The sequence below is a fragment of the Thiohalobacter sp. genome (genome assembly GCF_027000115.1).
In the GTDB taxonomy this organism is placed as follows: Bacteria; Pseudomonadota; Gammaproteobacteria; order Thiohalobacterales; family Thiohalobacteraceae; genus JALTON01.
The window spans coordinates 1-43,836 of record NZ_JALTON010000044.1 but is presented as its reverse complement, the minus strand read 5'-3'; the positions used below and the strand labels follow the sequence as shown (position 1 = coordinate 43,836).

Here is a 43,836-nt window from a genome sequence, read left to right as displayed (position 1 = left end):
ATGCGGTATTTCAGCGCCCGCTGCACGAAGACATCGGCGCGGGTCAGCCCCATGTAGTCCACGATGAGCTGCAGGTCCGCGACCTCCTTCGCCTGTACCGCCTCGCCGAGCAGGCCGTTTTTAAGCAGGTAGTCGGCGACGATTTCCGCCCGTCGCCGGTTGCCGCGGGCATTCATGTGCAGCACGTCCATGAAATACTCGGGACGGTCGCTCATGGCCGACCGCACGTCGATCAATGGTACCTTCTGTTCCCGGGCGACGGACTCCAGGATGCGCGTATGTTCTTCCATGGCCCGTTGCCAGACTTCGTTGTGGTCGGGCAGGGGGTGGTTGGGGAAGTCGGTCGCCTGGGTGATGAACACGGGTATGGCGCCATGCGCCCGGGCAATGGCGATGAGGCTCACCAGGTTGGCGCGGAAGGCGTCGCCGGAGGAGGCTGCGAAGTTGTCTTCCGGATTGCCGCCCGGCGCCTTCCAGGCAACGCTGTGCAGATGGGGCGGGACATAAGGCGCACCCAGCAGTTCCGCCGCCAGGTCCAGGGTACGGCTGTAGCGCCACCAGGGCCGTCCCGGGTAGGCCCAGACCTTCTGCGCGTGGGAATAGTCGGTGCGGAAGCCCGGGAACATCAGGCGGGTCCAAGCGTCATTGAATCCGGTGTAGAACAGGATGACCCTGGGTTCGAGATGCACGATCCTGCCGGTCAGCAGCGAGATCAGGTTTGGCGTGGCGTAACCGCCAAGGCCGGCATTGATGACGTCGATGCGCTTGTCGCTGCGGGTGGACCGGCGCAGGATCTCCTCGAGCTGGGCCGGGTAGGCCTCGTGCGTGTGCACCCGGGTGCCATAGGTGCTGGAGCCGCCCATGGCGACGATGTTGATGACCTCGGGCGAGGCCTGGTACGTCCGGTCGCCGGTGGCGCGGAAGCCCTGTGCATTGTGGTTGTCATTGTCGGGATTGGCAACGTAGGCGGCAAAGGGATGGGGTTCGAAAATGGCGGCCGGGTCGCTGATGACCTCGGGATCACCCTCGCCCGGGGTGGCGAGGCGGTCATAGAGGCGGATACCACCCTCCACCACCGCGAACAGAAACGCCCATATGACGAGTGTATAGCCGAGCCCCCTTTTCAGAGAAGTCTTTGGTGATCGTGCCATGGTTTTCCTGTCAAACACAGCCGCGCCGGTCTATCTCTCCACAACAATACCAGAACAGCATGGTCTTTTCCGTGTCGTCCCCTTCGCGGAACACCACCGGGCATTTCTCTACACAATCGACCCGCTTTCCCTGGAAAAGACCATGCCTCGGGGATTCCCTTCTCCTGCTCTCTCAGTTGGCCCCGGACCCGACAGGCACCCACGGCAGGTGGAAGATTGTCGGAATAATTGGCGCCCCATCCTCATCAATGGTGTTGCATTACGGTCCTGGCGGACCATTCGATCAAGACAGGTTCCAGGAAGAATACAAAACGGGAGTCAGACCACCATGAAGAAGCTATTCGCACTGCTGCTCTCCTTCGGCCTTTTCGCCGGATTCGCCGCCACCGCTCCGGCCGCGGACGAGGCCCGCTACGGCAGGCAGAAGGTCGTCTATCACGTCAACTACTACGGCGCCAAGCGGCAGAAGGCTGCGCTGCGCAATATCCAGAACCACATCAATGCCGTGGGCGCGGCCAACCTGGACCTGCAGGTCGTCATGCATGGCAACGGCGTGTCGCTGGTCATGGAGCCGGGCACCGATAAGGGCACCAGGATGAAGGAGGCCAACGCCACCCAGGAAATGCAGGCCCGCATCGCCGGACTGAAGGACCAGGGTGTCGAGTTCAAGGTTTGCGCGAACACCCTGAAGGGTCGCAAGATACCGATGGACGCCCTGTACGACATCGATCAGGAAGACATCGTCCCCAGTGGCGTCGCCGAGCTGGCGCACCTGCAGGGCATGGGCTACGCCTACATCAAGCCCTGAGCCCGGGGTGGATGGCCCGGCGCTCGACCACTCCTCGCAGGGGGGCGAGCGCCTTTTCTCACCCCAACGCCTTCAACTCAGGCCTCCGCCAGGCCATCAATGATGGCATTGAACGTCGGACTCGGGCGCATCACCCGTGACACCCTGACCGTATCGGGATGATAGTAGCCGCCCAGATCGACCGGCTGACCCTGAACTGCATTCAGTTCTCCAACGATCCTTTCCTCGTTTTCCTCGAGCGCCCGGGCAATCGGTGCAAATCGTGCCTTCAGCTCGGGATCATCATCCTGATCCGCAAGCGCCTGTGCCCAGTACAGGGCCAGGTAGAAATGGCTGCCGCGCGTATCCAGTTCGCCAACCTTGCGGGACGGCGACCTGTCGTTTTCGAGAAAGGCCTCGTTTGCCTGGTTGAGCGCGGCGGCGATCACCCCGGCCCGGGCATTGCCGTTCTTGCGCGCAAAATCCTCCAGCGACACCGCCAGCGCGAGGAATTCCCCCAGCGAGTCCCAGCGCAGATGGTTCTCCTCCAGGAGCTGCTGGACGTGCTTCGGCGCCGAACCGCCGGCACCCGTCTCGTATAACCCCCCGCCGGCCAGCAGCGGCACGATCGACAGCATCTTGGCGCTCGTTCCCAGCTCGAGAATGGGAAACAGATCGGTCAGGTAGTCGCGCAGCACGTTGCCCGTTACCGATATGGTGTCCAGGCCCGCCTTCATCCGCTCCAGCGTAAAGCGCGTCGCTTCCACCGGCGGCAGGATGCGGATATCCAGACCGTTGGTGTCATGGTCCTGAAGATAGCGTTCGACCTTCCCGATCAGGTTGGCGTCATGGGCACGCTCCGGATCCAGCCAGAAGACGGCCGGCTGGCCCGTGAGCCGTGCCCGCGTGACCGCAAGCTTGACCCAGTCACGGATGGGCAGGTCCCGGGTCTGGCACATGCGCCAGATATCGCCGGTCTCCACCTCGTGTTCGAACAGCACCTTCCCGGATGCATCGGTGACGCGCACCGTGCCGGCGAACGGGATCTCGAAGGTCTTGTCATGGGAGCCGTACTCCTCAGCCTTTTGCGCCATCAGGCCGACATTGCTCACGCTGCCCATGGTCGCCGGATCGAAGGCCCCGTACGCCTTGCAGAAGTCGATCGTGGCCTGATAAACGCCCGCGTAGTTGCGATCAGGGATCATGGCCAGGGTATCGTGCAACTCGCCATCCGGGCCCCACATCATGCCACCGGCGCGGATCGCCGCCGGCATGGATGCATCGATGATGACATCGCTGGGCACATGCAGGTTGGTGATGCCCTTGTCGGAATTGACCATGGCCAGGGGTGGCCGGGATCGGTAAACGGCCTCGATATCGGCTTCGATGGCCTCGCGCTCCTCTTCCGGCAGCCCGGCCAGGCGGGCCTGGACGTCACCCATGCCATTGCGCGGGTTGATGCCCAGCTCCTCGAACAGGGCGGCATGCTTCTCGAACAGATCCCGGTAATACACCGTGACCGCATGGCCGAAGATGATGGGGTCGGACACCTTCATCATGGTTGCCTTGAGATGCAGGGACAACAGCACGCCCGCCTCCTGCGCCTGGCGAATGCTGTCCTCGTAGAAGGCGCGCAGGGCCCGGCACTGCATCAATGAGGCGTCGATCACCTCGCCGGCCGTCACTGCCACCCCGTCCCTCAGCACGCGGGTCTCGCCATCCTTTCCGGTCAGCTCGATCCTGACCTCGCCTGCCTCCTCCACGACGGCCGACTGCTCGCTGCCATGGAAATCCCCGGCCGGCATGGACGCCACGCGGGTCCTGGAATCGGCAGACCAGGCCCCCATGGAATGCGGGTGCTTGCGCGCATGCGCCTTCACGGCCGCGGCCACCCGCCGGTCCGAGTTGCCCTCTCGCAGCACCGGATTCACCGCACTGCCCAGCACCCTGGCGTACCGCGCCCTGATGGCCTCCTCCTCCGGCGTGGCCGGATTCACGGGGTAGTCGGGAATGTCGTATCCCTGCGCCTGAAGCTCCTCGATCGCGGACATGAGCTGGGGCACGGAGGCGCTGATGTTCGGCAGCTTGATGATGTTCGCCTCGGGCGTTTTCGCAAGCTCGCCGAGCTCGGCGAGCGCATCGCCCACGCGCTGCGCCTCGGTCAGGCGTTCCGGAAAACTGGCCAGAATGCGCCCGGCCAACGAGATGTCACGCGTTTCCACCTGCACCCCGGCGGCCCGCGAAAAGGCCTGCACGATGGGCAGGAAGGAATGGGTGGCCAGCATGGGCGCTTCGTCGGTGAGCGTGTAGATGACAAGGGGATCGGACATGGAATTCGGTTCCTGCAACGACAATGACATGGAGGGCCGGAGCCAGCGCTGGGCGCATTATATGCGGACGCACCACAGTGCTCTAGGCCGCGTATTGCACCAGGGGCATGCAATGACTGCCCGCCACGGCCGGCCTTCATGCAGTCAAATCCTCGGCTACGGACCTCGATCAGACTGCTCTCTCCTTCAACCCCCTCACCGCCTCTCCTGCCGACCACACCGAACCGTCATGGGGACCGGGGAGGTTCAGGAATCGACTAATTTTTCACGGAAAATGGCAGACCGCCTCCCCAGGGCGTGACGCGGCGAGCATCGCCGGTCGTTGACTTCGGGCTTGCGACTGATATATTCCGGACAAAGCAGCGGGTTACCGCACAAAGGCGAAAAAGATGGCAAAAAACGAGTCGGAGGCAACATGAAGCGCTCATCCCTCGGGGCTGTTTTGGGCTCATTGGCTTCCCTGCTGGCCTCTGCGACAGTGGGTGCGGCGACCTACAGCATCACTTTCTACGAACAGGTTTCAGCGGGTAACAACCTGTTTTCCAACTACCAGGTATCGGGTTCGGCGATATTCGAGATCGACGATGCCGCCATTGCGCCCAACAATCTGGTGTTGTTCTCCTCACCCGATTTCGTTTCATTCGATGCAATTCTGAACACCACTGCCGGGAATGCCCGATTCACACTTGGCGTGGATGATTTTCCGCCGCAGGGAGATGGAACCGGGGCAAACAACCTGGAGCAAGGCATCCTGTTCGATGCGTCGGGAGTACCGCTCCGGTTCGATACACCCGCCACGACGGCGGGCAACGGTGCGCAGATATGCGATCCCAACTGCACCAACCCTGTATACCTGAAGGACTGGTTGATCCTGTACGACGACGATCTCTTCGACAGCGTATTCCTGGCGGATGGCACCATTACCACCCTTGATTATGCCGTCAACAACGGCCTGGGTTACACGCGCCTGGGAGGCGACTGGATTCTGGATGGCACCAACATGGCCGCCGGAGGTGCCGACGGCCTGTACCTGATACAAGCGGCAGTTGTCCCTGTTCCGGCTGCCGCCTGGCTGTTTGCCTCCGGGGCACTGGGGCTTCTGGGAATGACCAGACTCAGGAAAAGCTGACAAGGGACCCTTCCCCCCGGTCACATAGGGGATCCGGGGAAAGCGCGATCATTCTGCGCGTGCCACAGTCTTCAACCATCGAGTAACAGGGCGCCGCTCCTCAAGCGAATTCCCCGTTACCTCTCTGGGGAGTGCCACTGTTCTTCAGTGGATGCGTCCACCGGCCGGCTGGGGCCATGGCGGCAGACAAATCACCCCAGCCCGCACAGCCGCATCGGCACCCGCCAATTCCCTGATGAACTTGACGCCTGTCAGGGTCGTTTCTATTTTTTACTCTGACGCGCACAGGAAAGTTCCACGCGTACGGAAGAACGGGCGAAGGGACAGAACAGGCCGAGCAAGGCGGCGTGGTACCGCCTGGTGCCACGGGATGCCTGAGCCCGGGGGGAGTAGACCATGAAGCCATCCTGCACTGCGGGTGCGTGGTGCGCCCGCCTCGTCCTGACCGCTCCGCTTCTTTCTTTCACCGCCCAGGCGGCGCTGCTCGGGCGCCTGCCCGAGACACCGGGAGGCAATGACTACCAAGCCTACTACGATACCGCGCTGGATATCACCTGGATCGCAGACGCAAACCTGGCCGCGAACCAGACCTTTGGCGCAAGCGGCGTCGCGGCGGACGGACGCATGGACTGGAACACGGCCGGCAACTGGATCGCTGCCATGAACAACGCTGCCTACCTGGGTTTTTCGGACTGGCGGCTGCCCTCGGTCGGCCCTCTCGATGGCAGTGGCGATCCCGCCAACATGAGCAATGTTTTCACCACCAACGCAAGCACACCGGTCGGTTACGCACCGACGACCACCGATGGCAGCGACGGCGGCTGGCGTGACCCCAACGGCAATCCCGTCTCCGAAATGGGGCACATGTACTACGTGAACCTCGCGAACCGGGGCTACTGCCCACCTGAAGGCAGCGACGGCAATCCGCAGACCTGCGACGACGCGCCGCAGCCGGACTGGGGGCTCCTGAACAGCGGCCCCTTTGCCGGCCTGGTTGCCGGCGGCTACTGGACAGGCGTGGAATACACCATGGACACCACGCGCGCCTGGAGCTTCGGTTTCAGCGACGGTGGCCAGGGCACCACTGACAAGGCCGCCCTGCTTCGGGTCTGGGCGGTGCGCGACGGCGATGTGGTGGTACCGCTGCCGGCCTCCGCATGGTTGTTCTTCGGTGGCTTGGCCGGACTGGTCGGCCTGGGCCGCAGCGGAAAAAGGGTCCGCTTGGAACGCTGGCAAAGAGAATGACCTGCGCGCCGGCCCCGGTCGGCCATCCTGCACCCTGTGGGGCACACGATCCGCGTTGTTCCGGTACCGCATGTCTCTACTGGCCGCCAGATCGTGAAGTCCGAGCCGCCCCTCCAACCAGGCAAATGTCCGGAAACAAACGACTACAGGCCTCCGCACCGGCCCGCACCCTTTAATGAACCTCCGAACGCCTTGCCCGGCATGGCGCAACAACGACTCCAGATAACGGCGGCACCTCCGCTTACGTTTGTCTGGTATATGCGTGTCAAATAATCCGACAGCCCTCTGGGTTGGCGCGTCGCCCTGAGCCATCCTTGAAAACCAGATAGTTAGCCAGACCACATGCGGCATAGCGCATGTCGATAGAATTGACATATGACCAGAGGCACTTCGGTGAACAGCCCCTGAACATCCGGAAAAGTGTCTGAATATCCCCGATTTGTGCTTCGCCACCCTCCTTTGGAATGGTTCTTGCTCATTTCCTCTGAAAAAATCGGGGTTACTTTCCTGAACGGAGCGAACAGGATCCCGCGCCCCGCGGAAGCGTCGAGGAGACACAATCATGAAGACCCATCTGTGGGGCGCGATCTGCGCCAGTGCATTGGCCTTTGCAACTGCGACGCTCGAAGCGGCACCGGTTTCGGGCCAGGGCACCTGGGAGACGACGCTGCTGCCGCGCGATCTGACCGGCGACGGCGTCGCCGATGCCTATTACGACACCGTTCTGGACATCACCTGGCTGGCGGATGCCAACCTGGCGGCGACGGAAGCCTTTGGTACAGCAGGTATTAATGCCGGCACCATGGCGTGGGATACCGCTAACACCTGGATTGCAAACATGAACGCCGTCAGTTACCTGGGCTATAGCGATTGGCGGCTGCCAACTCTGAGTCCGATCAATGGTTCAGCATTCGACGATAACTTCGCCTACGATGGCCGCACGGATAGCGGTTATAACATCACCGCGCCGGGTTCGGCTCATCCAGGGAGCACGGCAAGCGAGATGGCGCACCTGTTCTACAACACCTTGGGCAATACCGGCTGGTACGATACGAGCGGTAACACGACGGGCTGCACTGCACCCGATTACTGTTTGACCAACACCGGCCCCTTTGCCAACATCCAGCCCAGCAACTATTGGTCCGGTCTGGAATACGCCTCCAACACCAACCGCGCGTGGGACTTCGGTTTCTACGATGGCAACCAGCTCACATACCTCAAGAGTTTTACCCGGTATGCATGGGCCGTGCGCCCTGGCGATGTCAGTGCCGTTCCGCTGCCCGCTGCCGTCTGGCTGTTCGGCACCGGCCTGATGGGTCTGTTTGGGGCAGGGGTGAGACGTAGAACCCGCTGAGCGGGTGACTCGGCCCTTCCGCGGGGTTCGACAGGCCGCCTTGCCTTCTGGGGGAGAAGGAGCACTGGCCGTGATGGACCTGCCGGGTAAAGTCTCGTCGGCGGACAAACCCGACCAGACTTGGTAGGATGGGCAAAGGCCCGAAGGGCCGTGCCCATCATGACGGTCACGGGATGTGATGGGCACGTCGCCCATGTTCAGGCAATTGTGAGACGACTGAATAAATATTATATAGAGGGGATCCACTATCTTTTATGCCATGTATTACGCAGCAGGACTGCGTGATCGGGACAGGGAACCAGTTCACTCGGGATTTACCCGCCGCCTGTTCGATGCGGCCAGTTGTTTTTTTGGCTTGCCTTCTTCTGACTCTTTCATTCATCAGGGCCTGCAACAGACCCGCTCCCGGACAATGGTTTTCCGGGATACCACCACACAACAACAATCCATGCTAAGCGGGCCAACCGTCCGCCGATCCGCGGCCGGGGTTTGCCCTTGCAACCCATTACTGGAGGATGATCATGAAAAGACGTACTTTTCTGGCCGGACTGGCCGGCTCCACCGCTTTCGCCTTTTCCGGGCTGACGGCGCTTGCGCCCCGCCAGGCCGTGGCGGGCACCGTTGCCGTCGATCTGGTGGCCGAAGGCACCTACAAGACCATGGTCGATGGGGCGTCGATCTATGTCTGGCAATTCCGCGATACCGCCGGCAGCGGACCGGGCGCCCTGACTTCCGGCCTGGTGGTCCGGGAGGGGGATACGGTCAACATCACGGTGACCAACAACCTGGACCGCGACATCAATCTGGCCATTCCCGGGGTGATGAGCAACACGGCCGCGGTTTCGCCCGGCGGCTCCCGCACCTACAGTTTCACCGCGCCGGCCGCGGGCAGTTATTTCTATACCGACGACCTGAACGGTGAAATCGGCAAGGCCATGGGTCTGTCCGGCCCGCTGGTGGTGATGCCGACCGATGGTTCCAGCACTCTGTACACCGGCGGTCCGGCCTTCGACCGCCAGTACACGCTGGTGTTGAATGAACTGGACGACCGGCTCAATGCCGCGGTCGCGGCGGGCGGCAGTTACGATATGGCCAACTATGAACCCAACTATTATTTCGTGAATGGTCTGAGCTACCCCGACACGAAATCGGACGCCGACACGCTGGTGGCCATGAATGTCGGTGAAGATGTCGCCATCCGTTTCATCAATACCGGCTGCATCACCTATCCTCAACACTTTCACGGCTATCACGTGAATGTCATCAGCCGCAATCGGGTGCCTGAAACCACGGCCATCGAGAAGGACACCACGCAGGTCGAGCGCGACATGTGCGTGGATGTGATCCTGCCGGTGGTGCAGCCGGGCGCTTACCCGCTGCATACGCATTACGTGCCGGGCGTTACCGCCAACGGTGTGTATCTGTACCCCTATGGTGGCGCACTGATCGTCATGAGCGCGTCCTGAAAGGGACTGCCTGGCTGAATAAGACAAAGGATAGAGGAGAGCACACATGATCAATGTACTGAAAGACAAACTGATGATGCGCCGTCGCGGTGGCGGCATGGGCGGCGGTGGCGGTGGCGGCACTGGTGGTGGAACTGCCGGTGGCCGTACCTTTGCCTATCAGGCGGCACCGACCAGCGTCGGCGTCAGCATGATGGGCCGCCTGACCATGGCCAATGGCGCGTCCATTCGCACCTGGTATTTCGGCAGCGGCTTCAACGGAGACCGTGCCCTGGCCGGCCCGGTGTTCGAGGCCAATGAAGGAGAACTGGTGGAGATCACCCTGAGTTCCATGATGCCGCACAGCATTCACTTCCATGGTCTTGACGTGGATCAGGCCAACGACGGCGTACCCAGTACCTCCGGATACGTTGGCGGTGGCATGGGTGGTGGCGGCGGCTTTGGCCGGGTAGGGGATGCACCCAGCCTGGGCAGCTCCTACACCTACACCTTCACCGCGCCACACGCCGGCACCTACATGTATCACTGCCATGTCGATACGGTATTGCACATGGAAATGGGCATGTACGGTACCGTTATCATCCGTCCGCCCAATGGCAGCACCACGGAGGCCTGGGCCGGCGGTCCGACCTTCGACAAGGAATACGTCTGGCAACTGGGCACCTTCGACAGCTCCTGGCATGGTCAGATGGTCAGTGGTTCTGGGACTGTGCGGTATCGCCCCGATTACTTCATGATCAATGGCCGGGATGGCGCCAATGCAGGCACGGATTCCACCGTTGCCGTATCGGCCGGCGCCGGACAGACAGTGCTGATCCGGGTCAATGGCACCAGTTACATGCCCGCCATCGTGCGTCTCGGCGGCCTGCCGTTCGAGGTCATTGCCTCGGATGGGCGGCCCCTCGCTCAGTCCTATACGGCAACCGAGCAACTGGTATGCGCCGGCGAGCGTTACGACCTGCTGGTCACCATGCCGTCATCGGGCCAGTATGCGGCCACCGTGGACTATTACGACATTCGCCGCGCCACGCTGCTGGGCTCGGTGGCAACCACGGTGACGGTGGTCTGAAAAAACATGCAGAACAACAAGTTCTGCCGAAGTTTTCCGGCCACCTTTAAGGTGGCCAGTTTTTAAAACATCTCTTTTTCAGTCCCCCAGCACGGGTGATTTAGCGCAGCGGAGCTGAGAAACCGCGGGCTGTACAACAGGTTACGGATAATGCCATGGGCGAAGCACCGCGGAGCACGGGATCAAGCATATCGCGGTTCCCCGGGCGAAACCGGGCTCGGGGTTTACGGCGCTGTTCGAGGCGATGGTGATCGACCGTCTGATGGAGGACCGGGCCAACGCGGCGAGATGGCGCCTGGGGCTGAGCTGGAACGCGATTGACAGCATCATGCAGCGGGCGGTGCGGCGGGACCTTGCCTGGGATCCGGAGTACCCGTGCAGTGAACCCCGAATGGCCACGAAAACCCTGCGTCAGCGGGGTTAGACTTCACATCTGCCCCCACCCACGCAGGCAATAGCCGCTCGGGGTGCCTCTGCCACGCTGCCGGACAAGTCACTATAATGCTTGAAACGCGCCTGCAGACTGTTGAGTGAGCGGGGCTTTCGCGTGAAAGACAACGCCAACGAACAACTGATCGACACCATCTACGCTGCCGCGATATCGCGGAAGAGGACCTGGCAGGATGGGCAAAGGCCCGAAGGGCCGTGCCCATCATGATGGTCACGGGATGTGATGGGCACGTCGCTGCGCGCCTTTGCCCCTCCTACGAATTCACTGCGTACGCTTACGCAGGTGCGTCAGCAGCCGCGCCACCGTCGTGCCGCGCCAATCAGACCGAACAATCCTGAGCCAAACAACCAGAACGCCCCGGGCAAGGGCACCGCACTCACCGCGGTCACTTTGAGGCTGTTGCCACTGCCGATGTCGAAATTCACATTAAGGCCCAAAAAGGGGCCATCGATCATCGGTGAACCGCCGATACCGTCGTCGGAGAAGGGTGCGCCACCAGTCACTGGATTATTCATGCAATCCACACCGGGCGTGCAAAGCGTCGCAGTATTCAACGTGCTGACAGCCAGCGGCGCAGGCCCCTGCTGGTTGAGCCCCAGCGAATCCGAGGCAGGCAGCGCACTCCCTACGTCGGCAATAACCACGCCATTGCGCTTCAGTGAACTGCCGCTGATGACGTCGCCGACCTGCAGGCCAATATCGATGGCATTGAATAGCCCGGTGGCATCCCAGACCATCGAGATGGGCACGCCGAAGTTGTTGTTCCAGTCCCCCAGCATGTTACCAATGATGTAATTGGTGCCGGATACACGCAGCAGCGAAATATCATGAATCGTCGCCGTCGCACCGAAGGTATCGAAATTGGCGATGGTGAGATTGGCTGAGAATCCACTGCCTGCCGCGTCGTCGTACTGCAGCGTCGAGCTGATACTCTGCTGATCCATGAAGTTGCCGGCATTGTCGAGCAGGGTGTACTTGCCGGTGAACGAAAATTCGTACACGACCGCAGATGCAGGCACCGACGCCGCCATACCTGTGACAAACGAGGCGGCTGCAAGCCAATGAATGCTTTTTCCCATGCCCCCTCCTTAGCTGTTAGTGATTGTTGCTCCCCCTCCATTCGAAGCGTAAACACAGGGCGCCGGCAGGTCAAATCCACAATCTGCCGCAAATTGTGTCTCTCGGGACTGGGGGCCTGAATCAGCTCACGTCGATCATGTCGTCGCAAGATTCATCTACTTGTTTTTGTTTGCCGTTTCGTGCGCCACACGCGGGACTTGCCCATGTCGAGGCAGCGGCGCCCCTGCCATCCCTCGTGGATCTCTGCCAGCAGGGCCGCCAACCAGGCGCAGCGCCGGGATCGCAAGCCGGTGCTGTGCCGGCACCGGTGCCCCGCTGCCGCCCGACGCCCATAGTGCATGGAACGAGCCACGCCCCACAGCCGGCGGGGCCTTGCCATAGATGCGCCTCGTGGACACCGAACAGGCCCGGCTCACGGATTCGACCTCCGCTTCGGAAAAGGGAACTCGCCCTCGTGCCGGGCGATGCGCATCTCCAGCAGCTCCTTGTCCATCATCATGTCCCCGACGAGGCGCTTGGCGCGCTTGAGTTCCTGTTCCAGGGCGGCCACCTTTGGATCGTCCGTGCGGCGCTTCAACACTGACCGCCCCGCTTCCAGAAACTCATCCCGCCAGGCCGAGAGCACCACCACCGGCTGGCCGGTTTGCCGGCTCATTGCATCCAGGCTATCGCCGCGCAACAGGCGCAACACCACCTCCTGCTTGTGCTTCGCCGAGCAATGTTTCATCGACGATTGCCTGGCCATGGGCACCTCCTGTCGTTTTCACTCTACGACCAAATGTGCGCCCAAATTATTCGAGTCGCGAGGCAACCCAAGCGGGCATGCAACCAAACGGATCTTCCGACTCGCAGGCTGGTAACACCGGCCGGATCAATGTCGATGCCCGCTGCGGCCAGCGCGGCTGTTGCTGCCGCCTTTCCGGCACGACGGTTCGTTTCCCGGGTATACAGCCGGCAAGTTCCAACCGGTCCGGTTCGACAAGGCTGGCCACGCGTCGGGCCGACGGGCCATAATTGGGCCGTACCGTTCTTCAACGACAAGGATCATGACCATGAGAACAGCCCGTTCTGTCCATCTGTGCCTGCTGCTGGCCCTGCTGTCTCCCGCAAGTCAGCAGGCCGTCGCCGAGATCAGCGCCGAGCAGCTCAAGCAACGCATCCAGGCGCGTTCGCAGCGTATTGCGGAGTTCCGGGCACTGCTCAACGACCCGGACCAGACCGTGCGCCTGGCGGCCCTGGACGAGATGCTGGGTTCGGACGACGTGGCCATGCGCGAGCTGGCGTTCGGGGTGTGCTTCAACAGCGCCGACGAGGCCATGCGCGCCATCTGCCTGCGCCGCAAGTTCGCCGACCTGGGTACGATCAATGTCGAGTTCCCCGATCCGTCCGGACAGAAGCTGGCCGATACCCAGGCCAAGGCCCTCCAGGACTGGGGTAACATCTATACCTTCTCGGTCACGGAGTTCGATGCCCGTACCGGCCGATTCAAGACCGCAGGCACCTATCGCAACGGCACGGGGCAACTCAGCGGGACGCGGCTGACCTTCAGCCACCCCTACTGCACGGGCGCCTTTGCGCTGGGTGACGGTGCGGTACTGGAAGGCGAACTCGGCTGCACCGGCAGCTGGGCCGGCACGTTCAGGGGCATCGTCCGGCTGCAGTGACCGCCGGCCTCAGCGCGCCACCGGCACTTCGATACCGGCCAGCCCCACGGCTGCGGGGTCGCCCCAGTTGGAGTAGATGCGCAGCATCAGCCAGCGCACGCGCACCGGCGCGAAGCCGACCGTCTTCTCCTGCTCGGTGCGGATGTAGCTGCCGGTGGCGACCGGCAGCCAGTGGCCGTCCGGACGACTGCTGACCAGGATCTCGAAGTCGCGCGGCAGCCGCGCCGCCGGTGCCACGCCGCGGCCGATCAACCGCACCTCCTGCACCACCGACGTCTTGTCGCCCGGCAGTTCCAGCACCACTTCCACCGGGAAACTGCCCGCGCTGGCGTACCAGACCGTCTGCCTGCCGTCGACCAGGTTGGCGGCACGGTGATCGGCGTCCAGGGGTGGCACGTTCCAGGACACCACTTCGGGCGCCGGCCCGGTTCGGGGAATGGCCGGTTTGGGCGGGCTGGCGGCACGGCGGGCCGCGCGGCCGGCACCGCCGAAGAATGGCCGCAATGTCTCCAGCGCCCGATCGTAGCGCAGCACCCTGCCCTCGCCCGTGTCCGCGTCCACGGCCATCAGGATACCGGCCGGCCGGTCACCGACCAGCAGCAGGCTGCCGCTCAACCCCTTGAACAGCTGATCCCGGTCCCGTTCCGGGCGCACCCGCAGGTAGAGCAGGCCGACGTCGCTCAGCGTCACCCGGCGCCGGCTGATACTGCCGTCGGCGTTGACCGAGGTCAGCACGCCGCGGTCGGCGGTGGCCAGCCGGTCCTCCAGCCCCGCCGCGACCACTGGCGAGCCGTTGCAGAAGCCGGCCAGGGCGCCGGTGACGTGCAGGATGGCCAGGTCGTAGCCGAAGGTCTGCAGCAGGTCGCCGTCGCCCTGCGGCCGGCGGCTGTGGCCGCCTGTCAGGCTGGCGAACAGCTCGTCGCCGAGCACATGGGCGGGCGTGACGGCGTAGCATTCCCCCAGCCGCTTGAGCAACAGCGCCTGCCCTTCCTCCGCCGTGCGCACGAAGGCCTGGGGCGGCGGCGCCGCCCGCAGTGCCGGCGCCACCGCCAGCAACGCCAGCAGAACCACTGCACGCAGTCGGGCCGGGCGCTCCCTTTGCGGACTTCGCCTCATTCGCCACCTCCCTCGCCTGCCCGGACTTTCGTCCCCTCTGTCTCATCGATGCCCAGCCGGCGGGCGAGGAACACCAGCGGCGCCCCCAGCAACTGCACCAGACAGCGCGACAGAAATTCGATCAACAGGATCAGCAGTGCCACGATGGCGGTCAGCGCCGCCAGCACCGGATCGTTGACGAAACGCGCCCAGTGCTGGGCGCGGATGCGGTAGCCGGCGCTGCCCAGGCGTTCGACCTGGACGTACTCGGCCTGGCCGTGCGCCACCAGTTGCATGGCGTTCACGGGCTCGGAGAAGCCCTCCATGGGCTCGGCGCGGACAAAGCCGTTGACCACCACCGGCTCCAGCGTACCGGTGTTCGCGTTGCGCCCCCAGAGCTGGATGCGGTCGCCCGGGTCCAGCGTGCCCGAGCCCGCCACGTAGCGGCTGCGCCCAAAGAGCTGTTCCTCCACCACGCTCACGGTGCCCGACAACAGCACGCTGTTCACGCCGCTGGCGACATCGTCGCCCACGGTGAGCCGGCCACGGAAAGGCAGCAGCCGCGGCCGCCCTTCGACCTCGACCAGCAGCAGGGCCCAGTCACCCAGCGAGCGCGTTCCACCGGCAGGGTCGTCCAGGCTGCCTACCGAACCGGCGGCTTCGCCGGCCTCCAGCTCGATGCGCAGGATGCCGACGCCGTGGCGCTGCAGCCGGACCCGGGTGCCGGGCGCGATATCCAGCACCGTGTCCGGCGCCAATACCCCGGCCTCCGCGGCCGGTTGCAGGGGATCGGTCAACACGCGCGCGCCGCCAAGCTCCCACTGCGACAGGGTGGGGTCGGTCACCGTGAATGCGACCAGCTCGGTCGCGGTATCGACCGTGAAGATGTTGGGACGGTCAGGCAGCACCAGGCACAGCACCAGCACCAGGGCCAGCAGCGCCAGGGCCATCTTGAAATAGACGTTGCGCTCGCCGTCGCCCTCCTTCAGCAGGCGCAGCAGACCGGGGGTGAGGACCTTGCGCAGCGCCCGTTTCATCCAGCTTCGCCGGGCAGCGCGATGACCAGCTCGGTGGGCGGCAGCATGCGCTCGTAGCGCCGACGCAGAATGCGCACCTCGAGCGGGCCTGCCACGGCCTCGGGCTTCGGCAACGCCACCGTGCAGACCGTATCGAAGGCGGTACGCCGGCCCTGGCGGATGCGCCGGCAGCGCGACGGCCGGCGGGCGCCAGCGTCGTTCTTCACCTGGACATAGGTATCGGTGCGGCCCGAGTTGACGAAGATCCAGACCCGGCCGGGCGGCGTGTCCGCCGGCGAGCGGGCGGACAGCAGCAACTGCCGTCCGCCGCGCCGGCCACACTCACCCTGATAGGCCAGCAGCGCCAGCTCATCTTCGCCCAAAGTCCGCAACAGGTCGCGGTGGGCGGACGGATACGCCAACAGCACCGGCTGGCCACCGACGGCCGGCGGCAGAACGAAGGTGTTCTCGGCCCAGTAACGGCCGTCGCGGGACACCACCTGCACACAGACGCTGCCGCCCGCCACGGCGGCCGGCGGCAACAGCGCCAGGCGGGCGGAGCCACCGCTGCCGGCCAGCATCAGGCCGGTCACGACCCGGCCGCTGACCGGGGCTTCCTCATGGAAGGTCTCGTGCAGTGGCGTGGTCCGGGGCCACGCCACCGGCGGTCCGGCGAGAACCTGGCCGGCCCCCAGCAGCAGGGCCGCCAGGTAGCGCATGGGTCGGCACATGTTGTTGTTCCGCTATCAGCCCCCTCTCCCGAAAGTATACAACAGCGGCACCGACCCGCCGACTACTGGAAGAACGGGCACCCACGCTTTGAGCAACTGCTCAAGCGGTGTTATAAGAGGGGCGTCGACAGAAACGAGGTCGGTGACGTGCCAATCTGGTTCCGCGCATGATGCCCGAGGGGAGCGGGTCGGGTTATCTTCCCTGGATATTGCCCTCGGCGCTTGCGTCGCTGCTATGCCTGCTGTTGGCCCGGGTCGTCTGCAACCGGCGCAGGCTACCCATTGTGCGCGCCTTTTTCTGGTTTCTGGCCTGCATTTTCATCTGGGTCTTCTCCCGCTTTCTCATCACACTCGCCGATGATGACGGCCTGCGCCTGCTGATCTCGAAATTCCAGTACGTCGGTATTGCCTTCACGCCGCTTGCCTGGCTGGTCTTCTCCCTCACCGCCATCGGGGCCACCCGCTACCTGGATCGTCGCACACTGCTGCTTCTGGCCATCGTGCCCTCGATCACGGTGCTGCTGGCCATGAGCAATGACTACCATCATCTCATCTGGACCCAGATCCGCTTCACCCGATTCCGGGTCATGGCCGAACACGGCCCGTGGTTTGTGGTGCATATCGCCTATTCCTACCTTCTGATCGGGATAGCGACCTTTTCCGCCTTCATCGAATATCTGCGAAACCCCCGGTACAAGCGCGAACTTGTCGCCATCGTGGTGGCCCCGCTGCTGGTCCTGCTCGCCAATCTGAGCCGGCTCGTCGGCTGGTTCGATACCGGCGATCTGGACGTGGTGTCCATTGCCTTTGCCGTCGCCATCCTGCTGTTCTCCTGGGTAGTGATAAGCGACAACTATCTGCAATTGGCACCGACGGCGCGCACCCTGCTGGTCGAGAACATGCAGGATTCGCTGCTGGTGGTAAACGACGAATACCGCATCGTCGATGCCAACCCCTCCGCCGAACGACTGTTCGGCACCGACAGGGAGGGGCTTGTCGGCCGGCCCTTGTCGATGCTCGTCCCGGACGACGGCGTGCGCGACCGGCTGCTGAAAGACAGTTTCACCGAACTGACCCTGCAGGACCGGCCCTTTCAGGCCCTCAATACGCGCATCTCCTTCGGCACAGGCAGGGTGCATGGCCATCTCATCGTCTTGCGGGATATCGCGGAACTGAAAAAGGCGCAGGATCAACTGCAGCGGACCACGCGGGCGCTGCAACAGGCCAACCACGAACTGCAGGTACTCGCCAACACAGACGGCCTGACCCGGCTCGCCAACAGGCGTCACTTCTTCGAACAATTCAACCGGGAACTGGCGCGCCTGGAACGGACAGGAGGCGAACTCTGCCTGCTGCTCATCGACCTCGACCACTTCAAGCGGATCAATGACACCCACGGCCACACGGCAGGCGATGCCGTACTGCAGCGGGTATCGGCGCTTCTGGACACCACGGTGAGGAAATGCGACATCGCCGGCCGCCTGGGCGGCGAGGAGTTCGGCCTGCTGTTTCCCGATACCGGGATCGATGGCGCCCGCCACTTTGCCGAGCGCCTGCTCGAAGCCATACGGAACAGCCACCGCGACGACGACATACCGGTCACCGCCAGCATGGGGCTCACGGCTGCCGGCAACGATCTGGACATGCAGCGCATCCTCGAACGGGCCGACACCGCCCTGTACCGCTCAAAAGAGGCTGGCCGCAATCAACTCTCTGTCTGCTGAGGCAAGACCGCAGACGCCATCCCTCCAGCGGGCGCTGCCAGACCCGGGTCCGGTGCGAGACGTTGCCTGTGAGTACCGGTCACTCCCACTCAATCGTCCCCGGCGGCTTGCCGGTGACGTCGTAGACGACGCGGGACACGCCGGGGATCTCGTTGACGATACGCCGGGAGACGTGGTCGAGGAACTCGTAGGGAAGATGCGCCCAGCGGGCGGTCATGAAGTCGATGGTCTCGACAGCGCGCAGGGCGACGACATGATCGTAGCGACGGCCGTCGCCGGTGACGCCCACCGACTTGACGGGGAGGAACACGGCGAAGGCCTGGCTGACCGAGTCGTACAGCCCTTCCTTGCGCAATTCCTCGATGAAGATGTGGTCGGCCAGGCGCAGGGTGTCGGCATAGGCCTTCTTCACCTCGCCGAGGATGCGCACCCCAAGGCCCGGGCCGGGGAAGGGATGGCGGTAGACCATGTCATAGGGCAAGCCGAGTTCCACGCCGAGCTTGCGCACCTCGTCCTTGAACAGCTCGCGCAGGGGCTCCAGCAACTTGAGCTTCATGTGCTCGGGCAGGCCACCGACATTGTGGTGGGACTTGATGAGATGGGCCTTGCCGGTGCGGGCACCGGCGGATTCGATGACATCGGGATAGATGGTGCCCTGCGCCAGCCACTGCGCGTCCTTGAGCTTTTCCGCCTCTTCCTCGAACACCTCGATGAACAGGTTACCGATGATCTTGCGCTTCTGCTCGGGATCGGTGACACCCTTGAGCGCGTGCAGGAAGCGGTGCTCGGCATCGACCCGGATCACGCGCACGCCCATGTGCTCGGCGAAGGTCGCCATGACCTGGTCGCCTTCCTGGTGACGCAGCAGGCCGTTGTCCACGAACACGCAGGTGAGCTGGTCGCCGATGGCGCGGTGCAGCAGGGCCGCGACCACGGAGGAGTCCACGCCGCCGGACAGGCCGAGCAGCACCGCCTCGTTACCGACCTGGCTGCGAATGGTCTCGATGCTGTCCTCGATGATGTTGCCCGGCGTCCACAGCGCGTCGCAGCCGCAGATGTCGACCACGAAGCGCTTGAGGATGCGGCCGCCCTGGCGGGTGTGGGTGACCTCGGGATGGAACTGCACGCCATAGAAGCCGCGGCTGTCGTCGGCCATGCCGGCGATTGGGGCGGACTCGGTGCTGGCCATCAGCCTGAAGCCGGGCGGCAGCCCGACCACGCGGTCGCCATGGCTCATCCAGACGTCGAGCAGGCCGTAGCCCTCGGCGCTGGTGTGGTCCTCGATGTCGCGCAGCAGCCGGGTATGGCCGCGCGCGCGTACCTGGGCATAGCCGTATTCGTGGCGGTCGGAGTGCTCGACCTTGCCGCCGAGCTGCGCGGCCATGGTCTGCATGCCGTAGCAGATGCCCAGCACCGGCACGCCCAGCTCGAACACCAGCCGCGGCGCACGCGGCGCTTCCTCCGCGGTGACCGTCTCCGGCCCGCCGGACAGGATGATGCCCTTCGGGTGGAAGGTGCGGATGTCCGCTTCGTCCATGTCCCAGGGATGGATCTCGCAGTAGACGCCGATCTCGCGCACCCGGCGGGCGATGAGCTGGGTGTACTGGGATCCGAAGTCCAGGATCAGGATGCGGTGGGCATGAATATCGGTCATGTTGTCGGACACAGGTTACAGGACGGGCGACCATACGCAGCGCTCATGATGGGCACGGCGCCCTGCGCCTTTGCCCATCCGACATTGACTGTCGGGAAAGCGGTGATACAACAGCACCCGCCCCACGCTCAAACGCGGTAGTTCGGCGCCTCTTTCGTGATCTGCACGTCGTGGACGTGGCTCTCGGTCATGCCGGCGCCGGTCACACGCACGAACTGCGGCTTGGTGCGCATTTCCTCGATGGTGGCGCAGCCGGTGTAGCCCATGCTGGAGCGCAGGCCGCCGAGCAGCTGGTGGATGACCGGCTGCAGCGGCCCCTTGTAGGGGACGCGGCCCTCGATGCCCTCGGGCACCAGTTTCTCGGCGTCGCTGCCTTCCTGGAAGTAGCGGTCGCTGGAACCCTGCTGGCCGGCCATGGCGCCCAGGGAGCCCATGCCGCGATAGGACTTGTAGGAGCGGCCCTGGTACAGCTCGACCTCGCCCGGCGCCTCCTCGGTGCCGGCAAACATGCTGCCGACCATGATGGCATGGGCGCCGGCGGCAACGGCCTTGGCCATGTCGCCGGAATAGCGGATGCCGCCATCGGCGATCAGCGGCACCCCGCTGTCCTTGAGCGCGGCGGCAACATTGCCGACGGCGCTGATCTGGGGCACCCCCACGCCCGCGACGATGCGGGTGGTGCAGATGGAACCCGGCCCGATGCCGACCTTGACCGCATCGGCCCCGGCCTCGACCAGCGCCAGCGCGGCCTCGGCGGTGGCAATGTTGCCGCCGATGACCTGCACGTCCGGAAACTTCTTCTTCACCCAGGCGACCCGGTCCAGCACGCCCTTCGAGTGGCCGTGCGCAGTGTCGACCACGATCACGTCCACGCCGGCCGCCACCAGCGCCTCCACGCGTTCGTCCGTGCCGGCGCCGACACCCACGGCGGCCCCGCAGCGCAGCCGGCCCTGGGAGTCCTTGCAGGCATTGGGCTTGTCGGAGGCCTTCTGGATATCCTTCACCGTCACCAGCCCCCGCAGGCGGAACTCCTCGTCCACCACCAGCACCTTCTCGATACGGTGCTCGTGCAGCAGCCTGAGAATCTCGTCGGCCTCGGCCCCCTCCTTCACCGTCACCAGCTTGTCGCGCGGGGTCATGATGGTGGAGACGGGATTGTCGTAGCGGGTTTCGAAGCGCAGGTCGCGATTGGTGACGATACCGACCAGGTCCTTGCCGTCCACCACCGGCACGCCGGAGATGTTGTGCATCCGGGTCAGCGCCAGTACCTCGCGGATGCTGGTGTCGGGCGAGACGGTGATGGGATCGCTGATGACACCGGCCTCGAACTTCTTCACCTGCCGCACCTGGTCGGCCTGCTGCTCGGTCGTCATGTTCTTGTGGATGATGCCGATGCCCCCCTCCTGCGCCAGGGCAATGGCCAGCCGGGCCTCGGTCACCGTATCCATGGCCGCCGACACCAGCGGGATGTTGAGCTCTATCTCGCGGGTCAGGCGCGTGCGCAGGTCGACGTCGCGCGGCAGAATATCGGAGCGTGCCGGGATGAGCAGGACGTCGTCGAAAGTCAGGGCTTCTTCGGCTATTCGCAGCATGGAGGCGGGTCCGTCAGACTGGCTGGGATGAAGCCCGCCATTATAGGTAGGTGCGGGCCGCGGGTAAACCGGGCCGGCACCGCCCGACGTCCGCCCTGAAGAACACAAGCAACTGCTTTGAAAGGATTTTCCCGGCCAGCGCCGATAGCGGTATGATGCCCTCATGAATGTCGGCCCCGCAGCCGGGGGAACCCGCGACGTGTTCACGGTATCGCGCCTCAACGCCGAGGTGCGCGACCTGCTGTCCGCCCACTATCCGCTGATCTGGGTGGAGGGCGAGCTTTCCAACGTCGCCCGTCCCGCCTCCGGCCACCTCTACTTCACCCTCAAGGACGCCCGTGCCCAGGTGCGCTGCGCGCTGTTTCGCAACCGCAGCCGGGGGCTGGGCTTCGTGCCCGAGGACGGCATGCAGGTGCTGGTGCGCGCCAGCGTGTCGCTGTACGAGCCGCGCGGCGACTACCAGCTCATCGTCGAGCACCTGGAGGAATCCGGCGACGGCGCCCTGCGCCGGGCCTTCGAGCGGCTCAAGCAGAAGCTCGCGGCCGAGGGCCTGTTCGACGAGACGCGCAAGCGCCCGCTGCCGGCCCTGCCGCGTCGCATAGGCATCATCACCTCGCCCACCGGCGCTGCCATCCGCGACATCCTCAGCGTGCTGAAGCGGCGCTTCCCGGCCATCCCGGTGCTGGTGTACCCGGTGCCGGTGCAGGGCGAGGGTGCGGCCGCGCGCATCGCCGCAGCCATCCGGCTGGCCGACCGCCGGCGCGACTGCGACGTGCTCATCATCGGCCGCGGCGGCGGCTCGCTGGAAGACCTCTGGGCCTTCAACGAGGAAATCGTCGCCCGCGCCATTGCCGGGTGCGAGATTCCGGTGGTCAGCGCGGTCGGCCACGAGATCGACTTCACCATCGCCGACTTCGTCGCCGACCGCCGCGCGCCCACACCCTCGGCAGCGGCAGAGCTGGTCTCGCCCGATGCGCGCGAACTGGCCCAGCAGTTCCTGGGCCTGGAGCGGCGGCTGGCGCGCACGCTCCGCGAGCGGCTGGCGCGGGAACGACGTCACCTCGACTATCTGGCACGGCGGCTGTCCCAGCAGCATCCGGGCCAGCGCCTGCTGCAGTGGACGCAGCGCCTGGACGAACTCGAACAACGGCTGGGGCGCGCCCTGCAGGGCCGCCTCCGTGCCCGCCGCGCACGGTTGGACACCCTGATCCAGGCCCTGCACCGCCACAGTCCGGCGCCGCGGCTGATCCGGCTGGAGGAGCGCTGCTGCGATCTGCAGCACAGGCTGCGCCAGGGCACCCGCCGCCGGCTGGAACTGGCGCGCGCCCGCCTCACCACCGCAGCGCGCCAGCTGGACACGGTGAGTCCGCTGGCAACGCTCGACCGCGGCTATGCCATCGTGCTCCGCGATGCCGACGGCATCATCCTGCGCGATGCGCGCGCGGTCGCGCCGGGCGAGGCGGTCACGGCGCGGCTGGCGCGCGGCCGCCTGCACTGCACGGTCAACGGGAGCGAGCCGGAATGAAGGCGAAGGCATTTCCCGGATCACGGCCCGCGGGCGTTCATCCGGACTACGGGATACTTGCCCAGGCGTTCATGCGTGATAGCCACCGAACCCACCGGACCCACGGAAACTGTCGCTCGCGAGGTCTGTTGCGCCGCTGCGAGCGCCCGATCATCCTTTCCGTGGATATAGTGGATACAGTGGATGCCGTGGCCATGAGTGAAGCGAAGCGCTGTCCGGAATCGCCAATGACACACCGGGTTCCATCCGGATTGCAGGATGTTTGTCAGCACTTCATGCCAGGCCGGATAACAGTCCTGCTTGCCTGCCTGCTGCTCGGCGTGAGCAGCGTAGTCCTTGCCCTGCCCCGCGCCGAGCCCGTCCCCGGCGGCGTCGCAGTCGTCGCCCTGGGCAGCGAGCGCCCCGCCGCCGTACGCTATCGCGAACGACCGGTGCTGGTGGTGGCCGAAGCAGGGCAGTGGCATGCCGTGGTCGGCATCCCGCTCGCCGCGCGCCCCGGAGCGGCGACGCTGGCAGTCACCGGCAGCGATGGCCGCACCCGGCAACTGGCCTTCGAGATCCGCGACAAGGACTACGAGAGCCAGTACCTGACCATCGAGAACAAACGCAAGGTCAATCCCAACGCCGAAGACCTGGCGCGTATCCGCAAGGAAGAGAAACGCATCCGCGCCGCGTTTGCGCGTTTTACCGAGGGCAGACAGCCGGAACTGAACTTCACGCTGCCGGTGAACGGGCCGGTGAGCAGCCCCTTCGGCCTGCGCCGCTTCTTCAACCGGCAGCCGCGCAAGCCCCACAGCGGGCTCGATCTGGCCGCGCCCCGCGGCACGCCCGTTCAGGCCCCGGCACCGGGGGTGGTGCTGGATACGGGGGATTTCTTCTTCAACGGCAATACCGTGTTCATCGACCACGGCCAGGGCCTGGTCAGCATGTACTGCCACATGGACCATATCCAGGTCCGGCCCGGGCAGGCGGTGGCGCGCGGCGAGGTCATCGGCACCGTCGGCAGTACCGGCCGGGTCACCGGCCCACACCTGCACTGGAGCGTGAGCCTCAACGACGCCCGCGTCGACCCCTCGTTGCTGCTCGAAGCGAACCCCTGACCCTTTGTAGCCTGCAACCGGCTACCACACGAGGGTGAGGGAAACTTGATCTCCGTCAATCGGGGCGGCAGGCTGAGGGCAAATCAATCCCGGGAAGACCACCGTGCGCCGAAGCCTTGCCGACTATCCGCTGGAAGACCTCAAGAACGTCTATCGCACGCTGCACGCCCAGCTGCCTGAGAACATGGAACTCATGGACTCCGAGCTGCTTCAGGACCTGCAGACCCTGCTGCAACAGAAGGCAAGGGCCGAGGGCGTGGACATCTCGGTGCACGCGCAATGGGCGACCTGGCTCAATGGCGGCGCCGACCTGCGCGCGCTGTAGCGGTCAGCCCCCCGCATCGCTTGCGGCCGCTTCCCCGGCCACGCCCAGCCGCGGCGCCAGTATCTGCCACACGTTCTCCAGCATCAGCGGCTGCGCCTCGGCGCGGGGATGGATGCCGTCGGGCTGCATCAGTTCCGGTCGGGTGGCCACGCCCTCGAGCAGGAAGGGCACCAGCGGAACCTCGTGGCTTTCGGCGAGTTCGGGATAGATGCGCTCGAAGGCCTGCACATAGGCCTGGCCATAGTTGGGCGGCAGGCGGATGCCGATCAGCAGCACCTTTGCACCGGCGGCACGCGACAGTTCGATCATGCGCGCGAGGTTGTTGCGGGTATGCGCCGGCGGCAGGCCGCGCAGGCCGTCGTTGCCGCCCAGTTCCAGCAACACCCAGTCGGGCCGCCACTGCTCCAGCAGTGCCGGCAGGCGCGCCAGCCCGCCGGCGGTGGTCTCGCCGCTCACCGAGGCATTGACCACACGATCACCGGGCAGCCGCCCGGCCAGCAGCGCCACCCAGCCCGCCGCCTCGGGCAATCCGTAGGCCGCGCTCAGGCTGTCCCCCAGCACCAGCAGGGTGCGCGCGCTCGCGGGAACGGGTAACGTACCCAGCAGGAGCACCCAGATACACAGGGCACGCATGAAGGACGACATCCTGATCTCCGCGGATCGACTCGGCAAGCGGGTATCCACCCCCGACGGCGAACTCACCATACTCGACGACATCAGCCTGGCCGTGAATCGCGGCGAGAGCTGCGCCGTGGTCGGGCCGTCGGGCTCCGGCAAGTCCACCCTGCTCGGTCTGCTGGCCGGGCTCGACGTGCCCAGCAGCGGCTCGGTGGTACTGGACGGCCAGCATATCACGGCGCTGGACGAGGACGGCCGCGCCGCGGTACGGCTGGGACGGGTGGGCTTCGTGTTCCAGTCCTTCCAGCTCCTGCCCAATCTGACCGCGCTGGAAAACGTGCTGCTGCCTCTGGAACTGCTGGACCGCCGCGATGCCGGGGCGGTGGCGCGCGACTGGCTGGACCGGGTCGGACTCGCGGCGCGCGCGGCCCATTACCCGCACCAGTTGTCCGGCGGCGAACAGCAGCGGGTAGCCGTCGCCCGCGCCTTCGTACTGGAACCCGCCATCCTGTTCGCCGACGAGCCCACCGGCAACCTGGACACCGCCACCGGGCAGCGCATCGCCGACCTGCTGCTGGCGCTGAACCGCGACCGCGGCACCACCCTGATGCTGGTCACCCACGACGCGCGGCTGGCCGCGGCCTGCGATCGGCAACTGGCACTCGACGGCGGCCGGCTGGTGGCCTGAGGCCGTGCGCAGCGACGCAAGACTGGCCCTGCGCTGGCTGGCGCGCGATGCGCGTGCCGGCGAGCTGCAACTGCTCGCCGCCAGCCTGGTGCTGGCCGTGGCGGTGACCCTGCTGATCGGGCTCGCCGCCGATCGCCTGCAGCGGGGGCTGTCGCTGCAGGGCACGGAGCTGCTGGGGGCCGACCTGGTGCTGCGCAGCCCGACGCCGGTCCCCGAGGACTGGCTGCAGCGGGCGACGGCGCTCGGTCTGGCGCGGTCGGCCACGCTGGAATTCGCCAGCGTGGTCAGCACGGGCGAGGCCTTCCAGCTCGCCAGCGTGCGTGCCGTCGACGACGCCTTTCCCCTGCGCGGCGAATCGCGCAGCGCAGCAACGCCCCATGGCGAGGACCGCCCGGCGACACCGCCACGGCCGGGCACGGTCTGGATCGAGGCCCGGCTGGGCAGCCTGCTCGGCGTCGGCATCGGCGATGCGCTGCAGGTGGGGGCCGCGACCCTGCGCGTGGTCGCCTTTCTCGGCCACGAGCCGAGCCGGTCGGGCGACTTCTTCAACATGTCGCCACGCCTCCTGATGCACCTCGACGACCTGCCCGCGACCCGCGTGGTGCAGCCCGGCAGCCGTGTGCACTGGCGCCACTTCGTCGCGGGCCCGCGGCCGGCGCTCGAGGCCTGGAAGGCCTGGCTGACGCCGCAGCTCGCGCCGGGACAGACGCTGGTCGACGTGCGCAGCGGCCGTCCCCTGGTCGGCGATGCCCTGCAGCGAGCCGAGGGCTTCCTGAGCCTGGCCAGCCTGGCGACGGTGGCCCTGGCCGGCGTCGCCATCGGCCTGGCCGCCCGCCGCCATGCCCGCCGGCACCTGGACGGCGCGGCACTGATCCGCTGCTTCGGCCACCCGGCACGCCGCATCCTGCGCCTGTTCCTGCTGCAATACCTGATGCTGGGGCTGGCGGCGGGCATGCTCGGCTGCCTGCTGGGCTGGGGCCTGCAGGCGGGGCTGTTCGCCTGGCTGGGCGAACGCATTCCGCAGGCACCGGCCGAGCTGTCCGCCGGGCGGTTGCTGTTCGCCCTGCTGCTGGCACCGCTGATGCTGCTGGCCTTCGCGCTGCCGCCCCTGCTCAGCCTGCCGCGCACGCCGGCACTGCGGGTACTCGATCGCGAGCTGACCCCGACGCCGGTGAATGCCTGGCTGACCCGCGGCAGCGCACTGGCGCTGGTCGCCGGCCTGCTGCTGGCGCAGCTCGGGGATGTCCGGCTCGCGGCCCTGCTGCTGGGCGGCCTGACCGCGGCGGCCCTGCTCGGCCTGGCCGCGATCCGCGGCCTGCTGGCGCTGCTCGCCCGCGCGCCCTGGCCGGCGGGCTTCGCGCCCCGGCTGGCCCGCCGTGGCCTGGTCAGCCAGCCCTGGTTGACCAGCGCCCAGCTGCTGGGCTTCACCCTCACCCTGCTGGTGCTGGCGCTGGCACTGGTGCTGCGTGCCGACCTGATTCGCGACTGGCAGACCCGACTGCCGCCGGACGCACCGAATCACTTCGCACTCAACCTCCTCGACCACCAGGTCGAGCCCTTCGCGCAGCAACTGGCCGCCGCAGGCATCGCTCACAGCGGCCTGTATCCGATCGTGCGCGGCCGGCTGGTGGCGCGCAACGGTCAACCCATGCGCGCGGCGGTAACCAAGGAGGAAGGCAACGACGAGGCGCTGCGCCGGGAGCTGAATCTCACCTGGCAGGACCATCTGCCGGAAGGCAACCGGCTCGTCGCCGGCCGCTGGTTCGGTAGCGCTGACACAGCGGAGGTCTCGGTGGAATCACGGCTGGCGCACCGGCTGGGCATCGGGCTCGGTGACCGGCTCACCTTCACCATTGGCGGCCGCCAGCTCACGGCGACCGTCACCAGCATCCGGGAAGTGGACTGGGAATCCTTCCGGCCGAACTTCTACATGATCTTTCCGCCGGGCGTGCTCGACGGCTTGCCGCAGACCTGGCTCACCGCCTTTCGCATCGAACCCGGGAACAAGCATCTGCTGGGACCGCTGGTGGCCGCCTTCCCCAATGTCACCCTGCTGGAGGTGGATCGCATGATTGCGCAGGTGCAGGGTCTGCTGGACCATGCCCTGGCGGCGATGACGGTGCTGCTGCTGTTCGTGCTCGCCGCCGGCCTGCTGGTGCTGGCGGCGGTGACACTGGCCACGCTGGATGCGCGTCTGCGCACCGGCGCCCTGCTGCGCAGCTTCGGCGCCACCCGCGCGCGCATCCGTGCCTGGCAGTTGTGGGAGTTCCTGCTGCTGGGCCTGATCGCCGGCGGCCTGGCGGCCGTGGGCAGCGAACTGCTGCTGGCGCTTGTCTACGCCCGTGGCCTGGACCTGGCGCCGCGGCTGCGCCCCCTCCCTTGGCTGCTGATCCCGGCGGCCGGCGTCCTGCTCACCCTCGCGCTGGGGCTGCTGACCGGCCGCCGGGTGGTGCGCCACCCGCCACTGCACCTGCTGGGCGGGCAGCGGTGACCGGCTTGCCCACATGTTTCACCAGGGGCTGCGGATGATGGCTGGCCTGCCGCCCGCTTCCGCCCTGGTGAAACATGCGGGCCAGATTCAGGACTGGCGATCGCAGACCAGCGGCCGCAGGAAGAAGTCCACTGCGAAAAAGGTCGCGGCGTAGACGAGACCGCCGATGGAGAAGACATTGAACACCGACTCCGCCTCGCGGCGCTCGGCGATGGTGGCGTAGTCACCGGTGGCGATGGCATAGACCATGGCCGCGAACAAGGTCAGGCCGAGCACAACATTGACCTGGAAGAAACGGTGCCAGCCGCACTGTGCCGTCTGCTGCCGATTCATGGATGACCTCCTGTAGTGGGTTTGTGAGCCTCTGGAAGCAGTGTGCCAGTCCGGCGCGCCACATCCTTGACGCAGGTCAAGCCGCCACCCTGCCGCGCGCCTGGCCGGCCCAGGCGCTTGGCCCCGCCTGCACATCAAGGACTACCCGACTGATTCTGCCTGAGTTTCTCCCCTCACCCCGAGGGAACTGGCCGGGGCCGCCGAGACTGCTAGAATGAGAAAAAACAACAAGGATTCGGAGGGGGAAAGTATGCCGGGGCTGAACCAGACCGAATGGGGACTGATCCTGGTGGCGGCACTGGCCGGCCTGCTGCTCATGCGCTGGCGGCCCTGGCGCCGGGCGGGCGAGGTTTTTCGCCGCTGGCGCCTGCGTCGACGCGCGACAGCATCGATCGACGTGGAACCGCGCAAGCCGCTGCAGACCCTGATGGAAAGCGGGCTGTACTGGGGCGTGCGCATCCACACCCCGCCCGACTCGGTCTGTTGCAGCGCCATTCTCATGCACGAAAACCGCGCCTATCCGCTCGACCAGGCACCGGCGCTGCCTGTCGCCGGCTGCGATGCGGCGCGTTGCCTGTGCACCTATCGCGGCCTGCTCGAACGCCGCGGCCCCACGCCGCGCCGGCGCATGCCGGACCGCCGCCACGCCCTGCGCTTCGGCTCGGCCCGGGACCGGCGCAGCCTGCCGGACCGGCGCAAGGCCGGCCAGGCCTGGGCCCAGCCGGTCTGATTCACCTCAGTTGCTCGCGGTAGTCGCGACCACATTCACCTGCACGCTGGTCTCACCGCGATTGCCGGCGGCGTCGTAGGCGACGACCGTCACATCGTGCAGCCCCGGACTGGTGAACTGCGTCTTCCAGGCGCAGGCCAGCCGGGTACGTGCCTTGCTGCAGTGCAGTTTGCCGTCGATCCAGGCCTCCATGCGCACCACGGCGACATCATCGAAACCGCGTGCCCGCAGCCGTACCCGGCCGCTGAGTTCGGCACCCTCGACCGGGCTGCGCAGGCTCACCGTGGGGGCGACCGTATCCGCACCAGCGTTGGCCACCGTGACCTGACGCTGCACCGTGGCGACATTGCCGGCAGCATCGCTGACCCGCGCCTCCAGGGTCACCGCACCGTCGGCGACCCTGGTCGAATCCCAGCTGAATTCATAGGGTGCCTGGTAATCGGTGGCATACGAGCTGCCGTTGACAAGCAGTTCCACTGAAGCGACATCCTCGTTGTCGCTGGCGTCCACCAGAACGGTCACGGCGCTGCCGCTGACCACCGCACCCGAAACCGGCTGCATGTCCTGGATCACGGGCGGCTCGCTGTCACCCGGCGCCTGCGCCAGGGCCAGCTGAACGGCACCCGAGGCATCGATGCGCCCGGCGCCGTAGAGCGGGTCGGTGCCCGCAGCGCCGAGATCCACTGCCGAATTCATCAGCAGCGCCTCCAGCTCGGCCGGCGTATAGGCCGGATTGATGGCGCGCAGCAGCGCCGCCAGCCCGGCAGCCATGGGACTGGCAAAGGAGGTGCCGGACACGGCCTTGTAACCGCCACCGCGCGCGGTGGTCAGGATGCTCGCGCCCGGCGCGGACAGATCCACGTAATTGCCGTAGCTGGACCAGCTGGTCAGGCTGTCGCCGCTGTTGGTGGCCGAGACCACCAGCAGGTCCGGGCTGGGCGAGAAACCGGGATCGGAACCCGTGTTGCCGGCGGCAACCACCACCAGCCCGCCCTTGCTGCGCATGTAGGCCGCCGCGTCCATGACTGCCGGGCTGCCGGCCACGTCGTAGCTGATGTTGGCGATGTCCGCGCCCTGGTCCGCGGCCCAGGTGATGGCCCGGGCGATGTCGCTGACATAGGCCATGCCATCGCTGCGATTGGTCACGCGCACGGGGAGGATCTGCGCATTCCAGGCCAGGGACGCAACGCCGCGGCTGTTGTTGCTGGCGGCGGCGATAACCCCCGCAACCAGGGTACCATGTCCCTGGATGTCACTGTAGTCGCCGCTGCCGTCGGCCGAGTTCCAGCCCGGCAGCACCTTGCCCACCAGGTCCTCGTGGGCGTCATTGACGCCGGTGTCGAGCACCGCCACCACCACGCCATTGCCCAGCGAGGCATCCCAGGCCGAGGCCGCCCCGATCTTCTGCAGATGCCACTCGTCGCCGTAGCGCGGATCGTCGGGGATGGTCGCCGCCAGCTGCGCCGACCGGTCGATCTCGATGTGTTCGATGAGGTGATGTCGCTTCAGGCGTTCAAGGATGCGTTGCGCACGGTGTTCAGGGACCCTGGCCAGCCGCATGCGCAGGCGTTCGATCACGGCCTCCTCGCTGGCACCATGCTTGTGCATCTCGGTGAACAACTGTCCTCGATGTACACCGGGCTTGACCGTGATCAGCAGGCGGGCGTAGCCCTTCTCGGGCGCATCGGCCTGCACCGCAGGCGGCGCGCCAAGCGCGGCGAGGATGGAAAGCGAAACGAGCGAAGGAAGGAAGGCTCTGCGGGTCATGGACAACTCCTGCCGAATCCGTGAGGGAATGGCGCGGTGACTCCGCGCCCTGCTCTCAGGCTTCGGCCGGCGTTGCCGGAATCTTCGAGAGTCGCGTCACAGACTCCGTGACGACTGCTTCAGGAAATGCGCTGAAACCAGTGGTAGCCGAATTTCTGTTCACCACCGCTCGGCGTGCAATGGATTTCTTGAACACTGTCACGCAAGCGAAACGTAGGACCCAGTATGCTCTGCAGACCCTTGCTGTCGTAACGCACGATGTCCAGTCCGCTGCAGCGTATCGGCCCGTCGAGGGCAAAGGCCGCAATGATCAGGTGTCCTTCGGGCGCAAGCCCCTCGAACAGGGCTTCCCGGTAGCGTTCGCGGTCCTGCGCATCCGTGAGAAAGTGGAACGCGGCGCGATCGTGCCACAATGCGTAGCGCTTCGGCGGCACGAAGCGGGTGATGTCGGCCTCGATCCAGGTGACGGCCTCGGCGGCCTCACCGAGTCGCTGCTGCGCGTGGGCCAGCGCGGACGGGGCAATGTCGAGCACACTCACATCCCGGTAGCCCGCCTCCAGCAGGCAGTCCACCAGTCGCGAAGCGCCGCCACCGACATCGATGATGGCGTCATTCGTTCCGACACCGGTGGCCTCGATGAGCTGACGCGACAGCACCGGATCGGGCTGGAACCAGGAGACCGATTCCGGCGTCTTGTTTTGGTAGACCTGCTCCCAGTGCTGCCTTCGATCCATGGTCTACTCCCGTGCGAACAGGCGCCGCGGATCCCGAAACGCCTTGAACTCGATAGCGTTGCCGCCGCCCGGCTCGACCACGAACAGTGTTGCCTGCTCGCCCGCTTCGCCCGGAAAACGGATATGCGGTTCCACCGCGAAGGGCACGCCCGCCGCGCGCAGTCGTGCGACCAGTGCCCGCCAGGCATCCCAGGCCAGCACCAGGCCGAAGTGACGCACCGGGATGGCATGGCCCGACACCGGGTTGATCGCCGGCGCGTCCTCGGCGGCATCGACCAGGTGCGCGGTCACCTGGTGCCCGTGAAAGTCGAAGTCGATCCAGCGCTCCGATTCCCGGCCCACGCCACAGCCCAGCACTTCAACCATGAAGGCACGGGTGGCGACCAGATCCGTGACCGGGAAGGCGAGATGAAACGGCGGTCTTTCGGCTGACATGTATCACCCCCTGTCCCATGGAAGATGCGCCCGGCAACGACCCGTGTGCCATTATCTGGCGGACCCACCGCCTTAGTTCTTGACCGGGACCAGGCTTGGTTCTCCTGCCCTCAGCGACCGCGCTTGACGTGCCTGACCAGCCGCTTGCGCTTGCGCATCTGCCGCGGCGTGAGCCTGTTGCGCTTGCCCTCGTAGGGATTCTCGCCACTGCGGAATTCGACCCGCACCGGCGTACCGACCAGTTTCAGGCGCTGGCGAAAGAAGTTCACCAGGTAGCGGCGGTAGGCATCGGGCACCCGCTCGGTCTGGTTGCCGTGAATCACGATCAATGGCGGATTCTGGCCACCCTGGTGCGCATAGCGCAACTTGATGCGCCGGCCCCGTACCAGCGGCGGCTGGTGCTCGGTCACGGCCTGCTCCAGCAGTCGGGTCAGCTCCGAGGTGGAAAGATCCACGGTCGCGGAACGGTAGGCGCGCTTCACGGCATCGAACAGATCGCCCACGCCGGTCCCGTGCAGTGCAGAAATGAAGTGCAGCTCGGCAAAACCGAGAAAGGGCAGCTTGCGTTCGATGTCGGCACGCACGCGGTCACGCTGTTCGGGCGACAGGCCATCCCACTTGTTCACCGCCACCACCAGCGCCCGCCCGGCCTCCGCGGCGAGCCCGGCCAGCGTGGCGTCCTGGTCGCCGATGCCGGCACGCGCGTCCAGCACCAGCACTGTGACATGCGCCACCTCCATGGCCTGCAGCGCCTTGATGACGCTGAACTTCTCCACTGCCTCGTGGACACGCGCGCGGCGCCGCACCCCGGCGGTATCGATCAGGGTGTAGGCCTGCCCGTCGCGCTCGAAGGGCACGAAGATGGCATCGCGCGTGGTGCCCGGCTGGTCGTATGCCACCACCCGCTCCTCGCCGATGATGCGATTGAGCAGCGTGGACTTGCCGACGTTGGGGCGACCGATGAAGGCGATGCGGATGCGCCGGTCTTCCTCGCGCCGCGCCTCTGTTTCGGCCTCGGTGGCCGGCACGGCCTCGAGCATGGTGTCGATCAGGACGCGGACACCCTGGCCATGGGCGGCGGAGAGCCGGAGCGGCTGGCCAAGGCCGAGGGCGTGAAATTCCGCATCCACCACCCGCTCGTCGAGGCCGTCGACCTTGTTGACGGCCAGGAACACGGGCTTGTGGCTTCGGCGCAGGCGCGCGGCGATCTCCTCGTCGGCGGCGGTGAGCCCGTCGCGGGCGTCGACCAGGAAGACGATGGCATCGGCCTCTTCCACCGCCTGCCACGACTGTTGCGCCATCAGCGCATCGATGCCTTCCTCGTCACCACTGAGACCGCCGGTGTCCACCACCAGATAGGGACGCTCGCCCAGCCGGCCCTCGCCGTACTTGCGGTCGCGGGTCAGTCCGGGCAGGTCGGCCACCAGCGCATCCCGGCTGCGGGTGAGCCGGTTGAACAGCGTGGACTTGCCGACATTGGGGCGCCCTACCAGGGCGATCACGGGAAGCATGGGTCATGTGCCAGTTCGAGGCCGGGACTATCTCAGGGCGTAGGCCGCCAGGGTCCCGCCGTTGCCATAGACATAGAGCACGTCATCGACCACCCGCGGCGGTGCCAGGATGCCCTTGCTGTCGACACGGGCACGGCCGACGATGCGCCCGTCGTCGCGGGTGATGACGTGCAGATAGCCCTCGTAATCGCCCACCACCACATGGTCGCCCAGCACCGCCGGCGCGGTGAGCTGGCGACGGCGGAAGTCGTCCAGTTTCCATACGGCCGCGCCACTGCGGCGATCGAAGGCCCAGACCTGGTCCTGGTCGTCGGAGACATAGACCTGGCGGTCGTCCACGCCCAGGCCCGCGGCGGACGAGATATCACGCGCCCATAACAGCCGCCCGCTGGGGCCGTCCAGCGCCGCGACCCGGCCCTGGTAGGTCACCGCATAGAGCTGGCTGCCACGCAGCGCCAGCGGGGCATCGATATCGACCATGCGATCGAGTTCGGAACGGCCACGCGGTATGGCAACCGCCGTTTCCCAGATCGGCAGGCCACGTGCAAGTTCCACGGCCACCGCCTTGCCGCTGGCCAGACCCGTGATGGCGTAGCTCTCGATCAGCAATGGCGACGAAGTCCCGCGCAGCGACAGCACGGGTACCGAGCGGTCGAACACCCAGCGCCGGGCGCCGGTGGCCGCGTCCAGCGCCGTCAGGTTGCCGTCCACCGACTGCACCACCACCAGGCCGCGCGCCGCCGCGGGCACGCCCAACACCTCGCTGCTGGCCTGGCTGCGCCAGACCTCCTTGCCGTCGCGCCAGTCCAGCGCCACCACCTCCGCCTCGCTGCCGCCGACCAGGATCAGGCCCTCGCCGGTACCGACACCGCCCGTGATGCGGATCCCGGTCTTCACTTCCCAGACCGGCTTGCCGCTGGCGGCCTCGAAGGCAGCCACGCGCCCCTCGTGATCGGCGGCGAACACCCGCCCGCCATCGACGGCGGGCACCAGGCGCAGGAACTGCTCGTCGACGCCGTCGCCGACATCCGCCGCCCACAGCCGTTCCAGCTTGACGGTCGGGGTGATGTCCTTCAGCTCGGCAGGTGGCTCGACATTGTCCTCGTCACCGCGCAGCCAACTGCAACCATTCAAAAGCCCCGCCGCGAGCAGCGGCAACAACCAGCCGGCCAGCCGCCTCACGAGGCCCCTCCATCCGGGGCCCGCACGGCGTCGTCGCGCTTGGCCTCCAGCAGGCCCCGGATCTGCGCCTGTTCGGGCAGCGCGGCCAGGGCCTCTTCATAGGCGGCGTGAGCCGCTGCCGCATCGCCGCGCGCCAGGGACAGATCCCCCCTGAGTTCGGCATGGATGGCCGCAAAGGCGGGATCCGGCTGTTCGGCGAGCAGTGCGGCGGCACGGTCGAGATTGCCGTTGCCGATGGCGGCGCGCACCAGGCGCTCGCGTGTCACCTCGCGCAGCTCCGCGGGCTTCGCGTTCTCCAGCGCCCATTCCAGGGTCGCCTCGGCGGCGACGCCGTTGTCGTGACTCATGTGCAGCCGGGCAATCTGCAGCGCGGCCAGCACCGCATAGGTGGAATCGCCATGGTCCTTGACGATCATTTCGTACTGGCTGGTTGCGGCCGCCTCGTCGTTGGCGGCGACGGCCATGGCGAGCTGGGTGTAGAGGTTGGAAGCCTGCTCGGCCTTGCGCTCGCCGTACTGCAGCCAGGCCTTGCCGCCGAACAGCAGCGCCAGACCCAGCAGCAGGCCGGTCAGCAGCGACGCGCCATTGTCGCGCAGCCATTTCTTGAGGGCCTCGCCCTGTTCTTCTTCGGTCTTGTAGACGTCCACGTCGCTCTCCGCTCAATCGATCAGTTGCCGCAGGCGCTCGATGGCCGCGGCCTCGTCCAGATGTTCCTGTCCGGCGTCCCCGCGCAGCGGCTTGAAGGCCAGCCGGCCCGCGGCCAGCTCGTCCTCGCCGACCACCAGCGCCACTTCGGCACCGCTGCGATCGGCCTTCTTGAACTGGCTCTTGAAGCTGCCGCCGCCACAGTTTACCTGCAAGGCCAGCCCTGGCACAGCGTCGCGCAGCCGCTCGGCCAGCGCCTGGCCGGCGGCGATGGCGGCATCCCCCATCAGCACCAGGTAGGCGTGGGGGCGCAATGCCACCGCTTCCGTCTCCGACGCCTCCAGCAAGGCGACCAGCCGCTCGATGCCCATGGCGAAGCCGACCGCCGGCGTCGGCCGTCCGCCCAGCCATTCGACCAGGCCGTCGTAGCGGCCACCGGCGCACACGGTGCCCTGGGCACCGAGACGATCGGTGACCCACTCGAACACGGTACGCGAGTAGTAGTCCAGCCCCCGGACCAGCCGCGGGTTGACGATGTAGGAAACGCCCGCCGCATCCAGGTGGCCCCGCAGGGCCTCGAAGTGCCGGCGCGATTCGTCGTCGAGATGATCGGCCAGCTTCGGCGCATCCTCGATCAGTTGCTGCATGTCCGGGTTCTTGCTGTCCAGAATGCGCAGCGGATTGCTCTCGAGGCGGCGCTGGCTGTCCTCGTCGAGCCAGTCGTAATGGGCCTTGAGGTAATCGACCAGCACCTGCCGGTAGGCCGCGCGCGCCTCGCTGGACCCCAGCGAATTGATCTCCAGCCGCACGTCGGCAAGCCCCAGCGCGCGCCACATCCGCGCCGTCATCAGGATCAGTTCGGCGTCGATGTCCGGCCCGGGCATGCCGAAGGCCTCGACGCCGATCTGGTGAAACTGGCGATAGCGTCCCTTCTGCGGCCGCTCGTGGCGGAACATGGGCCCCATGTACCAAAGCCGCTGGGTCTGCTTGTGCAGCAGGCCGTGCTCGATGCAGGCCCGCACGCAGCCGGCCGTGCCCTCGGGACGCAGGGTCAGGCTGTCGCCATTGCGGTCCTCGAAGGTGTACATCTCCTTCTCGACGATGTCCGTGACCTCGCCGATGGAACGCTTGAACAGCTCCGTCTTCTCGACGATGGGCATGCGGATTTCCCGGTAGCCGTAGGACTGGAGCAGGTCCCGTACCCGGTTCTCGAGCCGCTGCCAGCGCGGGGTCTGCTCCGGCAGGATGTCGTTCATGCCGCGAACGGCCTGGAGTGTCTGTTTTCCCTTTGCCATGACTCTGGTCTGTTGCTGGAATCCGGTTCAGCCTTCGCCCTGGATCCGAAAGCGGGCGACGTCGCCGCGCATGTGCGGACTCAGATCGTAGTCGCGCCCGTCCACCTGCAGGTGCACGGCATCGGCATTGCCGATCTTCAGTCGCAGCGGCGGCACGCCCCGCAGTTCCCGCCGGGTGCCGGCACGCAACAGGCCGAAGGCAAGCTTGCGTCCATTGGCATCGCGGATGTCGATCCAGGCATCCTCGTCCAGACGCAGGCTGAGGCGTGTCTCGCGCGGCCGGGGTTCCGGCGCCGCAGGGATCTCCGCCACGGCCTCGGGAACCGCTACCGGGCCGGTATCCAGCGGCAGCGCATTCGCCGCCTCTGGCGCCCGATCGGGACCCGTTGCGGCCTCGACAGACGCCTCGGGCAGGGACGCGGGCACCGCTGCCGGCACCGGCAAGGGCGCCGCCGGCAGCGCCAGCGTGTTCGCATCCGGCGTGGCGTCCTCGGGCGCGGCCGCCCGGTCACTCGTCAGGTGTTCGATCAGGGGCGGCAACAGGGCATAGCCCAGGGCACCCAGTGCCAGCACAAGCACCATCAACCCCAGGCCCTGCCAGGGGAGGGCCGGCAAGCGGCGGCGACGCGGCCTGGCCAGCGCCGGTGCGATCCGGGGCTCGGCCACGGACACCGCCGGCGCGGAACCCAGCACCTCGGCCTCGGACACGCCCACCAGCCGGGCATAGCTGCGCAGATAGCCGCGCACGAAGATGGCCGCCGGCAGGCGACTGTCGTCACCCGCCTCCAGAGCCTCCACGATCTTCAGGTCGAGGTGCAGGCGGGCGGCCACGTCGGCAATGCTCAGGCCGCCGGCCTCGCGCGCGGCACGCAGCCGCGCCCCGGCCGTCTCGCCTGTCGCGGACACCCCGGGCTCGACGCTGCCGGTCTCAGTCATTGGCGCCGGGCCGGCTCAGCCGCTGCGCCTGTTCCGACTCCGGGAAATTGTTGCGCAGCAGCAGGGAATAGCTGGCGACCGCATCCCTGTCGCCCAGCGCGCGCTCGGCCTGGATGCCGATCCACAAGGTCTCTGGCGTGTGCCGCGCCACTTCCGAATAGCGTTGCAGGTAGGCGCGCGTCCGCAGGTACTCGCGCTTCTCCAGCGTCAGCCGGGCCATCTCCCGCAGTGCGATCGGAAACAGCGGATTGGCCTTCAGCGCCTGCTGCAGGTAGTGCTCCGCCTTCACCGGATCACCGGCCTTGGCCGCGCACACGCCGGCATTGGTGTAGGGCAGCTCGGGGCGTTCGTAGAGAGGATCGCTGCCGGCGGCGACGAAGTGTTGCTCTGCCTCCGACCAGCGGTCCTTTTTGCACAGGAAGATGCCGAAGTTGTTGTGCGCCTGGGAATACTTGGGGTCGAGCCGCAAGGCGCGGCGGAAGTGCTCCTCGGCCAGCTCGTCCTCACCGAGGTTCTGGTAGAGCACGGCAATGGCATTGTGCGCGCTGGGCAATCGCGGGTCCTGATCGATGGCCTTCTTGAGCTTCTCCAGCGCCACCGCCTTCATGCCGGCCTGCATGTAGCGCACACCCAGCTCCACGTTCACCTCGGCGGGACTGCGGCCGTCCGGCCCGCGCCGCGGCGTGCTGTTGCCGGCGCAGCCGGCGACCAGTGCTGCCAGCACCAGCAGTGCCAGAATGCGTCTCATCCCTTGCCCCCTTCGGCAACCTTCCGCAGATGTACCATACGACGCCGGGTGCGGTCCTGAAAGTCACCGGCCAGCTGGCCGCAGGCGGCATCGATGTCGTCGCCGCGCGTCTTGCGGGTGATGGTGGTGATGCCGCCGCGGAACAGAATCTCGCGGAAACGGTCGATGCGTTCCTGCGGGCTGCGGCGGTAGCGCGTGTGCGGGAACGGGTTGAAGGGGATCAGGTTCACCTTGGAGGGTACCGACTGCATCAGCCGCAGCAGCGCCCGGGCATGGCGATCGCTGTCGTTGACGCCGTCCAGCATCACGTATTCGAAGGTGATCTTGCGCCGTGGCTCGCCGGCCACGTAACGCCGGCAGGCATCCAGCAGCTCCGCGATCGGGTACTTGCGGTTCACCGGCACCAGCTCGTCGCGCAGGGCATCGTCCGGCGCATGCAGCGACACCGCGAGACTGACGTCGCAGACCGACTTGAGACGATCGATCTCGGGCACGATGCCGGAGGTGCTGAGGGTGATGCGCTTGCGGGCGAAGCCGAAAGCCAGGTCGTCGCGCATGAGGTTCATGGCCCGCACCACGTTGTCGAAGTTGAGCAAGGGCTCGCCCATGCCCATCATCACGATATTGGTGAGCACCCGCTCGCGCTCGCTGTTGGCCGCCAGCAGCCGCCGGGCGAGCAGCACCTGGCCGACGATCTCGGCGGTATCCAGGTTGCGGTTGAACCCCTGGGTGGCAGTAGAGCAGAAGGTGCAGTTCAGCGCGCAGCCCACCTGCGAGGACACACACAGGGTGCCACGATCGCCGTCGGGGATGTAGACGGTCTCGATACAGTTGCCGTCGGCGAGCCGGAACAGCCACTTGCGGGAACCGTCGGCCGATTCCCGGTCCATGGCAATCTCCGGCAGCCGCACCTCGAAGGCATCGGCGAGGCGCGCGCGCAGCGCCTTGCCGAGATTGGTCATGCCCTCGAAGTCGTCCACATCCTGGTGATAGACCCACTTGAGCACCTGCCGGGCGCGATAGGGCTTCTCGCCCTGCCCGGCAAACCAGCCGGCCAGCGCCTCGCGATCGAGATCGAGCAGGTTGCGGGGTGTCTCGCTCATGGCCTCGGGGAGCGCGCACTCAGCGGGTACGCGGGCACAGTTCCAGTTCGCTGAAGAAGAAGGCGATCTCGCGCGCCGCCGTCTCCGGGGCATCGGACCCGTGCACGGCGTTCTCGTCGATGCTCTGGGCAAAGTCGGCGCGGATGGTGCCGGGCGCGGCTTCCTTCGGGTTGGTGGCCCCCATCACCTCGCGGTTGCGGGCGATGGCATTCTCACCTTCCAGTACCTGCACCATGACCGGGCCGGAGGTCATGAAGTCGACCAGTTCGCCAAAGAAGGGGCGCTCGCGATGGACATCATAGAAGGCACCCGCCTGCTCGCGGGTCAGATGCAGCATCTTCGCTGCCACGATACGCAGCCCGTTCCGTTCGAAACGGCTATAGATCTCTCCAATCACGTTCTTCGCCACGGCATCGGGCTTGATGATGGAAAGGGTGCGTTCTACCGCCATGTTCACTCCGATCATCTGGATTGAGGGAAGATCCCGAGGCAGGTATCCGCCTCAAGACGGATAAACCCGCGATAAATCGCGGGTTTATCATTCGAGTTGGGGAAATATCTTACCCCTCAAGGGGGTTTCGGGCAATCGCGGCGCCCGGCCTCACTCGCGTTCCTCGATCCAGGCCATCTGGATGGCCTCGAGGATCTTCTCGCCGGAGCGGTCGGGGTCGTCGTCGAACTCGTCCAGCGCGATCACCCAGTTGCGCAGCTCCACGAAATTCACGTGCAGCGGATCGACGTCCGGGTGTGCCTCGTCCAGCGCAATGGCGATGTCCAGCGTATCGGTCCACTTCAGGCCCATGGGCGTCTCCTCGTCAGTGATTCTCGCTCACCATGTTGATGGTGTACTTGGGAATCTCGATCACCAGTTCCTTGTCGCCGACCACCGCCTGGCAGGACAGCCGCGAATCCGGATCCAGACCCCAGGCCTTGTCCAGCATGTCCTCCTCGTCCTCTTCCGGCTCGTTGAGCGAGTCGGCGCCCTCGCGGACATAGACGTGGCAGGTGGTGCAGGCGCAGGACTTCTCGCAGGCGTGCTCGATCTCGATGCCGTTGGCCAGCGCTGCGTCGCAGATGGTCGTGCCCGGCTCGACCTCGACCACCGCGCCCTCGGGACAGATTTCCTCATGGGGCAGAAATATGATGCGTGTCATGTCAGTCTCTCACTCGAATTCGTCGACCTTGTGTCCGGCCATGGCGGCGCGAATACTGGCATCCATGCGCCGCGCCACATAGGCCTCGCTGGCCTTTTCCAGCGCCTCGATGGCGCGCTTGATGGCCTCCGGATCCTCGCCCTCGGCAGCGCTTTCCAGGGCCGCGGCGGCCTGCTCGATGCGGGCGCGCTCGTCGGTATCCAAGAAACGGTCGCCATCCTCGGCCAGCGCCGCGCGCAGGGCCTCCAGCACCCGCGTGGCCTCCACCTGCTGCTCGCGCAGCCGGCGGGCCACCATGTCGTCGCTGGCGTGTTCCATGGAGTCGCGCAGCATGGTTTCGATCTCGCTGTCGGAAAGGCCGTAGGAAGGCTTCACCTCGATGCTCGCCGCCACCCCGCTGGTCTGCTCGCGCGCGGTGACACTGAGCAGGCCGTCGGCATCCACCTGGAAGGTGACGCGGATACGCGCTGCCCCGGCCACCATGGGCGGGATGCCGCGCAGCTCGAAGCGCGCCAGGGACCGGCAGTCGCTGACCAGTTCGCGCTCACCCTGAACCACGTGCAGGGCCATGGCGGTCTGGCCGTCCTTGAAGGTGGTGAACTCCTGCGCACGCGCCACCGGGATGGTGGTATTGCGCGGAATGATCTTCTCCACCAGCCCGCCCATGGTCTCTATGCCCAGCGACAGCGGGATCACGTCCAGCAGCAGCATCTCGTCCTCGGGCTTGTTGCCGGCCAGGATGTCGGCCTGGATGGCGGCACCGATGGCCACCACCCTGTCGGGATCGATGTCCACCAGCGGCGGCCGGCCGAAGAATTCGCCCACCCGCTCGCGCACCCGCGGCACCCGGGTGGAGCCGCCGACCATCACCACCTCGCGGACATCCTCGGCCTTGAGGCCGGCGTCGCGCAGGGCACGGCGGCAGGGCGACAGCGTCCGGCTGATCAGCGGATCGACCAGTTCGTTCAGTTGCTCACGGCTGAGCTCGCCCTGCCAGCGGCGGTCATCGGCCAGCTCGATGTCCAGCGGCACGCGATCGGCCCCGGTCAGCGCCTCCTTGGCGGCGCAGGCGTCGCGCATCAGCCGGCGCATCTGGTGATGATCGGCGTCATCGGCGATGCCGGCCTGGGCCATGATCCAGCGGGCAATGGCACGATCCATGTCGTCGCCACCCAGCGCCGTGTCGCCCGCGGTGGCCAGCACCTCGAACACCCCCTTGTTCAGGCGCAGCACCGAGACATCGAAGGTGCCGCCACCGAGATCGTAGACCACGATCACGCCCTCGCCCTTGCGGTCCAGGCCATAGGCCACGGCCGCGGCGGTCGGCTCGTTGAGCAGACGCAGCACATTGAGCCCCGCCAGGCGGGCGGCGTCCTTGGTCGCCTGGCGCTGCGCATCGTCGAAATAGGCCGGCACAGTGATCACCACCCCGACCAGTTCGCCACCCAGTGTCTGCTCGGCGCGTTCGCGCAGCGTCTTGAGGATCTCGGCCGACACCTCGACCGGACTGACGTCGCCGGCGACGGTACGGATGCGCGGCATGCCGGAATCGCCTGCAACGAATTCATAGGGCAGGCGGCTACCGAGATGACGCACGTCCTCCACGCCACGCCCCATGAAACGCTTGACCGAGGCAATGGTGTTCAGCGGGTCCTCGGCCGCGGCCGCCAGCGCCTCGTGGCCGACCACCACCTGACCGTCGGGCAGGTAGCGCACCACCGAGGGCAGCAGGTGACGACCCGCCGCATCAGGCAGGGTCTCCGCCTGCCCGCTGCGCACGGTGGCGACCAGCGAATTGGTGGTGCCCAGGTCGATGCCCGCGGCCAGCCGGTGCTGGTGCGGGGCCGTCGACTGCCCGGGTTCCGATATCTGCAGTAATGCCATGTCCTGTCCCGGCCGACCTGCGGCCGGCGCTTGCATCTGTTCAGTATTCGTCGAGCGCCGTCTCCAGCGCCTCGGCTTCCTGTTCCAGCTTGCGGAAGAACTGCATGCGCTGGACCAGCTCGGCCGCGGCATCCGTCGCCTGCGCATCGGCCAGCACCGCGGCCAGCTCGGTCTCCAGTGCATCGAGGCGCGCCTGGATGCGCCGCATCAGGCCATCCAGCGCCCCCAGCGGATCGCTCTGCTCGCGCACCTCGCCCAGCGCCTCGCGCAGTTCCATCTGTTCCATCAGGAACTCCGGATCCTGATGGGTGGATCGCTCGTCGTCGAAGGCGTGTCCGCGCAGTTCCAGCAGGTAGCGCGCGCGCGCCAGCGGGTCACGCAGCACCCGGTAGGCCTCGTTGACCTGCGCCGCCTTCTGCATGGCGAGCCGCCGCTCCTGATCGCTGGCCGAGGCAAAGCGGTCGGGATGCACGGCGCGCTGCAGTTCGCGAAACCGCGCCTCCAGCGCCTCCCGATCCAGCTCGTAGCCTGCCGGCAGACCGAACAACGAAAAATGATCCTGGGTCAGATCCATCGGGTCATCGGCTACCCGGGCACAACGCACACCCCGGGGGATGTCAGACGTTGAAGCTCTCGCCGCAGCCGCAGCTGTCCTTCACGTTGGGGTTGTTGAACTTGAAGCCCTCGTTCAGGCCTTCCTTGCCGTAGTCCAGCTCGGTGCCGTCCAGATAGGGCAGACTCTTCGGATTCACCACCACCTTCACCCCGTGCGACTCGAACACCTCGTCCTCGGGTTCGATCTGGTCGCAGAACTCCAGCACATAGGCCATGCCGGAACAGCCCGAGGTGCGCACGCCCAGGCGCAGCCCGACACCCTTGCCGCGATTGGCGAGAAAGTTGCGCACGTGTTCAGCGGCCTTTTCGGTCAGAGTGACAGCCATCTTCCGCTCCCTCGTGTCCTTTGCGATCAGGCGCTTTCCGCGCTGTCGGTGTGGTCGGCGTGCTTGCGCTGGTAGTCGCCGATGGCCGCCTTGATCGCGTCCTCGGCCAGCACCGAACAGTGAATCTTCACCGGCGGCAACGCCAGCTCCTCG

The 43,836-nt window shown here is 66.3% G+C and carries 42 protein-coding genes; 14 read left to right on the top strand and 28 right to left on the bottom strand.

Annotation, left to right across the window (positions count from 1 at the left end; all coding sequences use genetic code 11):
• On the bottom strand, positions 1-1,151 hold a 1,151-nt coding region (locus MVF76_RS08065; RefSeq protein WP_297528296.1), incomplete at its 3' end, for an SGNH/GDSL hydrolase family protein.
• A 328-nt stretch (positions 1,152-1,479) separates the two neighbouring features.
• On the opposite strand from MVF76_RS08065, the gene MVF76_RS08060 reads away from it, so the two are divergent.
• Positions 1,480-1,959, top strand: coding sequence for a DsrE family protein (locus tag MVF76_RS08060; RefSeq protein ID WP_297528295.1), 480 nt, complete (start codon positions 1,480-1,482; stop codon positions 1,957-1,959).
• Between the two features lie 77 nt (positions 1,960-2,036).
• Here the strand turns inward: MVF76_RS08060 and MVF76_RS08055 are convergent, their stop codons facing one another.
• On the bottom strand, positions 2,037-4,268 hold the full coding sequence (locus MVF76_RS08055) for an NADP-dependent isocitrate dehydrogenase (RefSeq protein WP_297528294.1): 2,232 nt from the start codon (positions 4,266-4,268) through the stop codon (positions 2,037-2,039).
• A 415-nt stretch (positions 4,269-4,683) separates the two neighbouring features.
• Between MVF76_RS08055 and MVF76_RS08050 the strand changes: the two genes are divergently transcribed.
• From MVF76_RS08050 to MVF76_RS08030, 5 genes are all read left to right on the top strand, one after another.
• Complete coding sequence (locus MVF76_RS08050) at positions 4,684-5,397, top strand: hypothetical protein (RefSeq protein ID WP_297528293.1); 714 nt, start codon at positions 4,684-4,686, stop codon at positions 5,395-5,397.
• Positions 5,398-5,793: 396 nt separating this feature from the next.
• On the top strand, positions 5,794-6,642 hold the full coding sequence (locus MVF76_RS08045) for a VPLPA-CTERM sorting domain-containing protein (RefSeq protein WP_297528292.1): 849 nt from the start codon (positions 5,794-5,796) through the stop codon (positions 6,640-6,642).
• 562 nt (positions 6,643-7,204) lie between these two features.
• The gene (locus MVF76_RS08040) at positions 7,205-7,996 is read left to right on the top strand and encodes a hypothetical protein (protein WP_297528291.1); all 792 of its coding nucleotides are present in this window, start codon (positions 7,205-7,207) and stop codon (positions 7,994-7,996) included.
• Positions 7,997-8,517: 521 nt separating this feature from the next.
• A complete protein-coding gene (locus MVF76_RS08035) occupies positions 8,518-9,462 on the top strand; it encodes a multicopper oxidase domain-containing protein (protein ID WP_297528290.1) in 945 nt (314 codons plus the stop codon).
• Positions 9,463-9,508: 46 nt separating this feature from the next.
• Positions 9,509-10,531, top strand: a complete 1,023-nt coding sequence (locus tag MVF76_RS08030; protein WP_297528289.1) for a multicopper oxidase family protein — start codon at positions 9,509-9,511, stop codon at positions 10,529-10,531.
• Positions 10,532-11,269: 738 nt separating this feature from the next.
• Here MVF76_RS08030 and MVF76_RS08025 read toward each other — a convergent pair.
• Positions 11,270-12,061, bottom strand: a complete 792-nt coding sequence (locus MVF76_RS08025; protein WP_297528288.1) for a hypothetical protein — start codon at positions 12,059-12,061, stop codon at positions 11,270-11,272.
• A gap of 413 nt (positions 12,062-12,474) precedes the next feature.
• Entirely contained in the window at positions 12,475-12,807 is a 333-nt protein-coding gene (locus MVF76_RS08020) for a hypothetical protein (protein ID WP_297528287.1), read from the bottom strand.
• Positions 12,808-13,114: 307 nt separating this feature from the next.
• On the opposite strand from MVF76_RS08020, the gene MVF76_RS08015 reads away from it, so the two are divergent.
• Entirely contained in the window at positions 13,115-13,726 is a 612-nt protein-coding gene (locus MVF76_RS08015) for a hypothetical protein (protein ID WP_297528286.1), read from the top strand.
• A 9-nt stretch (positions 13,727-13,735) separates the two neighbouring features.
• On the opposite strand, the gene MVF76_RS08010 is transcribed toward MVF76_RS08015, so the two are convergent.
• From MVF76_RS08010 to MVF76_RS08000, 3 genes are read right to left on the bottom strand one after another with little or no spacing between them, the layout of a single operon-like run.
• Entirely contained in the window at positions 13,736-14,842 is a 1,107-nt protein-coding gene (locus tag MVF76_RS08010) for a hypothetical protein (RefSeq protein ID WP_297528285.1), read from the bottom strand.
• The gene (locus tag MVF76_RS08005) at positions 14,839-15,858 is read right to left on the bottom strand and encodes a hypothetical protein (RefSeq protein ID WP_297528284.1); all 1,020 of its coding nucleotides are present in this window, start codon (positions 15,856-15,858) and stop codon (positions 14,839-14,841) included. Before MVF76_RS08005 ends, MVF76_RS08010 begins: the two co-directional genes overlap by 4 nt.
• The gene (locus tag MVF76_RS08000; RefSeq protein WP_297528283.1) at positions 15,855-16,568 is read right to left on the bottom strand and encodes a hypothetical protein; all 714 of its coding nucleotides are present in this window, start codon (positions 16,566-16,568) and stop codon (positions 15,855-15,857) included. The genes MVF76_RS08005 and MVF76_RS08000 overlap by 4 nt, the downstream gene beginning before the upstream one ends.
• A 167-nt stretch (positions 16,569-16,735) precedes the next feature.
• On the opposite strand from MVF76_RS08000, the gene MVF76_RS07995 reads away from it, so the two are divergent.
• A complete protein-coding gene (locus MVF76_RS07995; protein ID WP_297528282.1) occupies positions 16,736-18,292 on the top strand; it encodes a histidine kinase N-terminal 7TM domain-containing diguanylate cyclase in 1,557 nt (518 codons plus the stop codon).
• Between the two features lie 79 nt (positions 18,293-18,371).
• Here the strand turns inward: MVF76_RS07995 and guaA are convergent, their stop codons facing one another.
• Together guaA and guaB are read right to left on the bottom strand one after the other, a co-directional pair.
• Positions 18,372-19,946, bottom strand: coding sequence for a glutamine-hydrolyzing GMP synthase (gene guaA, locus MVF76_RS07990; RefSeq protein WP_297528281.1), 1,575 nt, complete (start codon positions 19,944-19,946; stop codon positions 18,372-18,374).
• Between the two features lie 128 nt (positions 19,947-20,074).
• Entirely contained in the window at positions 20,075-21,535 is a 1,461-nt protein-coding gene (gene guaB / locus MVF76_RS07985) for an IMP dehydrogenase (protein ID WP_297528297.1), read from the bottom strand.
• A 166-nt stretch (positions 21,536-21,701) separates the two neighbouring features.
• On the opposite strand from guaB, the gene xseA reads away from it, so the two are divergent.
• The 3 genes from xseA to MVF76_RS07970 all read left to right on the top strand — a co-directional run bounded on the left by xseA (position 21,702) and on the right by MVF76_RS07970 (position 24,488).
• On the top strand, positions 21,702-23,063 hold the full coding sequence (gene xseA / locus MVF76_RS07980) for an exodeoxyribonuclease VII large subunit (protein ID WP_297528280.1): 1,362 nt from the start codon (positions 21,702-21,704) through the stop codon (positions 23,061-23,063).
• Positions 23,064-23,338: 275 nt separating this feature from the next.
• Entirely contained in the window at positions 23,339-24,163 is an 825-nt protein-coding gene (locus MVF76_RS07975) for a peptidoglycan DD-metalloendopeptidase family protein (protein WP_317622950.1), read from the top strand.
• A gap of 103 nt (positions 24,164-24,266) precedes the next feature.
• Positions 24,267-24,488, top strand: a complete 222-nt coding sequence (locus MVF76_RS07970) for a hypothetical protein (protein WP_297528278.1) — start codon at positions 24,267-24,269, stop codon at positions 24,486-24,488.
• Positions 24,489-24,491: 3 nt separating this feature from the next.
• Here MVF76_RS07970 and MVF76_RS07965 read toward each other — a convergent pair whose 3' ends face one another.
• Positions 24,492-25,121: an arylesterase gene (locus MVF76_RS07965; protein ID WP_297528277.1), complete on the bottom strand. Its 630-nt coding sequence runs from the start codon at positions 25,119-25,121 to the stop codon at positions 24,492-24,494.
• Between MVF76_RS07965 and MVF76_RS07960 the strand changes: the two genes are divergently transcribed.
• On the top strand, positions 25,120-25,794 hold the full coding sequence (locus tag MVF76_RS07960; protein WP_297528276.1) for an ABC transporter ATP-binding protein: 675 nt from the start codon (positions 25,120-25,122) through the stop codon (positions 25,792-25,794). The genes MVF76_RS07965 and MVF76_RS07960 overlap by 2 nt on opposite strands.
• A gap of 4 nt (positions 25,795-25,798) precedes the next feature.
• A complete protein-coding gene (locus MVF76_RS07955; protein ID WP_297528275.1) occupies positions 25,799-28,285 on the top strand; it encodes an ABC transporter permease in 2,487 nt (828 codons plus the stop codon).
• Between the two features lie 87 nt (positions 28,286-28,372).
• Here the strand turns inward: MVF76_RS07955 and MVF76_RS07950 are convergent, their stop codons facing one another.
• Positions 28,373-28,618, bottom strand: a complete 246-nt coding sequence (locus tag MVF76_RS07950; protein WP_297528274.1) for a hypothetical protein — start codon at positions 28,616-28,618, stop codon at positions 28,373-28,375.
• A 250-nt stretch (positions 28,619-28,868) separates the two neighbouring features.
• On the opposite strand from MVF76_RS07950, the gene MVF76_RS07945 reads away from it, so the two are divergent.
• Complete coding sequence (locus MVF76_RS07945) at positions 28,869-29,348, top strand: hypothetical protein (protein ID WP_297528273.1); 480 nt, start codon at positions 28,869-28,871, stop codon at positions 29,346-29,348.
• A gap of 6 nt (positions 29,349-29,354) precedes the next feature.
• Here MVF76_RS07945 and MVF76_RS07940 read toward each other — a convergent pair whose 3' ends face one another.
• The 17 genes from MVF76_RS07940 to MVF76_RS07860 form a co-directional block, all read right to left on the bottom strand.
• A complete protein-coding gene (locus tag MVF76_RS07940) occupies positions 29,355-31,115 on the bottom strand; it encodes a S8 family serine peptidase (RefSeq protein WP_297528272.1) in 1,761 nt (586 codons plus the stop codon).
• Positions 31,116-31,234: 119 nt separating this feature from the next.
• Positions 31,235-31,849: a class I SAM-dependent methyltransferase gene (locus MVF76_RS07935; protein ID WP_297528271.1), complete on the bottom strand. Its 615-nt coding sequence runs from the start codon at positions 31,847-31,849 to the stop codon at positions 31,235-31,237.
• A 3-nt stretch (positions 31,850-31,852) separates the two neighbouring features.
• Positions 31,853-32,284 (bottom strand): VOC family protein, encoded by a 432-nt coding sequence (locus tag MVF76_RS07930; RefSeq protein ID WP_297528270.1) that lies wholly within the window; start codon positions 32,282-32,284, stop codon positions 31,853-31,855.
• Between the two features lie 110 nt (positions 32,285-32,394).
• Positions 32,395-33,795, bottom strand: a complete 1,401-nt coding sequence (gene der, locus MVF76_RS07925) for a ribosome biogenesis GTPase Der (RefSeq protein ID WP_297528269.1) — start codon at positions 33,793-33,795, stop codon at positions 32,395-32,397.
• A gap of 27 nt (positions 33,796-33,822) precedes the next feature.
• Positions 33,823-34,977 carry an outer membrane protein assembly factor BamB gene (gene bamB, locus MVF76_RS07920; protein ID WP_297528268.1) on the bottom strand — a complete coding sequence of 385 codons (1,155 nt, stop codon included), beginning with the start codon at positions 34,975-34,977 and terminating at the stop codon, positions 33,823-33,825.
• Positions 34,974-35,624 (bottom strand): YfgM family protein, encoded by a 651-nt coding sequence (locus MVF76_RS07915; protein WP_297528267.1) that lies wholly within the window; start codon positions 35,622-35,624, stop codon positions 34,974-34,976. Before MVF76_RS07915 ends, bamB begins: the two co-directional genes overlap by 4 nt.
• A gap of 12 nt (positions 35,625-35,636) precedes the next feature.
• Entirely contained in the window at positions 35,637-36,917 is a 1,281-nt protein-coding gene (hisS, locus tag MVF76_RS07910) for a histidine--tRNA ligase (protein WP_297528266.1), read from the bottom strand.
• A 27-nt stretch (positions 36,918-36,944) separates the two neighbouring features.
• A complete protein-coding gene (locus MVF76_RS07905) occupies positions 36,945-37,853 on the bottom strand; it encodes a RodZ domain-containing protein (protein ID WP_297528265.1) in 909 nt (302 codons plus the stop codon).
• Entirely contained in the window at positions 37,846-38,601 is a 756-nt protein-coding gene (pilW, locus tag MVF76_RS07900; protein ID WP_297528264.1) for a type IV pilus biogenesis/stability protein PilW, read from the bottom strand. The genes MVF76_RS07905 and pilW overlap by 8 nt, the downstream gene beginning before the upstream one ends.
• Positions 38,598-39,704, bottom strand: a complete 1,107-nt coding sequence (rlmN, locus tag MVF76_RS07895) for a 23S rRNA (adenine(2503)-C(2))-methyltransferase RlmN (protein ID WP_297528263.1) — start codon at positions 39,702-39,704, stop codon at positions 38,598-38,600. The genes pilW and rlmN overlap by 4 nt, the downstream gene beginning before the upstream one ends.
• A 19-nt stretch (positions 39,705-39,723) precedes the next feature.
• Entirely contained in the window at positions 39,724-40,155 is a 432-nt protein-coding gene (gene ndk, locus MVF76_RS07890; RefSeq protein ID WP_297528262.1) for a nucleoside-diphosphate kinase, read from the bottom strand.
• 150 nt (positions 40,156-40,305) lie between these two features.
• Positions 40,306-40,506: a Fe-S cluster assembly protein IscX gene (gene iscX, locus MVF76_RS07885; protein ID WP_297528261.1), complete on the bottom strand. Its 201-nt coding sequence runs from the start codon at positions 40,504-40,506 to the stop codon at positions 40,306-40,308.
• Between the two features lie 13 nt (positions 40,507-40,519).
• Positions 40,520-40,858, bottom strand: a complete 339-nt coding sequence (fdx, locus tag MVF76_RS07880; RefSeq protein WP_297528260.1) for an ISC system 2Fe-2S type ferredoxin — start codon at positions 40,856-40,858, stop codon at positions 40,520-40,522.
• Positions 40,859-40,867: 9 nt separating this feature from the next.
• The gene (gene hscA / locus MVF76_RS07875) at positions 40,868-42,742 is read right to left on the bottom strand and encodes a Fe-S protein assembly chaperone HscA (protein WP_297528259.1); all 1,875 of its coding nucleotides are present in this window, start codon (positions 42,740-42,742) and stop codon (positions 40,868-40,870) included.
• 40 nt (positions 42,743-42,782) lie between these two features.
• Positions 42,783-43,316 carry a Fe-S protein assembly co-chaperone HscB gene (gene hscB / locus MVF76_RS07870; RefSeq protein ID WP_297528258.1) on the bottom strand — a complete coding sequence of 178 codons (534 nt, stop codon included), beginning with the start codon at positions 43,314-43,316 and terminating at the stop codon, positions 42,783-42,785.
• Between the two features lie 43 nt (positions 43,317-43,359).
• Positions 43,360-43,683 (bottom strand): iron-sulfur cluster assembly protein IscA, encoded by a 324-nt coding sequence (iscA, locus tag MVF76_RS07865; RefSeq protein WP_297528257.1) that lies wholly within the window; start codon positions 43,681-43,683, stop codon positions 43,360-43,362.
• Positions 43,684-43,709: 26 nt separating this feature from the next.
• On the bottom strand, positions 43,710-43,836 hold a 127-nt coding region (locus MVF76_RS07860; RefSeq protein ID WP_297527920.1), incomplete at its 5' end, for an iron-sulfur cluster assembly scaffold protein.

Coding starts and splice junctions, on each gene's coding strand:
- MVF76_RS08060 (WP_297528295.1), top strand. CDS start 1,480: ATGAAGAAGCTATTCGCACTGCTGCTCTCCTTCGGCCTTTTCGCCGGA.
- MVF76_RS08005 (WP_297528284.1), bottom strand. CDS start 15,858: ATGAAACGGGCGCTGCGCAAGGTCCTCACCCCCGGTCTGCTGCGCCTG.
- fdx (WP_297528260.1), bottom strand. CDS start 40,858: ATGACACGCATCATATTTCTGCCCCATGAGGAAATCTGTCCCGAGGGC.
- MVF76_RS08030 (WP_297528289.1), top strand. CDS start 9,509: ATGATCAATGTACTGAAAGACAAACTGATGATGCGCCGTCGCGGTGGC.
- xseA (WP_297528280.1), top strand. CDS start 21,702: ATGAATGTCGGCCCCGCAGCCGGGGGAACCCGCGACGTGTTCACGGTA.
- MVF76_RS07940 (WP_297528272.1), bottom strand. CDS start 31,115: ATGACCCGCAGAGCCTTCCTTCCTTCGCTCGTTTCGCTTTCCATCCTC.
- hscB (WP_297528258.1), bottom strand. CDS start 43,316: ATGGATCTGACCCAGGATCATTTTTCGTTGTTCGGTCTGCCGGCAGGC.
- MVF76_RS07935 (WP_297528271.1), bottom strand. CDS start 31,849: ATGGATCGAAGGCAGCACTGGGAGCAGGTCTACCAAAACAAGACGCCG.
- MVF76_RS08035 (WP_297528290.1), top strand. CDS start 8,518: ATGAAAAGACGTACTTTTCTGGCCGGACTGGCCGGCTCCACCGCTTTC.
- MVF76_RS07945 (WP_297528273.1), top strand. CDS start 28,869: ATGCCGGGGCTGAACCAGACCGAATGGGGACTGATCCTGGTGGCGGCA.
- MVF76_RS08050 (WP_297528293.1), top strand. CDS start 4,684: ATGAAGCGCTCATCCCTCGGGGCTGTTTTGGGCTCATTGGCTTCCCTG.
- MVF76_RS08040 (WP_297528291.1), top strand. CDS start 7,205: ATGAAGACCCATCTGTGGGGCGCGATCTGCGCCAGTGCATTGGCCTTT.
- guaA (WP_297528281.1), bottom strand. CDS start 19,946: ATGACCGATATTCATGCCCACCGCATCCTGATCCTGGACTTCGGATCC.
- MVF76_RS07960 (WP_297528276.1), top strand. CDS start 25,120: ATGAAGGACGACATCCTGATCTCCGCGGATCGACTCGGCAAGCGGGTA.
- der (WP_297528269.1), bottom strand. CDS start 33,795: ATGCTTCCCGTGATCGCCCTGGTAGGGCGCCCCAATGTCGGCAAGTCC.
- MVF76_RS08010 (WP_297528285.1), bottom strand. CDS start 14,842: ATGAGGCGAAGTCCGCAAAGGGAGCGCCCGGCCCGACTGCGTGCAGTG.
- MVF76_RS08045 (WP_297528292.1), top strand. CDS start 5,794: ATGAAGCCATCCTGCACTGCGGGTGCGTGGTGCGCCCGCCTCGTCCTG.
- hisS (WP_297528266.1), bottom strand. CDS start 36,917: ATGGCAAAGGGAAAACAGACACTCCAGGCCGTTCGCGGCATGAACGAC.
- MVF76_RS07975 (WP_317622950.1), top strand. CDS start 23,339: ATGCCAGGCCGGATAACAGTCCTGCTTGCCTGCCTGCTGCTCGGCGTG.
- MVF76_RS08000 (WP_297528283.1), bottom strand. CDS start 16,568: ATGTGCCGACCCATGCGCTACCTGGCGGCCCTGCTGCTGGGGGCCGGC.
- pilW (WP_297528264.1), bottom strand. CDS start 38,601: ATGAGACGCATTCTGGCACTGCTGGTGCTGGCAGCACTGGTCGCCGGC.
- MVF76_RS08055 (WP_297528294.1), bottom strand. CDS start 4,268: ATGTCCGATCCCCTTGTCATCTACACGCTCACCGACGAAGCGCCCATG.
- MVF76_RS08025 (WP_297528288.1), bottom strand. CDS start 12,061: ATGGGAAAAAGCATTCATTGGCTTGCAGCCGCCTCGTTTGTCACAGGT.
- MVF76_RS07930 (WP_297528270.1), bottom strand. CDS start 32,284: ATGTCAGCCGAAAGACCGCCGTTTCATCTCGCCTTCCCGGTCACGGAT.
- iscX (WP_297528261.1), bottom strand. CDS start 40,506: ATGGGCCTGAAGTGGACCGATACGCTGGACATCGCCATTGCGCTGGAC.
- hscA (WP_297528259.1), bottom strand. CDS start 42,742: ATGGCATTACTGCAGATATCGGAACCCGGGCAGTCGACGGCCCCGCAC.
- MVF76_RS07995 (WP_297528282.1), top strand. CDS start 16,736: ATGATGCCCGAGGGGAGCGGGTCGGGTTATCTTCCCTGGATATTGCCC.
- MVF76_RS07965 (WP_297528277.1), bottom strand. CDS start 25,121: ATGCGTGCCCTGTGTATCTGGGTGCTCCTGCTGGGTACGTTACCCGTT.
- MVF76_RS07905 (WP_297528265.1), bottom strand. CDS start 37,853: ATGACTGAGACCGGCAGCGTCGAGCCCGGGGTGTCCGCGACAGGCGAG.
- rlmN (WP_297528263.1), bottom strand. CDS start 39,704: ATGAGCGAGACACCCCGCAACCTGCTCGATCTCGATCGCGAGGCGCTG.
- MVF76_RS08020 (WP_297528287.1), bottom strand. CDS start 12,807: ATGGCCAGGCAATCGTCGATGAAACATTGCTCGGCGAAGCACAAGCAG.
- iscA (WP_297528257.1), bottom strand. CDS start 43,683: ATGGCTGTCACTCTGACCGAAAAGGCCGCTGAACACGTGCGCAACTTT.
- MVF76_RS07950 (WP_297528274.1), bottom strand. CDS start 28,618: ATGAATCGGCAGCAGACGGCACAGTGCGGCTGGCACCGTTTCTTCCAG.
- ndk (WP_297528262.1), bottom strand. CDS start 40,155: ATGGCGGTAGAACGCACCCTTTCCATCATCAAGCCCGATGCCGTGGCG.
- MVF76_RS08015 (WP_297528286.1), top strand. CDS start 13,115: ATGAGAACAGCCCGTTCTGTCCATCTGTGCCTGCTGCTGGCCCTGCTG.